Annotated in this window: 40 protein-coding genes and 5 tRNA genes; 26 read left to right on the plus strand and 19 right to left on the minus strand. The window is 63.6% G+C overall.

Translation table 11 applies throughout. From position 1 onward, the window contains the following. A partial coding sequence (locus OXT71_02565; GenBank protein MDE2925265.1) for a hypothetical protein occupies positions 1–260 on the plus strand: 260 nt, incomplete at its 5' end. A gap of 227 nt (positions 261–487) precedes the next feature. On the opposite strand, the gene OXT71_02570 is transcribed toward OXT71_02565, so the two are convergent. The 13 genes from OXT71_02570 to OXT71_02630 form a co-directional block, all read right to left on the minus strand. Next, entirely contained in the window at positions 488–1,810 is a 1,323-nt protein-coding gene (locus OXT71_02570; GenBank protein ID MDE2925266.1) for a glycosyltransferase family 2 protein, read from the minus strand. Next, complete coding sequence (locus tag OXT71_02575; GenBank protein MDE2925267.1) at positions 1,791–2,750, minus strand: glycosyltransferase family 2 protein; 960 nt, start codon at positions 2,748–2,750, stop codon at positions 1,791–1,793. Before OXT71_02575 ends, OXT71_02570 begins: the two co-directional genes overlap by 20 nt. Continuing rightward, positions 2,750–4,801, minus strand: coding sequence for a methyltransferase domain-containing protein (locus tag OXT71_02580; protein ID MDE2925268.1), 2,052 nt, complete (start codon positions 4,799–4,801; stop codon positions 2,750–2,752). The genes OXT71_02575 and OXT71_02580 overlap by 1 nt, the downstream gene beginning before the upstream one ends. A gap of 140 nt (positions 4,802–4,941) precedes the next feature. After that, a complete protein-coding gene (locus tag OXT71_02585) occupies positions 4,942–5,193 on the minus strand; it encodes a hypothetical protein (protein ID MDE2925269.1) in 252 nt (83 codons plus the stop codon). Between the two features lie 363 nt (positions 5,194–5,556). Then, a complete protein-coding gene (locus OXT71_02590) occupies positions 5,557–5,799 on the minus strand; it encodes a hypothetical protein (protein ID MDE2925270.1) in 243 nt (80 codons plus the stop codon). Positions 5,800–5,999: 200 nt separating this feature from the next. Continuing rightward, the gene (locus OXT71_02595) at positions 6,000–6,230 is read right to left on the minus strand and encodes a hypothetical protein (GenBank protein ID MDE2925271.1); all 231 of its coding nucleotides are present in this window, start codon (positions 6,228–6,230) and stop codon (positions 6,000–6,002) included. A gap of 183 nt (positions 6,231–6,413) precedes the next feature. Then, on the minus strand, positions 6,414–7,622 hold the full coding sequence (locus OXT71_02600; GenBank protein ID MDE2925272.1) for an ABC transporter ATP-binding protein: 1,209 nt from the start codon (positions 7,620–7,622) through the stop codon (positions 6,414–6,416). After that, entirely contained in the window at positions 7,619–8,404 is a 786-nt protein-coding gene (locus OXT71_02605) for an ABC transporter permease (GenBank protein MDE2925273.1), read from the minus strand. Before OXT71_02605 ends, OXT71_02600 begins: the two co-directional genes overlap by 4 nt. A gap of 89 nt (positions 8,405–8,493) precedes the next feature. Next, positions 8,494–8,907: a type II toxin-antitoxin system VapC family toxin gene (locus OXT71_02610; protein ID MDE2925274.1), complete on the minus strand. Its 414-nt coding sequence runs from the start codon at positions 8,905–8,907 to the stop codon at positions 8,494–8,496. Positions 8,908–8,918: 11 nt separating this feature from the next. Next, positions 8,919–9,104, minus strand: coding sequence for a hypothetical protein (locus tag OXT71_02615; GenBank protein ID MDE2925275.1), 186 nt, complete (start codon positions 9,102–9,104; stop codon positions 8,919–8,921). Positions 9,105–9,327: 223 nt separating this feature from the next. Beyond that, the gene (locus OXT71_02620; GenBank protein MDE2925276.1) at positions 9,328–9,678 is read right to left on the minus strand and encodes a helix-turn-helix domain-containing protein; all 351 of its coding nucleotides are present in this window, start codon (positions 9,676–9,678) and stop codon (positions 9,328–9,330) included. 447 nt (positions 9,679–10,125) lie between these two features. Then, the gene (locus OXT71_02625; protein MDE2925277.1) at positions 10,126–11,124 is read right to left on the minus strand and encodes a hypothetical protein; all 999 of its coding nucleotides are present in this window, start codon (positions 11,122–11,124) and stop codon (positions 10,126–10,128) included. 44 nt (positions 11,125–11,168) lie between these two features. Continuing rightward, positions 11,169–11,537, minus strand: coding sequence for a helix-turn-helix transcriptional regulator (locus tag OXT71_02630; GenBank protein MDE2925278.1), 369 nt, complete (start codon positions 11,535–11,537; stop codon positions 11,169–11,171). A gap of 166 nt (positions 11,538–11,703) precedes the next feature. On the opposite strand from OXT71_02630, the gene OXT71_02635 reads away from it, so the two are divergent. The 22 genes from OXT71_02635 (at position 11,704) to rpoC (ending at position 33,465) form a co-directional block, all read left to right on the plus strand. Further along, positions 11,704–12,678, plus strand: coding sequence for a glycosyltransferase family 2 protein (locus tag OXT71_02635; protein MDE2925279.1), 975 nt, complete (start codon positions 11,704–11,706; stop codon positions 12,676–12,678). Beyond that, positions 12,675–13,817, plus strand: a complete 1,143-nt coding sequence (locus OXT71_02640; protein ID MDE2925280.1) for a glycosyltransferase — start codon at positions 12,675–12,677, stop codon at positions 13,815–13,817. Before OXT71_02635 ends, OXT71_02640 begins: the two co-directional genes overlap by 4 nt. Before the next feature lie 2 nt (positions 13,818–13,819). Next, positions 13,820–16,081 (plus strand): tetratricopeptide repeat protein, encoded by a 2,262-nt coding sequence (locus tag OXT71_02645; GenBank protein ID MDE2925281.1) that lies wholly within the window; start codon positions 13,820–13,822, stop codon positions 16,079–16,081. Next, positions 16,035–16,709 (plus strand): glycosyltransferase family 2 protein, encoded by a 675-nt coding sequence (locus OXT71_02650; protein ID MDE2925282.1) that lies wholly within the window; start codon positions 16,035–16,037, stop codon positions 16,707–16,709. Before OXT71_02645 ends, OXT71_02650 begins: the two co-directional genes overlap by 47 nt. A gap of 2 nt (positions 16,710–16,711) precedes the next feature. Then, on the plus strand, positions 16,712–17,680 hold the full coding sequence (locus tag OXT71_02655) for a class I SAM-dependent methyltransferase (protein MDE2925283.1): 969 nt from the start codon (positions 16,712–16,714) through the stop codon (positions 17,678–17,680). 175 nt (positions 17,681–17,855) lie between these two features. After that, entirely contained in the window at positions 17,856–18,134 is a 279-nt protein-coding gene (locus OXT71_02660; protein ID MDE2925284.1) for a hypothetical protein, read from the plus strand. A gap of 73 nt (positions 18,135–18,207) precedes the next feature. Then, complete coding sequence (locus OXT71_02665; protein MDE2925285.1) at positions 18,208–19,221, plus strand: glycosyltransferase family 2 protein; 1,014 nt, start codon at positions 18,208–18,210, stop codon at positions 19,219–19,221. A 50-nt stretch (positions 19,222–19,271) separates the two neighbouring features. Next, positions 19,272–19,343, plus strand: a tRNA-Thr gene (locus tag OXT71_02670). A 209-nt stretch (positions 19,344–19,552) separates the two neighbouring features. Further along, positions 19,553–19,637 (plus strand) — tRNA-Tyr (locus tag OXT71_02675). 139 nt (positions 19,638–19,776) lie between these two features. After that, a tRNA-Gly gene (locus tag OXT71_02680) sits at positions 19,777–19,852 on the plus strand. A gap of 40 nt (positions 19,853–19,892) precedes the next feature. After that, a tRNA-Thr gene (locus OXT71_02685) sits at positions 19,893–19,964 on the plus strand. Positions 19,965–20,002: 38 nt separating this feature from the next. Next, a complete protein-coding gene (tuf, locus tag OXT71_02690; protein ID MDE2925286.1) occupies positions 20,003–21,190 on the plus strand; it encodes an elongation factor Tu in 1,188 nt (395 codons plus the stop codon). A 4-nt stretch (positions 21,191–21,194) separates the two neighbouring features. Next, the gene (gene rpmG / locus OXT71_02695; GenBank protein ID MDE2925287.1) at positions 21,195–21,344 is read left to right on the plus strand and encodes a 50S ribosomal protein L33; all 150 of its coding nucleotides are present in this window, start codon (positions 21,195–21,197) and stop codon (positions 21,342–21,344) included. Positions 21,345–21,356: 12 nt separating this feature from the next. After that, a tRNA-Trp gene (locus OXT71_02700) sits at positions 21,357–21,434 on the plus strand. A 37-nt stretch (positions 21,435–21,471) separates the two neighbouring features. Then, on the plus strand, positions 21,472–21,687 hold the full coding sequence (gene secE, locus OXT71_02705) for a preprotein translocase subunit SecE (GenBank protein MDE2925288.1): 216 nt from the start codon (positions 21,472–21,474) through the stop codon (positions 21,685–21,687). A 97-nt stretch (positions 21,688–21,784) separates the two neighbouring features. Then, positions 21,785–22,339 carry a transcription termination/antitermination protein NusG gene (gene nusG / locus OXT71_02710; protein MDE2925289.1) on the plus strand — a complete coding sequence of 185 codons (555 nt, stop codon included), beginning with the start codon at positions 21,785–21,787 and terminating at the stop codon, positions 22,337–22,339. A gap of 58 nt (positions 22,340–22,397) precedes the next feature. Beyond that, the gene (gene rplK, locus OXT71_02715; protein MDE2925290.1) at positions 22,398–22,835 is read left to right on the plus strand and encodes a 50S ribosomal protein L11; all 438 of its coding nucleotides are present in this window, start codon (positions 22,398–22,400) and stop codon (positions 22,833–22,835) included. A 15-nt stretch (positions 22,836–22,850) separates the two neighbouring features. Beyond that, positions 22,851–23,540 (plus strand): 50S ribosomal protein L1, encoded by a 690-nt coding sequence (gene rplA / locus OXT71_02720; protein MDE2925291.1) that lies wholly within the window; start codon positions 22,851–22,853, stop codon positions 23,538–23,540. Between the two features lie 97 nt (positions 23,541–23,637). After that, on the plus strand, positions 23,638–24,159 hold the full coding sequence (rplJ, locus tag OXT71_02725) for a 50S ribosomal protein L10 (protein MDE2925292.1): 522 nt from the start codon (positions 23,638–23,640) through the stop codon (positions 24,157–24,159). Between the two features lie 41 nt (positions 24,160–24,200). Then, entirely contained in the window at positions 24,201–24,578 is a 378-nt protein-coding gene (gene rplL / locus OXT71_02730; GenBank protein MDE2925293.1) for a 50S ribosomal protein L7/L12, read from the plus strand. 264 nt (positions 24,579–24,842) lie between these two features. Beyond that, complete coding sequence (rpoB, locus tag OXT71_02735) at positions 24,843–29,204, plus strand: DNA-directed RNA polymerase subunit beta (GenBank protein ID MDE2925294.1); 4,362 nt, start codon at positions 24,843–24,845, stop codon at positions 29,202–29,204. Positions 29,205–29,286: 82 nt separating this feature from the next. Continuing rightward, a complete protein-coding gene (gene rpoC / locus OXT71_02740; GenBank protein MDE2925295.1) occupies positions 29,287–33,465 on the plus strand; it encodes a DNA-directed RNA polymerase subunit beta' in 4,179 nt (1,392 codons plus the stop codon). A 207-nt stretch (positions 33,466–33,672) separates the two neighbouring features. On the opposite strand, the gene OXT71_02745 is transcribed toward rpoC, so the two are convergent. Together OXT71_02745 and OXT71_02750 are read right to left on the minus strand one after the other, a co-directional pair. Beyond that, complete coding sequence (locus tag OXT71_02745; GenBank protein ID MDE2925296.1) at positions 33,673–34,236, minus strand: prepilin-type N-terminal cleavage/methylation domain-containing protein; 564 nt, start codon at positions 34,234–34,236, stop codon at positions 33,673–33,675. Between the two features lie 97 nt (positions 34,237–34,333). Further along, on the minus strand, positions 34,334–35,434 hold the full coding sequence (locus OXT71_02750; protein MDE2925297.1) for a type II secretion system F family protein: 1,101 nt from the start codon (positions 35,432–35,434) through the stop codon (positions 34,334–34,336). A gap of 145 nt (positions 35,435–35,579) precedes the next feature. Between OXT71_02750 and OXT71_02755 the strand changes: the two genes are divergently transcribed. Together OXT71_02755 and OXT71_02760 are read left to right on the plus strand one after the other, a co-directional pair. Further along, on the plus strand, positions 35,580–36,824 hold the full coding sequence (locus OXT71_02755) for an ATP-binding protein (protein MDE2925298.1): 1,245 nt from the start codon (positions 35,580–35,582) through the stop codon (positions 36,822–36,824). Then, positions 36,821–39,427: a hypothetical protein gene (locus tag OXT71_02760; GenBank protein MDE2925299.1), complete on the plus strand. Its 2,607-nt coding sequence runs from the start codon at positions 36,821–36,823 to the stop codon at positions 39,425–39,427. The genes OXT71_02755 and OXT71_02760 overlap by 4 nt, the downstream gene beginning before the upstream one ends. A gap of 221 nt (positions 39,428–39,648) precedes the next feature. Here OXT71_02760 and OXT71_02765 read toward each other — a convergent pair whose 3' ends face one another. Genes OXT71_02765 through ubiA form a run of 3 tightly spaced genes read right to left on the minus strand, consistent with a single transcriptional unit; the run spans position 39,649 to position 42,876 of the window. Then, on the minus strand, positions 39,649–40,761 hold the full coding sequence (locus OXT71_02765; protein MDE2925300.1) for a type IV pilus twitching motility protein PilT: 1,113 nt from the start codon (positions 40,759–40,761) through the stop codon (positions 39,649–39,651). 10 nt (positions 40,762–40,771) lie between these two features. Beyond that, complete coding sequence (locus OXT71_02770) at positions 40,772–42,037, minus strand: GspE/PulE family protein (protein ID MDE2925301.1); 1,266 nt, start codon at positions 42,035–42,037, stop codon at positions 40,772–40,774. Continuing rightward, positions 42,022–42,876, minus strand: coding sequence for a putative 4-hydroxybenzoate polyprenyltransferase (ubiA, locus tag OXT71_02775; protein MDE2925302.1), 855 nt, complete (start codon positions 42,874–42,876; stop codon positions 42,022–42,024). The genes OXT71_02770 and ubiA overlap by 16 nt, the downstream gene beginning before the upstream one ends. Before the next feature lie 1,126 nt (positions 42,877–44,002). Here ubiA and OXT71_02780 point away from each other — a divergent pair. After that, positions 44,003–45,313: a cadherin-like beta sandwich domain-containing protein gene (locus OXT71_02780; GenBank protein MDE2925303.1), complete on the plus strand. Its 1,311-nt coding sequence runs from the start codon at positions 44,003–44,005 to the stop codon at positions 45,311–45,313. Positions 45,314–45,466: 153 nt separating this feature from the next. Here OXT71_02780 and OXT71_02785 read toward each other — a convergent pair. Further along, on the minus strand, positions 45,467–47,313 hold a 1,847-nt coding region (locus OXT71_02785; protein ID MDE2925304.1), incomplete at its 5' end, for a hypothetical protein.

A 47,313-nucleotide genomic window follows, 5' to 3' on the forward strand; every position in this document is an offset into this window, starting at 1 on the left:
ATCTGATCAGCGTCCTGGTAGCCGTCGTCGCAGTAGGAGTCGGCCTGGCCGGACTCGTGTTGGCCAGTTGGCGGGGCGTCCGGCATGATATGTGGGACATGCGGCAGGAGATGCGGGACATGCGCCAGGAGATGAGGGACGTGCGCAACCACATGGGACGGATCGACTCCCATATCGCCGAACTCCGGGAACGGATCGGCCGTGTGGAAGGACTACTGCAGGGACTGCGGAAAGTCTTCATCCCCCGCACCGTGGACTAGGACCAGCGCTGCTAGGAAGGGCGCTAGGAAGGGCGCTAGGAAGGGCGATTGGAAGGGCGATTTCCTAATCGCCCGTTCTTCTTCCCCCCACATCGCGGCAGGAATCGGCGGTTAGGAAACCGCCGCCCCAGGGGGAGGAAGGGCGATTTCCCAATCGCCCGTTCTTCTTCCCCTCACATCGCGGCAGGAATCGGCGGTTAGGAAACCGCCGCCCCATCCGCTTTTTTTCACACCGCCCGGTTGACGTAGTCGAAGGCCCGGAGGCAGGCGACCCTCAACCCCTCCCGGCGGACGGTGCGGAAGAATCTCGCCGCCAGGCCCGGCGGATCCGGCGGATGCAGCGCGGCGTGAGACCCCACCCAGCGGAGGTCGCTGAACTCCTTCTCGAGAGTCCGGATCTTCTCCCGCAGGACCTCCGGCAGGGAATCCAGGGACGCCGCGCTGGGCCCCAGGTCCAGCAGAGAACCCAGGTCGAGCGACTGCAGAAACTCCAGTTCCTCCTTGACGTAGCCCGGATCGTCCACGATCCGCCGCAGCGGGTCGCCGAACAACTCCACGATCTCCCGGTCGGTCCGCCGGCGCAGCGCCTGAACCCGGCGCCGCTTCTCAAGCAACCGCGGCAGCAATTGCAGCACGTCGTCCATGGCCACCAGGTGGTTCAACGAGTCCAGCAACCGCGACCGTGCGATGGCGCCGCCCTCCTCCAGCTTGTGCCGCGTCTCGGACCAGAAGTAGAAACTCTCCTTGCGAACCCCCGAAAAATGCACCGCCCGCTTCACCGAGAGGACCAGGGCCAACGGAAGGATCTTCCGGAAGTTCTCCTCCTCGTAGTTCTTGAAGATGGTCAGCAGCGCGTTCCGGTGGATCAGGTAGCGGGTCTTCTCCGGGGCCTGGGTTTCCAACGTGGCATGTCCCCGGTGGCGCACCACCGAATCGGGGGCCAGGACCACGCGGTGGCCGGCCAGCCAGAGCCGCCAACCCAGGTCCACGTCCTCGAACAGGGCGAAGTAATCCGGGTCGAATCCCCCCAGCTCCAGAAAGACCTTCCGGTCCACCAGCATGGCCCCGCCGCAGGGGAACAGAACCTCCTCCCGGCGGACCGCCTTCTCCACCGCCAGGCCCAGATCCTCCTGCAACCCGTACCCCAGGTAGTGCAGGGAGGAGCCGTTGTAGTCGATGCGGCTCCCCTCCCAGTCCAGGATCCGGGAGGCCACGCAGGGAGTTCGTTCGTCCAGCTTCTCCAGAGCGGCGGCCAGCCAATCCGGTTCCGGGCGCATGTCGTTGTTGATGAAGGCGACGCAGGACCCCTGGGCCGTCTCGGCCCCCAGGTTGCAGGGCTGGGCGAAGCCGCGGTTGACTCCGTTCTCCAGCAACCGGACCTGGGGATAGCGCCTCCGCAGGAACTCCTGGGAGCCGTCGGTGCTCCCGTTGTCCACCACGATGACCTCGCCCGGTTCCAGCGCCAGCAGGGAAGGGAGCAGGGTCGACAGGTGGGATTTCCCGTTCCAGTTGACGGTGACGACCGTGACGTCACCGGGGGATGGGGACATGGCGCGATTGTACGATAAGGCGTTTCAATTGTGCGTCCGTCACCCGCCGCTGGGTCCGGATGCGGCGCCTCAGGCGCAGCGTCTCCGGAAGCCACCGCAGGTTCCAGGCCAGGTTTCCCAGTTGCGCCCACTTCCGGCGCGCCGGCTGGCGCAGGGTGAGCAGCCCCCACAACGCCCGGGCCAGGTTGGAGCCCTCGTAGTTCTTGAGCAGCGAGCGCATGTTGTGGCGCTCTCCCAGGATCTCCCGCCAGAGGAGTCCGCGGTCCTCGCGGGTGGACGCGCTCAGGTGATGGTAGGCGACCGCCCGGGGCGCGGTGACCACCCGGAATCCCAGCAGCCAGAGCCTCCAGCAGAGGTCCACGTCCTCGTGGTACATGAAGAAGCGCGGGTCGAATCCGCCGGCCTCCCGGAAACGGGACCGGTGGAAGAGGGCGGCGCCGGCGCAGGCGAAAAGGACCTCCCGGCTCTCGTCGTACTGGCCCCGGTCCTCCTCTCCCATCCCCCGGTCCCAGGTGTAGCCCAGCCGGTTCATGCAGCCTCCGACCCCGTTGAGCCGGTGGGGCCGGTCGTACAACCTCAGCTTGGAGGAGACGGCCGCGACGGAGGGGTCCGCCTCGCCGGCGGCCACCAGCTCTTCCAGCCAGTCCGGCTCCAGGCGGAGGTCGGTGTTGAGCAGGGCCACCCAAGTGCTGCGGGCCTCCGCGGCGGCCAGGTTGGCGGCCCGGGAAAAGCCCAGGTTCCGCTGCTGCGGGAGGACCCGGACCCAGGGGAACTCCCGCTCGACGTAAGCGGCGCTCCCGTCCCGGGAGGCGTTGTCCACCAGCAGCGTCTCCAGGGGCCGGCGGGTCTGAAGTTCCAGGGAACCCAGCAGTTCCTCCAGGTACTGGCGTCCGTTGTAGTTGACGATGGCCACGGAGGCGGGCGCCTTGCGCGGTCCCATCACCGTCGTCTCAGCTTTTCCCGGAGGCGGAGGCCCGCCAGTTTCCACAAGGGGACTTCGGTGCGCAGGTGCCGGATCTCCCGGCGCAGCAGCCGGATCAGCTTCTGCCGTTCGTTGATGAGGAATCGGGTGTTCAGCCAAGCCTCGTCCCGTTCCTGAAGCAGTTCCCTGATCCGTTGGTGGAGGGCCGGGAACTGCGCGTCCCGGGCCAACGCCGAGAGGCCGCAGGCGGACGCCGATTCCGGTCCGGGCTCCGGGAACAGTGAAGCCAGGGAGTCCCGTTGGGCGTCCGAGAGAGGGGTCTTGGAGATCAGAAAAAGACTCCGGTAGGCCGGTTCGGCCAGATCCGCAACATAGCAGCTCCGGTTGTAGAGCCGGTTCAGGGAGGTCATGGAGGTGGTGTCGTTCAACTGGAAGTAGTGCTGCGTCAGCACCTGCATGGCGCGCCAGCGAGGCAGGTAGCCGCTGGGGAAGCGGTGGACCTCATAGCCGGTCCGGTCTGAGAAGTGACTCTCCACCAGGTCGTGGGCAGGGAGTCCCAGGGTCCGATGCTCCTCCAGGAAGCGGCGGGCGTTCAGCAGTCCCTCCGCCAGCTCCTCCTCGGTCCGTTCCACGTCGGGCGTGGAGAAGGGGGCGCCGATCAGGATGAAGGAACGGGCGACACGGTCCAGTTCCGAGAGGAAATCGGGACGCCGCTCCGGTTCCAGGTGCTCCAGGACGTCCAGGGACAACACCAGGTCGAAGGAGCCGTCGCCAAAAGGCTGCTCCCAGGCCGGAGCCGGCGCGTGGTTCGGATGGTCGCAATGCCTCAGGTCGGTGGTTCGGACCCGGACGGGCCTGCCCGTTTCCAGGCCGGAGAAGAAGTCCGCGGTGGTGGCCACGTGTCCGTCCCGCTCGCCCAACAGGCCGCCCACGTCCAGGATGGGACCCTGGGTCAGCCGGGAACCCACCTGCGAGGCGAGGCGGTACCGCTGGTAGAGGTCGAAGGGCAGGCCCAGGACCAGGCCCTCCCGGGAACAGGGCTCGGCGCCGATCTCCACGTCGTGGATGCGGAGCCGCGGTCCCAGGGGGAACGGTTCGAAGATCAGGTGGTGTCCCCCGGCGGCCACGCGGACCGGCGGGAGCTCCACCTGCACGGTTCTCCGCTCCGAGTCGAGGTGGATCTCGGCCAACGTGGAGCTGCCGGCGCGGACCCGCAGCGTCGTGAAGTCGGGCGAGGAAGAGACGGAGAAGCGGGTCGTGATACGGACCGGTCCGGCCAGCCGGTTCAAGAGATAGAGGGCCGAGGAGTTGCCCTGCATTTCCCGCGATCCCGCCTCCAACGCCGACCATCCCCAGCGCGGCAGCGCCTCCAGGGGACCGTCGACCGAGACGAATTCCGGTTCGGGGCCGTAGTAGTCGTGCCGCCAGGCCGCCGCCCGCTCAGCCGCTGGAGACCCCTTGAACGCCGCCAGGAACTGGAAGTTGTAGGGAGTCACGGAGAAGCGGTAGGTCACGGCCAGGTCCAGCTCCTCCAGCGCCGAGATCCAGAAGGAGGGGGGCCGCTCGAAGCAGTGGGTCGGCTCCGGCCGCCGGAAATGGAGAGGATCCGGGGTGGCTCCCGCGATCAGTCCGTTCGGACCCAGCACCCGCACCGCCTCCCGGAGGCAGGCGCGCGGGTCCGGAAGGTGCTCCAGCAGGTCGAACAGGGTGACGACGTGCGCGCATCCGTCGGGGAAAGGGAGTTTCTGGGCGTCTCCCTGCACCAGGAAGGGACGCGCCGGAGGGTGTTGGGAGAGCGCGTAGCCGCTCAGGTCCAGCCCCACCGCCCGCCGTCCGGACCCCCGGACCGCCTCCGTCAGGTATCCGTAGGCACAACCCAGCTCCACCAGCAGGCCCTGGGGCTGGATGGCCTCCAGCAACTCGATCCACGGACTCCACTCCGGATGCGCCCGGGCGTAACCCTCCGGCGGGTACCCGCTGGTCTTGCCGTGGAAGTAGTCGTGATCGTAGAGGTCGCGGTGTTCGCGAAGGCCGGAAGAATCGTCCCAACTCCCCCTCCCGGCTCGCATGGCTGGCCAGCACGATACCACGCCAACCAAGCCGATTCCACGGAGGAGAGGCGACCGGAGCGGCGACATTCCTGTCGCCGATTGGAGCGACGCCGTTCCCCCATCGACACTTCAAGCCGGGGAAACAGGAACCCCCCGTCCTAACTCGTGCTGATCCTCTGGACGAAAGCGTCGCGCAAGCCCGTCAGCAGTCCTTCGACATGCGCCATGCGTTCCCGAAGTTCGCCGATATGGGAGTCGATCCGCACCATATGTCCGCGCAGACCCTGCATCTCCTGCCGCAGGCCCCGCATCTCATTGCGGAGCCCTATGAAGGCGGTGAGGGTCAGCCCGGCCAAGCCGACACCAACCGCCACCACGGCTACCAGGACGCTCACCAGATCGATATTCATTGCCCGAAAACCTCACAGGTGGGGACTTTCCTGTCCCCTTCCCAATCTCCATGGGAAGTTCGGCGGCTGGCCCCCCCTTCTCTGAAAAACCATACGGGGGCCCCGGGCGCGGGGAGATTTGTGTCCCCACTCTTCATCGTCGACCCCAAACCGGCGGCTGGAAAGCTGTGGCGCGCGTACAGCCCGTTTTTCTGGCTGGATCTTGCTGGTCCGCGGCCGGTGGGGGAATTCTGAGAAAGAGGCGGGGCGATTACCCATCGCCCACGTTTCGCGTTTGTTCACAGACACTCCGGAAGTCGGCGGTTAGGAAACCGCCGCTCCATCTCCCGGCATTTCGCCGGGCATGGGCCGGTGGGGAAGCTCCTAATTCGTGATGATCCTCTGGACGATAGCGTCTCGTAAACCCTTCAGCAGTCCTTCCACGTGCGCCATGCGTTCCCGGAGTTCGCCGATATGGGAGTCGATCCGTCCCATGTGGCCGCGTAAGTCCCCCATCTCCTGCCGCATCTCCTGCCGCAGCCCTCGGACCGTGGTCAGAAACAAGCCGGCCAAGGTGATTCCCACTGCCACAATGGTGACCAGTACGCTGATCAGTTCAGTATTCATGATTCATCTCCCTTCGCATCCTAGGTGGGCCTCCTCCCGGTCGTGGCGGACACGAACTGCGCACATCCTTCTAAGAAAAAGGGGGCAATTTCCAATCGCCCGGTCTTCGTCGCGAGATTTGTCACAACGGAGTGCGGCGGTAAGAAAACCGCCGCTCCCGCTCCCGGCAATTCGCCGGGCATGGGCCGGTGGGGGAGCTCCTAATTCGTGATGATCCTCTGGGCGATAGCGTCTCGTAATCCCTTCAGAAGTCCTTCCACGTGCGCCATGCGTTCCCGGAGTTCGCCGATATGGGAGTCGATCCGTCCCATGTGGCCGCGTATGTCCCGCATCTCCTGCCGCAGTCCTCGGACCGTAGTCAGAAACAAGCCGGCCAAGCCGATTCCCACTGCCAGGATGGTGACCAGTACGCTGATCAGTTCAAAATCCATGATTCAGCTCCCTTCGCATCCCAAGTGGGCCGCCTCCCGGTCGTGGTGGACAAGAACTGCGCACATCCTGCGATGAACCGCCGACGGTTCCCCACTCTCAAAAGATATAACGACGGCGAAGAAAAATCCGCGATCCGGTCTCTCGAATTCCCGCAGGAGGGGACATCCCGACCCCAATATTTCTCAATAACCGGCACTTGGACGATCGCCGCCCCCGCTCCACCGATGCTCCAGCCGGACCGCGCCCGACTCCCTGCCCCGCGAGCGAACGCTGAACGGAATCGACCTCCAACTTCCCGCCACAGGCTCCTCCAGATGGGAACACGCCGCAACCAGAACCCGGTACCCGCCCGCCAGAAGGGGAACCTCCCGCAGCGTGAGCCGCCCCCGGTAACGGCCGCCGCCCAGAGGCTTCAGCTCTCCAATGCCGCGGGTCCGGGTTTCGTGGATGGTGAGGCCGTCGTCTCGCCGGATCGCCACCCGAAGGCCGGGCCGGCCCCGGAAGCCGGACGCGAACTCGGCGACGACTTCCAGCCGCATTGTATCGCCGGTCCGGAAGCTCTCGCATCGGGAGCCCGAAACGTCCTCCAGCCGGAGGCTTTCGATTCTGCAGTCCGGCGGGGCGCCCGTACCGGTGATTCCGGCTTCCTCGCCGCGATCGGCCGACGCCTGCCCCAGGTACCGGCCGTAGTCCTCCACCACCGTAACGGCGTCCCCCTGCGATCGGGGCCGGCCCTCCCGGAGCCAGATCGCTTCCTCGCACAGGGTCTTGATCTGGTAGAGGTTGTGGGAGCAGATCACGATGGCCGCGCCCCGCTTCTTCATGGACAGGATGCGGTCGGTGCACTTTTTCTGGAAGGGCTGGTCTCCCACCGCCAGCGCCTCGTCGATGACCAGCACGGCGGGGTCGAATCCGGTGGAGACGGCGAAGCCCAGCCGGACGTACATGCCGGCGGAATAGGTCCTCACCGGCTGGTCGATGAATTCCTCCAGCTCGCTGAACGCCACGATCCGGTCTTCCTCCTCCCGGACCAGGTCCGGGTCCAAACCCATGAGAGCTCCGCTGAACCGGATGTTCTCGCGGCCGCTGAACTCGGGATGAAAGCCGGCGCCCAGGTCCAGGAGGGCGCCGACCCGGCCGTCCACGTCGACCCGCCCCGAGCTGGGGTGGGCGGCGCCCGAAACCAGCTTCAGCAGAGTCGTTTTTCCGGAACCGTTCTGACCGACCACTCCCAGGGCCCGGCCCGCCTCGACCTGGAAGCCGACCCCCTCCAGCGCCCGAATCCGGAAGCCCGGGTCCCTTCCGGTGACGATCTGCCGGAGAAGACCCCGGGGGCTCCAGTGCACCCCGTAGAACTTGGATAGGCGGACGGCCCGGACGGCGGGTCTCACAACAGGTCCACCAGTTGGTGCCGCGTCCGGTCCAGGATGGTGCGCCCCAGCCGATAGAACGCGACGGAGATGACGACCCAGTAGAGCAACCCCCAGAGGGAGGGCTCCGGAGCGCCCAGGAAGGCGAACCGGTAGGCCTCCACCATGTGGGTCAGCGGGTTCAGCGAGAGGAGGGACCGGTACGGTTCCGGAGCCCGGCTCAAGGGGTAGACGATGGGCGTGACCCAGAAAAAGAGCATGAACAGGACGCCCAGGAGCTGGGCCACGTCGCGAAAGAAGACGTTCAGGCAGGCGGCCATGGCGGCCAGCCCGTAAGTCATCAGGATCTGGACCACGAAGAGGGGGAAGATCAGGACCAGGAACCGGAAGTCGGTCAGTTGGGTGACCGCGAGCACCACGAGGAAGACGGCCGTCCCCAGCAACTGGTGCACGACGGCCGAGAACAGAACGCTGAAGGGCAGCGTCTCCAGCGGAAAGCGCTGCTTCTTGATGATGTTGGCGTTCTCGATGAAGGTCCGGGCCGAGCGGACGACGCCCTCCTGGATGGCCATCCAGGGCAGCAGCGCCGCGAAGAGATTGAGGGCGAAGACTCCGGTGGAGGCCTCGGGCCCGAACCGGACCTCCAGCACCAGCGAGAAGACCAGCGTGTAGAGAGCCAGTTGCAGGGCCGGATTCAGAATCGACCAGAACAGGCCCGCGACGGAGCCCACGTACCGGCTCCTGATGTCCCGGGACACCAGTTCACGAATCAGGTGCTTGTGGCGCAGGAGCGAACTCAACATGGTCCCGCGCCATTATAGGTCACCCGGACGGAGAACCATGGAGCGGGGACTTTCCTGTCCCCGCTTTCTGCAATCGACTCGCCACCACGTCAGCCGAGCGGATTCACCCAACGCAGACCGGGAAACCGCGCCATGTCGGCATCGTGTGAGTGGAGTTCCGCTTGGTGTTCAATAGCCAAGGCGGCGAGATGCGCGTCCGTCGTCAAATTGCCGGTGCCGCCAGAGCTCTCCAGGAGTTCGAACAGAATGTCCGCATGGCGTGTTCCCGGGTGGATGAGCACTGTCTGCGGTCGTTCGAGCCAAGACCGGACGCGGGTGCAGGCTCCCCTCATGTCGAGGGGGTTTTCGAGAATCCTCGGGTGAGTGGCGATTCGGATGAAACCAAGGATCGATGCCCATGGGAGTCCGACGCTGACGTTCCCGTTCATCAGGGCTTCCCACCATTCTCGCGCTTCCCGGTGTCTGGGAAAGTCCGAATTATGGGCGTGCAGCAGCAAGTTCACGTCGGGAATGATCACTGCCGACTCTTTCGACCAAGTTCCTCCGCTTCCAATTCGTCGACCAGTTGATTGAGCCGATTGATGTCAATGCCCGGCTTGAATCCGAAGGAGTGGGGTTTCACCTCGTATCGAGCCATCGGAGAACTCTTGCCCCGCAATCCCAGACCGATCCGCAGGGCATCGTTCACGACGGCTTTCATACTTTTGTCGGAACGCCGAATCTCTCGCCGAAGGAGCTGTGCGACATCCGGTTCTATAGTCAAAGTGGTTCGCATTGAAGGCATCATGATGACTTCCTTATGCGATGTCAAGATGCTCAACACCGATCAAGACGCTCCTCGAACGCCGTCAATGGACGGGACAGGCAGGATTCACCCGCGAATTGGATTGCCCTGGGGAGGACCGGACTGGATGTCCGGCCCCTCACGAAACTCCGGCCCGGACCTCCCGGGTGATCCGCGTCACCACGTGGTCCGGCGCCTCGTCGAGACTCCTCAAGAGATCGGCGAAGATCCTGGGCCGGCGGATCACGATCTCCTGGAGATCCCGGGAAACCCTTCCCGCCAGGGCCAACAACACGTCGGCGTCCTCTTCCAGGTCCGCCGCGAGCCGGCGAATGGTCCGCTCAGGCGGGGGCGCAGTCTGTTCGAATTCGACTTTGCTCAAGTACGCCGGTTGGACACCGGCTCGGGAAGCCACCATCCTCAACGAGAATGCACGGTTTTCACGCTGCCGCTTTTCCCGGACCGTGCGAATGTGTTCTCCAAAAGTCATCGTCTCCTCCTGGTCGTTTCCGATCGTCCAACGATCAAATGTGCACCAGGGACTAGAAACTACACGATCCGGGTGACAGGAGGGGCGACCTTCCTGACGCCCCGTATTCATTGTTGCCGTACGATCCGGCGGATGCGGCTGGGGTCAAGCAGGACCAGCGGAATCAGGTGGGGATCGGAGAGAATTCCAAGTCTCCTCTTTCGGCGGGCGTAGATTTCCGAAGCATGAAACTCAACTCCGCTCGGATCTTCGGGGACAATTCCCTCTGCCAGTCTGTCCAGCTTGCGGGTGACCCAATGTGATTGTGCCTCGAATACCGAAACACCACCGAGGACCAAATACTGTTCGTTGACGTTACTCGCGGAGCCCGAATCGTCCAGATAGAGAAGATGCACGGGGGAAAGAAAAATGCAGCCGGGTGAACCGAAGTTCAACGAACCGCCGCTCCTACCAGGCGGCGCTTCCGTCCCGGACCAGGTGGCGTTTGCGCAGGCGTTCGATTTGTTTCGAGTCCGGTTCAACGTTTTCGCCGTGGTCCAAGGGCGGCTTCCCCACCTTCACCCGGCGGGCCCCGACGCTATCGAGGCGGTCGAGCCGCGGCGCCCCCTCCAACGCCTGGAGGTCGGCGTCGAAGTACTCGAACCAGGGGAGCCCGGCTTCGGTGTAGTCGGCGGCGGTGGGCGGCTCATGCGGCGGCGCGTATCCGGTCACCGTCCGGTATTGCCCGCTGTTGAGGAGGTGGACGAAACAACGTGAACGGACGTCCCGCTCCCAGGCCGAGAATCCGTAGTCGTCGGAGTAGACCTCCTGGCGCATCATCCCGCCGGGCGCGAGGCCCATTTCGCTATCCGGCAGCGCCGAACAACAGATGGCATCGATTTCGTAGGGGTCGCGGACCCTTTCGGCCATCAGTCTCTCGTACCGCGACGCCTTCATCGGATAGACGACGAACTGCAGGCCGCCATGCTCCGCGGCTCCCGTCAACTGCTCCTCGGCCGTATAGCCCTGCCCCAGGGGCATGGCGACAAACTGCCGGATCAGTCCCTTGCGCACGCAGAAGCCGTCGAGCCAGGGCTGATCCGGGATCACGACATAGTCCTGGGGCCGCCGGTGCAGCTCGTTGCTGAACGATTGTCCCGTGACGGCGTCGACTTTCCCGGCCGATACCTTGACGGCCATGGGGTACGAGCCACCGAAAGAAATCCAGAGCGCCTCCGCCTGGTACATGGGCATGAAAACGCCGCCATGATCGCTCCACCGCTGCGGCAGGCGATGGGCATAGTCGTCCACGTGGTGCAACGGAAACTCTCCCAGTCCCGGGGGCAGGGGATACTCACCGTCGTCGTCCGGAATCCGCAGGGTCCTCTCAAACGATATCGAACACCTCGCCTCCCGATGGACCTCCGGAAAGCTGAAAGTCAACGTATCGCGCCGTAGTTCAATCATTTTCTCCTCCTCTCCCGTTCCCCCAGGTTCCTGCAACCTGTCCTTCACCAGTCACCGTCGCGAATCTCTCTCACAACCCTCAGCACCGCGTGGTCCGGCGCCTCGCGGAGTTGACGCAGCAGATCGGCGAAGAGCCTTGGACGGAGCATCACGATCTCCTGAAGGTCCTTGGACACCTTCCCCCCCATCGCCAGCAGCACGTCGGCATCCTGGTCCAGCTCCATGGCGAGCCGGCGGATGGTCCGCTCCGACGGAGGCGGTGTCTGTCCCCGCTCGATCTTGCTCAGGTAGGCCGGCTCGATTCCGACGCGCCCGGCCACCTGCCGCAAGGAGAAGGTCCGGTCCTTGCGCCGCCGCCGTTCCCGGACCTCTCGAATGTATTCTCCAAACGCCATTTCGACCCCGGGACCCATCGTTTCGTCCCTCGTTCGAGTGTGTACTATATACTACACACTACATATGACGGAGCGGCGGTTTCCTAACCGCCGATTCCTGACGCGGCGCGAGGGAAAGAAGAACCGGCGATTGGAAATCGCCGTTCCTTTGCTGTGTGCTAAAATCAGGCCCGAAATTCCGCCCATGAGATTGATCTCCATGGTGATTCCCCTTTTCAACGAGGAGGAATCGCTCCCCGAGCTCTACCAAGGCATCGTCGAGGAATTGAGTCCCCGGTCCGGCGACCTGGAGATCATCTTCGTCGACGACGGCAGCACCGACGGCTCCTTCTCGACGCTGAAGCGCCTTCAGCAACGCGACTCCCGGATCCGGATCATTCGGTTTCGCCGCAATTTCGGGAAGTCGGCGGCTTTGGCGGCCGGATTTCAGCACGCCCGGGGAGAGGTCGTGGTCACCATGGACGCGGACCTTCAGGATCGTCCCCACGAGGTGGGCAAGCTGTTGGACCGTCTCGAAGAGGGGTTCGACCTGGTCTCCGGCTGGAAGGTCAAGCGCCGGGACCCCTGGCGCAAGCGCGCCGCGTCGCGGATCTTCAACTTCGTCACCGCCTTCCTGACGGGAGTTCCGCTCCACGACCTCAACTGCGGACTCAAGGCCTATCGCCGGGAGGTGATCCGCGAGGTGAAGGTCTACGGCGAGATGCACCGGTTCATTCCGGTCCTGGCCAGCTACCGCGGCTTTCGCATCGGCGAGGTCCCGGTAGACCATGCGCCCCGCGCCTACGGGCGCAGCAAGTACGGGGCGAGCCGATTCCTGGGCGGTTTCTTCGATCTCCTGACGGTGATCATGCTGACCCGCTACAACAGCAAGCCGCTGCACGTCTTCGGGATTCTGGGCCTGGTGCTGCTGCTGGCCGGCTTTTGTGTCGAGGCCTACCTCACGGTGGGTTGGCTGCAGGGTCAATGGATCGAGGACCGGCCCCTGTTCATGCTGGGAATCCTGCTCCTCATCGTGGGCGTCCAGTTCATCTTCTTCGGGCTCCTGGCCGAGATGATCGCCTATTCGTCCCGCAGGGAAGGGGACTACTCGGTGCGCGAAGTCCGGGTGGCGGAACCGGAGGAGGCCAGCTCCAAGTCCCTGGTCTCTCTGCCCGGATGAGGATCGCCCTCCTGGGTCCGGCCCATCCCCTGCGCGGCGGAATCGCCCAGTACACCGCATCCCTTTACGGGGAGCTGGAGCGGCGCCACCAGGTGCGCATCTTTTCCTTCCGCAAGCTCTATCCCCGGTTGCTGTTTCCCGGAAGCTCCGAGTTGGACCGGAGCCCCAGCGCCTGGCGGGTGCCCTCCGTCAGGATCCTCCGGCCCCTCCGGCCCCGGAGTTGGGCCGCGGCGGCCCGGAGAGTCGCCGCCTGGGAGCCGGAACTGCTGGTCTTCCAATGGTGGCACCCTTTCTTCGGTCCGGCCTACGCGGACCTGATCCGGCGCTTCCGGAAGCGGTCGGCGGCGGTGATCCTGTTTCTGTGCCACAACGTCTTTCCCCACGAGCGGATGGGGAGCCGCGTGCTGGAGAAGATGCTGGTGAGGATGGCCTTTCGCCGCGTGGACGGCTTCCTGGTCCAGTCGCAGGGCCTGGCCCGGCAGGTGCGGGAACTCCGTCCCGCGGCCCCGGTCCGCAGGGTCCATCATCCCGCCTATTCCTTCTACCGGCGCTGGGACTCCGAAACGTCCCGGCCGGGCGGGAAACCCAGCATCCTCTTTTTCGGAAACATCCGGGCCTACAAGGGGCTCGACGTCCTCATCGAGGCTTTCGCCCGGGTTCGCAAGGAGTTGGAGGCGGAGCTGGTGGTGGCGGGAGAGTTCTATTCCGATCCCCGTCCCCTGAAGGAACGGGTCCGGGCTCTCGGCCTCGACGGCGATGTTCGCTGGACCGGCGCCTATGTGCCCAACCGCGAGGTCCCCTCCCTCTTCCGCCGCGCCCACGTGGTGGCGCTTCCCTACCGGAGCGCGACCCAGAGCGGGATCGTCCCGCTGGCCTACCAGTTCGGAGTCCCGGTCATCGCCAGCGACGTGGGCGGACTCTCGGAGGTGGTGCTGGACGGCAGGACCGGGCTCCTCTTTCCACCCGGAGATTCCGAACGGCTGGCGAGTCTCCTGGTAGATTATTTCCGCCGGAATCTGCGGCCGCGGTTCCAGCCTCACATCCTGGAATTCAACCGGAAGCTGGGTTGGGACCGGGTGGCCGGACCGATTCTGGAGCTGGCCCGGTCGCTGGGAGCGAAGGAAGGCGGGGAAGTCTGATCATGTCGGGGAGAAGAAGACACCGGAGGTCGCCTCCTGGTCCTGCCGCCCGTCTCTGGCGGCCGGACCTGCTCTACCCGTGCTTCCTCCTGGCCCTCGTCCTGGGCCTCTACTGGAACACGCTGGGCCACGATTTCGTCCACGACGACCTCACCCTGATTCAGCAGAACCGGACGGTGACGGAGCAGCGTTGGGGCGAGATCCTGAGTCCCCGGGTCTACCGGCCGGTCCGCACCCTCACCTACGCCCTGAACTATTGGGCGGGCGGGCTGGACCCCACCGGGTACCACCTCTTCAACCTGCTCCTGCACGCTCTGAATTCGCTGCTGGTCTACTGGCTCTTCCGGGCCGTCACCGGCCGCCGGACGCTGGCGTTGGCCGGAGCGCTCCTCTTTGCCGCCCACCCGGTTCAGACCGCCGCCACGGCCTACGTTTCGGGACGGAAAGACCTGTTGGCCGCCTTCTTCATCCTCGGGGGGTGCCTGTCATTCCTCTCCTACCGGGACTCGGGTCGGCGCCGGTATCTCGTTGTCTGTCTCGCCTGCCTGGTGGTGGGCGTCCTGGCCAAGGAACTGGTCATCGTCCTTCCGGCGCTGCTCCTGCTGTTGGACCTGTGCCGGACGGGCCGGTCCCGGGACCCGGGGGGCGAGCCGGCCACGGTCCGCATCGTCCGCGCTCTCCTGCGTTCCCGGATCGCCTACGCTCTGGGTTTTCTCCTGGCCGCGGTTTCGTTCTACTACGCCCTTTATCTGAGTCCGGCCAGCCGCATGGAGGGTCTGTGGGGTGGGAGCCTGGCGGCCCACGCCGGCACCTCCTTCAAGCTGTTCTCCCACTACCTGGCGCTGGCGGTATTCCCTCACCCCTTGATCGCGGACTACAGCGGAGAGGTGTTTCCCCTCTCTCCCGGGTTCGCCGACGCGGCGACGCTGCTGGCGGTGCTCCTGCTGGCGGCCTTCATCGCCTCCGCCGTCTGGCTCTACCCTTCCCGGCCCCTGGTCTCGCTGGGAATGGGCTGGTTCCTGACGGCGTTGGCGCCGGTGCTCCAGATCGTCCCCTTTCACGAGTTGGCGGCCGACCACTTTCTCTATGTCCCGCTGATCGGGGTTTGCCTCGTGGGTGGGTTGACCGTGGACTACGTCTCCCGGGAAAGGGGTTACAGGGAGCTGGCCCTGGGAGTTCTGGCGCTGGTCCTGGTCGTCTTCTCGGTGCGCACCGTGGGGCGCAACCGGGACTGGGCCGACGTCGAGACCCTGTGGCGGGCGACCCTGGAACAGGCGCCCGGGTCGTACCGCGCCCACAGCAATCTGGCGGTCACCTACATGGGGAAGCAGGAGCCGGAGGCGGCCCTGAAACACACTCTGAGAGCCTTGGAGCTCAATCCCGGACGGGCCCTGGAGTGGAGCAATCTGAGCGCCCTGTACGTCCAACTGGCGGAACGGGCGCGAGCGCAAAGGAAATACGACCTGGCGTCGAGTCTGCTGGACAAGTGCCGCGAGGCGGCGGAAGAAGCCCTGGAGAGAGACGACTCGAACTTCATGAGCCTGGCCAACATGGGGAACTGCTTCGAGAAGGAGGCCGAGGTCGCCGTCGACACGGGAGAGACGGAGGAGGTCGTGCTGCTGCGGCAGACTGCGTTGAGCTACTTCCAGAGGTCTCTCAAGTTCCGGAACCGCGAACCCTCCGCCCGCATGGTCTGGCTGTCGATCGGAGGCATCTTCCTGGACCAGGCCCGCGTAGCCCACAGTCAGCGGGTCGAAGCCTTCAACAAGGGCGAGTTCCGACGATTGCAGGAGTTCGAGAAGCAGGCCAACGAGCTCTACGAACAGGCGATCGTCCATTTCAAGAAATTCGTGGAGGCCTATCCCGGCAGCCGCCAGGGACAGCTCAACCTGGGACTCTGCTACGTTCACCTGAAGAAATTCCAGGAGGCCGTTCCACACCTGGAGCGGGCCGTCCGCCTCCGGGCCGAGCCGGAGAGCGTGAACCTGCTGGCCCACTGCTACGACCGGACGGGCGACGGCGACCGGGCCGTCCGCCTCTACCGGCAGTCGATTCGCCTTCGGGCCGCGGCCGAGACCCATTACAATCTGGGCGTGCTCCTCCGGCGCCGGGGTGAGCTGGCGGAGGCGGAGAAGAATCTGAAGCGCGCCCTGGAGTTGTCGCCGTCCAAGGACCTGGCCCGCAAGATCGGTATCGTGCGGGGCCTCATTCAAGACCATGTACGCCGATCACAAGATCACGGTCGTCATCCCCTGCCTCAATGAGGAGGAGGGGATCCGCATGGTCCTGGAGCGGATCCCCCGGTTCGTGGACGAGGTCATCGTGGTGGACAACGGCTCCACCGACGCCACGGCCGAGATCGCCGCGGGTCTGGGGGCCCGCGTGATCCGGGAGGACGTGCGCGGGTATGGCCGCGCCTACAAGACGGGCCTGCTCCACGCCCAGGGGGACATCATCGTGACGCTGGACGGGGACCACTCCTACCCCGTCGACTCCCTCTCCTACCTGATCGAGGCGCTCATGGGCGCCGACGTGGGCTTCGTCTCCGCTTCCCGGTTCCCGGTGCAGAACCCCAAGGCCATGTCCTGGACCAGCTTCGTCGGAAACAAGTGCCTGAGCGTGGTCCTCTCGGTTTTGTTCCTGCGCCGGGTCCGGGACTCCCAGTCGGGGATGTGGATCTTCTACCGGGAGGCGTTGGAGAACATGAACCTGGTCAGCGACGGGATGGCCTTCTCCGAGGAGATCAAGATCGAAGCCATGCGCCATCCCCGGATCGGCTTCAAGGAGATCCCCATCAACTACTCGAACCGCGCCGGAGAGGTGAAGCTCCGGCCCTGGAGAGACGGTTGGAGCAACCTGGTCTTCCTCTTCAAGAAACGGTTCGGAGGGTGAACGTGGATCCGGACGCCACCCTCTCCTGCCCCGTCTGCCGGTTTCCCCGCTGCCGGTTCTGGCGCCGCCTGGAGGACCGGTTCTTCCGGGTCACGCGCGCCACGTTTCCCCTCTACCGCTGTCCGGAATGCGGACTCCGTTTCCAACGGGCGTCCGCCGTTGCCGACCGGATCCCCGGCTTCTACCCGCCCGGCTACTGGTGGGACCCGGAGGGGGACCCCCGGGGCGTGGAGGGTCTCTACCGGGAGTGGGTCCTGCGGCGCGACCAATTGCGCTTCGTCCTCTCGGCGGCCCCGCCGGAGAAGGGCCGCCGCCTCCTGGACATCGGCTGCGGCAGCGGCACCTTTCTGAAGCTGGCCCGGGAGGCCGGTTTCCGGGTCAAGGGACTGGAGGCCTCCCCCGAGGCGGGGGAGGCGGCGGAGAAGATCCTGCCGGGCCGGGTGGTGGTGGGAGACGAACGGGACCTGATCCGCGGCGGCGCCACGTTCCACGTGCTCACCCTCTTTCACGTCCTGGAACACCTGCCCCGGCCGCTGGACTACCTTCGGCGGATCCGCCGGCTCCTGGCCGATGACGGCGGTCTGGTGGTCCAGGTTCCCAACAGCCACAGCATCCAGGCGGCGCTCCTGGGCTCCCGCTGGTACGGCCTGGACTGTCCCCGCCACATTCACAACTTCACGTCGCGGGCGCTCATCGAGCTGCTTGGGCGCGCCGGCTTCCGGGTTCGCCGCGTGCGCCACTTCTCCCTGCGCGACAACGCCGCCGCCCTGGTCTCCAGCCTCTTCCCGGGCCTCGATCCCATGTCCCGGAAGGTCCGCCTGCTGCGAGAGGAGAAGCGGGCGCGCTCCCGGGGGCTCCTTGCCACGGAGGCCGTCTATTTCGGGCTCCTGCTCCTGGCCCAGCCCCTTGCCGCCACGGAAGCGGCCCTGGGACGGGGCGCCACCGTGACGGTCTTCGCCACCGCCGAATAATCCTCCGAACCACCCACGAGCGAGGGCGGGGGCGGGGGCGGGGGCGGCGGTTTCCTAACCGCCGAACTCCCCCGTAACCGCCGAACTCCCCCTGGCACGCGGATTGCCTCACAGAGAACCGGACCGGAATTGTCCAATCCGGCTCCGGGAGAGTAGACTTGCAGTGAGTATTACAATGACGTTTGAAGTCACGGTCATTATCGTTTCGCTCGGTGGCCTTTATCTGACCACCACCGGCCTCATCCTCACCCAATTCCGGGCCGGTCATCGGGATCTCAGCGGACAACTGGCGGACATCCGGTCGGATCTTCGTGACGCTGCTGTTGAAATCACCGAAATCCGTGACCGCATCGCCCAGGTCGAAGTCACGCTGACCCAACGCATCGCCCGCGTCGAAGGCAATGTGGACGTGCTCCGGGAGTACATCATGGGAAAAGGACGCGAGGCTGTCTGAGCCCCCTGGCATTCCGGGTCCATGACCATTGGCCGATTCTCCGAAACGCAGTAGGAAACTTGTTTCCGTCGTCGTGGTGAATTACGGCCGAGCCGAACTGCTCCGCGCCTGCCTGCAATCTCTCCTGGACCAGACTTGGCCCCGCCTGGAAATCCTGGTGGTCGACAACGGATCCCGGGACCACAGCACGGAAGTCGCCTCCTCTTTCGCGGACCGCGGAATCCGGCTTCTGGCCCTCACCGAAAACCGGGGTTTCGCCGCCGCCGTCAATCTGGGGGTCCGCCGGGCCCGGGGCGAACTGGTGGCCCTGCTGAACAACGACGCCTTGGCGTCGCCCGAATGGGTCGAGCAACTGGTGTCCGGCCTCGACGCCTCGCCGGACGTGGGCATGTGCGCCTCCAAGATCCTCTTTTACGGGTCCGGCGTCATCGACAAGGCGGGCCATCTCATCTTTCCGGACGGGCAGAACCGGGGCCGGGGCACCGGCGAGCCGGACCGGGGCCAGTACGACCGGAGCCGGGAGGTCCTGGCGGCGGACGGCTGCGCCGCCCTCTACCGCAAGGAAGTCCTGAAGCAGGCGGGCGGCTTCGACGAGAATTTCTTCGCCTACGCGGAGGACGCCGACCTGGGGCTCCGGGCCCGCTGGCTGGGCTGGCGCTGCCGCTACGTGCACGGGGCGGTGGTGCATCATCACCACTCCTCGACGCTGGGTCCCTACTCGCCCCGGAAGATCTACTGGGTGGAGCGGAACCGGATCTGGCTGGCGCTCAAGAACTTCCCCCTTCCCCTCCTGCTCCTGAACCCCTTTTTCACCATCTATCGTCTGGCCTGGAACCTCTGTGCGGCGCTGCTCCGCCGGGGGCCCGCCGGCAACTTCCGCCGCGAAGGCTCGCTGTGGCTCCTGCTCCGGGTCCAGCTCCGGGCCTGGCGGGACGCCCTCGCCGGCGCCGGCACGATGCTCCGGGAACGCCGCCGCATCCGGTCCATCCGCAAGATCGGAGACCTGGAATTTTGCCGCCACCTGTTCCGCTTCCGCATCTCCGCCTACCGCCTCGCCTTCGGGGACAAGGAGCGGCGACATCCTTGAAGTGTGATAGTGTTCCCTCCTGCCGTGCCTCTCCGGCCGCAGCGTTCCGAGCTGGCGTAGCTCAAGGGTAGAGCAACTGATTTGTAATCAGTAGGTTGGGGGTTCGATTCCCTTCGCCAGCTCTCCCTCTCCGCCAAGCCGGACCCGCGTGTCCCGGCCGGCGGCTTGAGACCGTCCCAATTTGTGTTTGATACGGTCCACCGAAGTGCGTATAATGTGGCACTTCCCGTATCCTCCCTGGCAATCAGGCTGTTTTCCAGGAAGGTGGGGTGCACTGGAAGGAGCAAAACGGCGGAGCGGACGGGGATCGGAGATTCCCCGATTGCAATGAGGAGGGGTGGTCGAGTGGACAAAGGCAACGGGCTGTAAACCCGTCGCCCTTCGGGGCTACGCAGGTTCGAATCCTGCCCCCTCCAGACTTGGCGGAGCGGCGGTTTTCTTACCGCCGGATCCATTGCCGCAAGGGAAGAAACCTGGCCGGTTCCGGAGTCAAGCCGACAATCGGAATGGTCTAGCTTGAGAGATCGGACTGAGAGTTTTCGCATACGGTCGAGAGCGGGAGTAACTCAGTTGGTAGAGTAATAGCCTTCCAAGCTATCGGTCGCGGGTTCGAGTCCCGTCTCCCGCTCCAACAGTGGCCTCGTGGACAACAGCTGGCGAGACGGGTATGTGCCCACGTAGCTCAGTGGTAGAGCACTTCCTTGGTAAGGAGGGGGTCACCAGTTCAATCCTGGTCGTGGGCTTTCCAACTGACAGCCAAAGGTAATTCAGGAGTTCCATCATGGCGAAGGAGAAGTTTCAGCGCACGAAGCCGCATGTGAACATTGGAACCATCGGGCACGTGGACCACGGCAAGACGACGTTGACGGCGGCCATCACGCAGGTGTTGAGCGCCGAGAATCCCAGCGTGGAGATCCGGGATTTCGATTCCATCGACAACGCGCCGGAAGAGCGGGAGCGGGGGATCACCATCGCGGTGGCCCACGTGGAGTACGAGACGGCCGAGCGCCACTACGCGCACGTGGACTGTCCGGGACACGCCGACTACATCAAGAACATGATCACGGGAGCGGCCCAGATGGACGGGGCGATCCTGGTGGTCTCGGCGGCGGACGGGCCGATGCCGCAGACCCGCGAGCACATCCTGCTGGCGCGGCAGGTGGGAGTGCCCTCCATCGTGGTCTTCCTGAACAAGGTGGACATGGTGGATGACGAGGAGCTGCTGGAGCTGGTGGAGCTGGAGGTGCGGGAACTGCTGAGCCAGTACGAGTTTCCCGGGGACGACATTCCGGTGGTGTACGGGAGTGCCTTGAAGGCGATGGAGGGAGACGCGGGGGCGCAGGACCAGATCCGGGAGTTGATGGACGCGGTGGACGGGTACGTGCCGATGCCGGAGCGGGACGTGGACAAGCCGTTTCTGATGCCGATCGAGGATATTTTCTCCATCAGCGGCCGGGGCACGGTGGTGACGGGCCGGGTGGAGCGCGGGAAGATCAAGGTGGGGACGGAGATGGAGATCGTGGGGATCCGGCCCACGATGAAGCGGGTGGTGACGGGCGTGGAGATGTTCCGCAAGCTGCTGGACGAAGGTCAGGCGGGAGACAACGTGGGGTTGTTGCTGCGGGGGACGCCGAAGAACGAAGTGGAGCGTGGACAGGTGGTGGCGGCCAAGGGGTCGATCACGCCGCACACGAAATGCCAGGCGGAGGCGTACATATTGACCCGGGAGGAAGGCGGGCGGCACACGCCATTTTTCACGGGGTACCGGCCGCAGTTTTACTTTCGGACGACGGACGTGACGGGGAACGTGACGTTGCCGGACGGGACGGAGATGGTGATGCCGGGGGACAACGTGACGATCGAGTTCAACCTGATCACGCCCATCGCCATCGAGCGGGGCCTGCGCTTCGCCATCCGCGAAGGCGGCCACACGGTGGGCGCCGGCACCATTACCCGGATCCTGGAGTAGGGCGATGCGCGACATCATCACGCTCCGATGCATCGAGTGCAATCGGAAAAATTATAGTACGACCAAGAACAAGAAGACTCAGCGAGGTCGGCTTGAGCTGAGAAAGTACTGCAGTTGGTGTCGTCGCCACGTGGCTCACCGCGAGGCGCGATAAATGGTTTTCAACAGGCCAGTAGCTCAAAGTTGGTAGAGCGCCGGTCTCCAAAACCGGATGTTGGGGGTTCGAGTCCCTCCTGGCCTGCCAATTTTGGGACCCTGAGCGGCTTGGGTCCGGAACCGTCATGTTGGAAAAACTTGCGAGCGCTCCCACGAGGCTGAAGAGCTTCTATTTCGACGTGAAGAGGGAATTGCGGAAGGTCACCTGGCCCGGCCGCAACGAGGTCTATGGAACCACTGCGGTGGTGCTGATCAGCGTTTTCTTCTTCGGGTTCTATCTCTTCTTCGTGGACATGATTCTGAGCAACCTCGTGGACCGGGTGTTCGAGTTTTTCCGGTAACGAACGTGTTTTCCCCGGAGCCGGGTCCGGGACGCTGCGGAGCGGAATGACCGGCTCCGCGACAAGAAGGAAGGAGGGTTCGCCGTTGGAGGATTCCATGGGTGGCTCGGGCGAATCCGCACTCCCCAAGAAGTGGTACATCATCCACACCTATTCCGGTTTCGAGCGGAAGGTGGCCGAGGGTTTCATGAACCGGGTGCAGGCCTACGGTCTGCACGGAAAGATCGGCCAGATCCTGATTCCCACCGAGGATGTCGTGGAGATGCGCGGCGGCAAGAAGGTCGTCACTTCCAAGCTCTTTTTTCCCGGATACATCCTGGTGGAGATGGAACTGACGGACGAGACCTGGCACCTGGTTCGCAACACCCCCAAGGTGAGCGGCTTCGTCAGTCAGGGCAACAAGCCCACGCCCCTGACCGAGGAAGAGGTCAACCAGGTGGTTCAGCGGGTGTCGACGGCCGCCGAGAAGCCCAAGCCCAAGTTCATGTTCGACAAGAACGACATGGTCAAGATCATCGACGGCCCGTTCTCCAACTTCACCGGAGAAGTCGAGGACGTGAACGTGGAACGCAGCACCCTGAAGGTCATGGTGACCATCTTCGGAAGGCCGACACCAGTGGAGTTGGAGTTCATACAAGTAGAAAAGCTCTAAGGAGCTGGGGCGGCGGTTTCCTAACCGCCGAACTCTTCGTAAGCGCACAGGAGAACCTATGGCCAGACGCAGAGGCAAACGCGTGATCGGAATGGTCAAGCTCCAGATCCCGGCCGGCAAGGCGACCCCGGCGCCCCCGGTGGGGCCGGCCCTGGGCCAGCAGGGCGTCAACATCATGGATTTCTGCAAGGCCTTCAACGCCAAGACCAGCTCCGACGAGGGGTTGATCATTCCGGTGGTCATCACCGTCTACCACGACCGGAGCTACAGCTTCATCACCAAGACGCCGCTGGCCGCGGTCCTGTTGAAACGCGCCGCCGGAATCGCCAAGGGGTCGCCGGAGCCCAATAAGAGCAAGGTCGCCCGGGTGACCATGGGGCAGGTGGAGGAGATCGCACGGATCAAGATGGCCGACCTGAACGCCGGCGACATGGAGGCGGCCTCGCGGATCATCATGGGGACGGCCCGGAGCATGGGAGTCGAGGTCGGTCCGTAGTCAGGAGCATTCCGGATGGCTGGAAAGAAATACCTGGAAGCGAAGAAGAAGGTCGAACCCCGGGAATACTCGCTGGAGGACGCGGTCCAGCTCCTGCAGCAGATCAAGTTCACCCGTTTCGACGAGACCTTGGAGATCGCACTCCGTCTCGGCGTCGATCCCCGGCACGCGGACCAGATGGTCCGAGGCACCGTGGTGCTGCCTCACGGCCTGGGCAAGGCGGCGACGGTCTGCGTCATCGCCTCGGGAGAAAGGGTGAAGGAAGCCGAGGCGGCGGGTGCCGACATCGTGGGCGGCGACGAGATCGTGGAGCGGATCCAGAAGGGCTGGCTCGATTTCGATGCCGTCGTGGCCACCCCCGACATGATGAAGCTGGTGGGGAGGCTGGGAAGGATCCTGGGTCCCCGCGGGATGATGCCCAATCCCAAGGCGGGAACCGTCACCTTCGACGTGGGCCATGCCGTGCAGGAGATCAAGGCCGGAAAGGTGGAGTTCAGGGTGGACCGGAACGGCGTCATCCATGCTCCCCTGGGGCAGATTTCGTTCTCCGCCGACCACTTGGTCTCCAATGCCCTCAGCTTGATCACGGCGGTGGTCAGGGCCCGGCCGGCGGCGGCCAAGGGGCAGTATCTCAGGACCATCTACCTTTCGTCCACCATGAGCCCCGGGGTGAAGGTGGACGCCAATCGTGTGGAGGCAGCGTAAGGGCGCGTCCCGGGCCCCGGGCGCCGGACGGAAATGATCCGGCGGCGGCTCGGACCGGACCCCGCGAAGCCCCGCCTGAAGAAAGAGGCAGGTCGCAGTGACAAGGGACGAAAAAAGACAGATCATCCAGGCACTCAGGCAGACCTTCCGGCAGAACCAGACCGTTCTGCTGTTGACGTTCTCGGAGATCAACGTTCCGGATCTGACCGCGTTGCGGCGGCAGATCAGGGAGGCGGGCAATGGTTACCGGGTGGTCAAGAACACTCTGGCCATTCGCGCCGCCGAGGAAACTCCCGTCGGCCAGTTGAACGACGACTTCGAAGGGCCGACCGCGGTGGCTTTCTCGGATTCCGATCCCACCGTTCTGGCCAAGATCATCAAGGAATTCGCCGACGCCCATCCGGGCATGAAATTCAAGTCGGGAGTGGTTGCGGGGCGGGCCGTGGCGGCCGAGCAGGTGTCGGAACTGGCCGACATGCCCTCGCGGGAAGAGCTCCTGGCCAAGGTTGCCTTTATGTTCAATGCTCCGCTGACTCGTCTCGCCGCCACGCTGCAGTCCCCCCTCGCCAAGATGGGATCGCTGCTCAAGCAAGTGGCCGAGCAGAAAGAGGAAGCGTAATCGGAAAGGACCACCGGGTCCCTCATCGGAGGTAAAGAGAAATGTCCATTACCAATGAACAGATCCTGGAGTGGATCGGCAACGCGTCGATCCTCGAGATCAATCAGCTCGTCAAGGACATGGAGGAGAAATTCGGGATCAGCGCCGCCGTGGCGGCTCCCGCCGCCGTCGGTGGCGCAGGGGCCGCGGCCGAGGCCGTCGAGGAGCAGACCGAATTCGACGTGGTCCTCACCTCCTACGGAGCCAAGAAGATCAATGTCATCAAGGTGGTCCGCCAGGTCACCACTTTGGGACTGAAGGAAGCCAAGGACCTGGTGGAGAGTGCTCCCAAGGCGGTTCGCGAAGCGGTGGACAAGGAAGAAGCCGAGAAGATCAAGAAGCTCTTCGAGGACGCCGGCGCGACCGTCGAGCTCAAGTAGAAGCGGATCCCGTCGCTGGAGCGGCGGGGGCGGCGGTTGGAACGGCGGTTTCCTAACCGCCGACTCCCCCTCCCCGCTCCCCGACTCCCCGCCCCCAAAGCGCCCCCCGCGCGGGGCCGCTTGCGGGTGCCCGGGTTTCACGTCCCTCTCGCCGGCGGGGCGAGCAGGTTCCTAATGTCAGATTTACTTCATGGCGCCGACCGGGTTTCGGGAGAAGTTACCCCATGACCGGACCTGGCCGGACCAAGTTGGGAGTTATTGCGCATGTCTGAACTCGTCGAGAGTGTCAATGGAGAGCGCGTCGATTTTGCCAAGATCAGGACCGTCTTTCCGATTCCCAACCTGCTCGAGGTCCAGAAGCAGTCCTATCAGCGATTTCTCCAGATGGACCTGCTTCCTTCCGAGCGGGAGGACATCGGCTTGCAGGCGGTCTTCAACTCGGTATTTCCCATCGCCGACTTCAGAGGCATCTCATCGCTGGAGTTCGTGGACTACTCCATCGGGAACTGGGAGTGCAAGTGCGGGGAAATCAAGGGGATCGAGAAGCTGCGGAGTTCCTGCTCCAGTTGCGGCGCGACCCTGGTGGTGAACCCGTACAGCGTCGAGGACATCACCTGCCGCAGTTGCGGCTCGCGGAATCCCAACAAGGTGGAGCGTTGCGAGGCCTGCGGCGATCCGGTTCACCTCAACATCAAGTACAACCTGAACGAGTGCAAGGAGCGGGGGATGACCTATTCGGTTCCGCTCCGCGTCACCATCCGGCTGGTGGTCTGGGACAAGAACCCCGATACCGACGACAGGACGATTCGGGACATCAAGGAGCAGGAGGTCTTTTTCGGGGACATCCCCCTGATGACCGAGAACGGGCTCTTTATCATCAACGGGACCGAGCGGGTCATCGTCAGCCAGTTGCACCGCTCTCCCGGAGTCTTCTTCGAATCCAACCGGGTTAAGAAACATTGCCTGGCCAAGATCATCCCCTACCGGGGATCCTGGGTAGAGTTCGAGTTCGACGAGAAGAAAAACCTGCTTCACATCCGGATCGACCGCAAACGGAAGTTTCCCGCCACCGTCTTCCTGCGCGCGCTGGGACTGGAGACCGACGAGGAGATCCTGCGCATTTTCTACACCGTCTCCACGATTCGGGTCGGAGCGGACGGCAGATTGTTCCGGAAGCTGGATGAATCGTTGATCGGGACCCGGTCCCGCCACGGCGTCCCGGACCCGTCCGATGAGGATCGCCCTCTGGTCCGGGCCGGACGGAAGTACAGCCAGACCAGCTATTCGCGAATGCTGAAGGCCGGCGTGGACGAGGTGGAGATCGGAATCGAAGACTTGCAGGGAGCCATGTCGGCCGCGGAGGTCGTCGATTTCAAGACCGGCGAGATCCTGCTGGAGGCCAACAACTTCGTCGCCGAGAGCACCGTGAACCGGGCCATCGAGGCGGGCATCGAGGAACTGGCGGTCTTCTATCCGGAGTCGGACGACGTGGGGACGATTCTGACCGATACCGTCAAGAAAGACGCGGTCAAGTCCAAGGAGGAAGCGCTCATCGAAATCTACCGGAAGCAGCGGCCCGGCGATCCTCCCACGCTGGATACGGCGACGGCCCTCTTCAAGGGGATGTTCCAGGATCCCAGGCGGTACGACTTCTCGCGCGTGGGCCGTCTGAAGCTGAACATCAAGCTGGGTCAGGACATTTCCCTCGAGGAGCGGACCCTTTCCACCAGCGATTTCTGCCAGATCGTCGACTACCTGATGAGGCTGGGGAACAACCTGGGGGCCGCCGACGACATCGACCACCTGGGGAACCGGCGGGTCAGAGCCGTCGGAGAGCTCCTGGAGAACCAGTTCCGCATCGGCCTGGTGCGAATGGAGCGGGCCATCAAGGAGAAGATGTCCGTGCATCAGGAGATGACCACGGCCATGCCCCATGATCTGATCAACGCGAAGCCGGTGACGGCCTCCATCCGGGAGTTCTTCGGCAGCAGCCAACTCTCCCAGTTCATGGATCAGACCAATCCGCTTTCGGAGATCACCCACAAGCGGCGGCTCTCCGCCCTCGGGCCCGGCGGCCTCAGCCGCGAACGGGCGGGGTTCGAGGTGCGCGACGTCCACCCCTCCCACTACGGGCGCATCTGTCCGGTGGAGACGCCGGAAGGGCCCAATATCGGGCTGATCTCCTCTCTGAGCTGCTACGCCCGGATCGACCAGTTCGGCTTCATCGAGTCCCCCTACCGGAAGGTGGTGGACGGCCGGATCCTGGACTACGTCCGGATCACCGACGCGGGAGACTCCGAATTCAAGATCGCCGAAGCGTATCCCTACGACGACGTGCTGCAGACCAACAAGGTGTTGAGCGGCCGCGAGAAACGGCTCGTCCGGTACGATCCGCACGCCTTCTACCTCACCGCCTGGCAGGGCGACAAGCATGTCACGGCCCAGGCCAACGTGGAGGTGGATGATCGGGGGCGGCTGATCCGCGACCGGGTGAGCGCCCGCCACGAGGGGAACTTCGTTTTCGTTCCCAAGGAAGAGGTCCAGTACGTGGACGTCAGCCCCAAGCAGTTGGTCAGCGTGGCGGCCAGCCTGGTCCCCTTTCTGGAGCACGATGATGCCAACCGGGCCCTGATGGGCTCCAACATGCAGCGGCAGGCGGTCCCCTTGATTCGGGCCGAGGCGCCGCTGGTGGGCACCGGCATGGAGCGCATCGCCGCCCGCGATTCGGGGGCCGTCATCCTCTGCAAGCGCGACGGAATCGTGGACAGCGTCGATGCCCAGCGGATCATCGTGCGGGTCACCAGCCAGGACGGAGACGAGAGCCGGGGAGCCGGGGTCGACATCTACAAGCTGATCAAGTTCGCCCGGTCCAACCAGAACACGTGCATCAACCAGAAGCCGCTGGTTCGTATCGGGCAGCAGGTGCGGAAGGGTCAGGTTCTGGTGGACGGTCCCTGCACCGACCAGGGGGAACTGGCGCTGGGACGAAACGTCCTGGTGGCGTTCATGCCCTGGCGGGGCTACAACTTCGAAGACGCCATTCTGGTCAGCGAGAAGCTGGTCAAGGAGGACATCTACACCTCCGTTCACATCGAAGAGCTGGACATCGAGTCCCGCGACACCAAATTGGGTCCCGAGGACATCACCCGGGACATTCCCAACGTGAGCGAGTCGGTCCTGGCCGACCTGGACGAGAGCGGGATCGTCCGGATCGGGGCCAAGATCAGGCCCGGCGACATCATGGTGGGGAAGGTGACTCCCAAGGGTGAGACCCAGCTCACCCCCGAAGAGAAGCTCTTGAGAGCCATCTTCGGCGAGAAGGCGGGCGAGGTGAAGGACGCGTCCCTCTATGCCCCGCCGGGCATCGAAGGAACGGTGGTCGGAGTGAAGATCTTCGCCCGCAAGGGAGTGCCCAAGGACCTCAGGAGCCAGCAGATCGAGGATGAAGAGGTGGCCCGCTTGGCCAAGGACCGGCAAGACGAGATCCGGATCATCCGCGAAGAGGCCGCCAAGACCATGTTGGATCTGGTCTCCGGCGCCACGCTGGCGGAAGACCTCATCGACCTTGAGGGCGAGGTGTTGGGCCGTGAGGGCGACCAGGTCTCGCGCCGCCGGTTGAAGCGCCTCCCGTACCGCGAGCTGGTCGAGGTGGTTCCCGACGATGCGAAGCTGCGGCAGGAGCTCGCCGGCCTGTTCCGGAAGACGGAGAGGAAGATCAAGATCCTGCATTCCCTTCACGACGAGCGGCTGGGCCGGATCGAGAAGGGGGACGAGCTGGCGCCCGGCGTCATCAAGATGGTGAAGGTGTACGTGGCCATGAAGCGGAAGCTCTCCGTGGGCGACAAGATGGCCGGAAGGCACGGCAACAAGGGTGTCATCGCCCGCATCACCCCCGAAGAGGACATGCCCTATCTGCCCGACGGCACGCCGGTCGAGATTTTGCTGAACCCCTTGGGGGTTCCCTCCCGGATGAACGTGGGGCAGATCCTGGAGTCGCATCTGGGTTGGGCGGCCAAATCGCTGGGGGTGCACTACGCCACTCCCGTATTCGACGGGGCCGAGGAGCCGGAGATTCGGTCCGAGCTGCGCAGAGCGAGTCTCCCGGAGGACGGCAAGACGCTCCTCTACGACGGAGTGACCGGCAAGTCTTTCGACCAGAAGGTGATGGTCGGCTACATCTACATGAACAAGTTGAGCCACCTGGTGGACGAAAAGATCCACGCCCGCTCCATCGGGCCCTACAGCCTGATCACCCAGCAGCCCCTGGGGGGCAAGGCCCAGTTCGGAGGACAGCGGTTCGGAGAAATGGAGGTCTGGGCCCTGGAAGGCTACGGAGCGGCCCACATTCTCCAGGAGCTGCTGACCGCCAAGTCGGACGATGTCCATGGGCGGGCCAAGATCTACGAGGCCATCGTCAAGGGTGAGTCCAACTACACCCCGGGAATTCCCGAATCGTTCAACGTTCTGATTCGGGAACTCCAGTCCCTGGGTCTGGACGTGGAGCTGGTGGAGCGGCCTCGCAGGAGGTTCCGCCGCCGGTCCGAGATCCGGGAGTCCGTGGAATCCATGGTGACCGAAACGCCGGAGGCGGAAGAGGCTCCCGCGCCGGAGACCATGGACGCCTGAGGGTCCCAATGCGCGTTCGCTGACACTGTTTGGGAGGAAAGCTTTGAACATTTTCCACGAGCAGATCGACAAGACCGAACTTATGAAGAGCTTCGAGGCCATCCGCATCGGGTTGGCGTCGCCGGAGAAGATCCGTTCCTGGTCCAGTGGAGAGGTCACCAAGCCGGAGACCATCAACTACCGGACCTTCAAGCCGGAGCGGGACGGCCTGTTCTGCGCCCGGATCTTCGGTCCGGTCACGGATTGGGAATGCCTCTGCGGCAAATACAAGCGGATGAAGCACCGGGGCGTGATCTGCGACAAGTGCGGGGTGGAAGTGACCCTGTCCAAGGTGCGCCGGGAGCGCCTGGGGCACATCGAGTTGGCCAGCCCCTGCTCTCACGTCTGGTTCTTCAAGGGCCTCCCCAGCCGGATCGGGCATCTGCTGGATCTCACCCTGCGCGATCTGGAGAGGATCCTCTACTTCGAGGCCTATGTCGTGACCGACCCGGGCGAGGCCCCGTTGAAGGAGAAGGAACTGCTGACGGAGGACCGGTACCGGTCGCTGCAGACTAGCCATCCGGGCAAGTTCGACGCCGGCATGGGAGCCGAGGCCATCAAGAATCTGCTGCGGCGCGTCGACGTGGAGACGCTGGCCATCGACCTCCGGTTCCGGATGAGGAACGAGACCTCTCAGCTCAGGCGCCTCAAGTACGCCAAGCGCCTGAAGGTCGTCGATTCCCTGCGGAAGTCGGGGAACAAGCCGGAATGGATGATCCTGGACGTGATCCCGGTGCTGCCGCCCGAGTTGCGGCCGCTGGTCCCCTTGGACGGGGGCCGCTTTGCCACTTCCGATCTGAACGACCTCTATCGCCGGGTGATCAATCGCAACAACCGGCTCAAGAAGCTCATGGAGCTGCGGGCTCCGGAGGTGATCATCCGCAACGAGAAGCGGATGCTCCAGGAGGCGGTCGACGCCCTCTTCGACAACGGACGCCGGGGACGCGTCCTCCGGGGCGTCAAGAACCGGCCGCTCAAGTCTCTTTCCGATGCGCTGAAGGGGAAGCAGGGCCGGTTTCGACAGAACCTGCTGGGCAAGCGGGTGGACTATTCGGGCCGCTCCGTCATCGTAGTGGGCCCGGAGTTGAAGCTGCACCAGTGCGGCCTGCCCAAGATCATGGCGCTGGAGCTGTTCAAGCCCTTCATCTACAGCCGGCTGGAGAAAGAGGGGCACGTCACCACCATCAAGGGCGCCAAGGAGATGGTGGAGAGCCAGAACGCCCTGGTCTGGGACATTCTCGAGGACGTGATCAAGCAGCATCCGGTGCTGCTGAACCGGGCGCCCACCCTCCACCGCCTGGGCATCCAGGCCTTCGAGCCGGTGCTGGTGGAAGGGAAGGCCATCCGAATTCATCCGCTGGTCTGCACCGCCTTCAACGCCGACTTCGACGGCGACCAGATGGCGGTTCACATTCCGCTTTCCCAGGAGTCGCAGATCGAGGCCTCGGTCCTGATGCTGTCGTCCAACAACCTGCTTTCGCCGGCCAACGGGCAACCTCTGGCGATCCCGTCTCAGGACATCGTGCTGGGCTGCTACTACCTGACCGGTTCCCAGCCCAATCCCGAAGCGAAGGAACGACTTTTCGCCAATGCGGAAGAGGTGCTGCACGCGTTGGAGGCGGAGGACATCGGGCTCCTGACCCCCATCCGCCTCCGGTACACGGGCGACTTCATGGACCTCACCCTCCAGTACGACGACCAGAACCTGACCCATGCCGATGTCCAGGAAGTCATCGACCAGAACATCTCCACCACCGTGGGCCGGGTCATATTCAATGACCATTTGCCCGGCGAGATGCCCTTCATCAACGGCATCCTCAAGCAGCGGGGACTCCAACAGCTCGTCAACTACTGCTACCTGAACTTCGGCCACAAGAAGACGGTCTCGATGGTGGACCATTTGAAGGACCTGGGATTCCGGTATGCGACCCAGGCCGGCTTCACCATCGGCATCGACGACCTGGTGGTCCCGGAGCGGAAGGAAGAGATGGTCGAGGCGGCCCGCCAGGACGTGATCGAGGTGGAGCAACAGTACCTGGACGGCGTCATCACCAACGGCGAGCGCTACAACAAGGTCGTCGCCATCTGGTCGGACGTGACCGAGAAGGTGGCGGACGAGATGTTCGAGTCCATGTCCGCCGTCGGCAAGGGCGGGGAGATGAATTCCGTCTACATCATGGCCGACTCGGGAGCTCGGGGCAGCAAGCAGCAGATTCGCCAGTTGGCCGGCATGCGGGGACTCATGGCCAAACCCTCGGGAGAGATCATCGAGACCCCCATCACCTCCAATTTCCGGGAAGGCCTGACCGTGCTCCAGTACTTCATCTCCACCCACGGGGCGCGAAAGGGTCTGGCCGACACGGCGTTGAAGACAGCCGACTCGGGTTACCTGACCCGGCGCCTGGTGGACGTGGCGCAGGACGTGATCATTACCGAGGAAGACTGCAACACCGTGGACGGCATCCTCGTCACGGCCCTGGTGGAGGGTGGCGAGATCATCGAGCCGCTGCGCGACCGGATCGTGGGCCGGGTCGCCCTGGACAAGGTGGTGGACCCCTTCACCGGTGAAACCCTGGTCAACGTCAACGAGCCCGTCGACGAGAACATGGCGGCCCTGATCCAGGCTGCCGGTATCGAACAGGTCATGATTCGATCCGGCCTGACCTGCAAGTCCAAGCGCGGACTCTGCCGCATGTGCTACGGCCGCAACCTGGCCACCGGTAAGATGGTGGACCTGGGCGAGGCCGTGGGCGTCCTGGCCGCCCAGTCCATCGGGGAGCCGGGAACGCAGCTCACCATGAGGACCTTCCACATCGGTGGGGCGGCGACCCGGATCGAGGAGCAGTCCACCCTGGAGGCCAGGAACGACGGCAGTGTCCACTTCCTGAAGATCCAGACCGTGACCGACAAAGAGGGTTTCCTGGTGGCCATGAACCGGACCGGGAGCCTCATCGTCCAGGACAACAGAGGCCGGGAGAAGGAACGCTACCCGGTCGTCTACGGAGCCCGGCTCATGATCAAGGACGGCCAGAAGATCGAGGCCGGCCAGAAGCTGGTGGAGTGGGACCCGTTCACCTTCTCCATCCTTTCCGAATTCGGGGGAACGGTGGCCTTCCGCGAGATCATCGAAGGGGTCACCATGAAGGAGGAACTGGACGAGGTCACCGGCCTGGCCCGGAAAGTCATCACCGAGGCCGTCGACGAAAAGCGCCAGCCCCAGATCCAGATCAAGGACGAGGCGGGCAAGGTCGTCAAATCGTATCTGGTCCCCTCCAAGGCCCACCTCATGGTGGACCAGGGCGATGAGATCTTTCCGGGAGGAATCCTGGCCAAGATCCCCAGGGAGACCACCAAGACCAAGGACATCACCGGCGGCCTGCCCCGGGTCGTGGAACTCTTCGAGGCCCGGAAGCCGAAGGAGACGGCGGTCATCACCGAGATCGACGGCGTCGTTCACTACGCTGGTTTCACCCGCGGCCAGAGAAAGATCGTGGTCGAGAACGAGTCGGCCAAGACCCGGGCCGAGTACCTGCTCCCCCGGGGCGTCCATATCAACGTCCAGGAGGGCGAGTTCGTCAAGGCGGGCGAGGCCCTGATGGATGGTCCCCGCAATTCTCACGACATCTTGAAGGTGCTGGGCGAAAAGGAGATGCAGAGCTACCTGGTGAACGAGGTCCAGGAGGTCTACCGCCTCCAGGGCGTCAACATCAACGACAAGCACATCGAGGTCATCGTTCGCCAGATGATGCGGTGGATCAAGGTCGTGAACGTGGGAGACACCGAGTTTCTCCTGGAGGAGCAGGTGGACCGGTTCCGTTTCCAGGAGGAGAATAAGCGGTCCATCAAGGAGGAAGGCACTCCGGCGACGGGCCGGCCTCTGCTGCTGGGAATCACGAAGGCGTCTCTGAGCACCGATTCCTTCATCTCCGCCGCGTCGTTCCAGGAAACCACCCGGGTGCTGACCGAGGCCTCCATCCGGGGCAAGATCGACTACTTGAGGGGACTCAAGGAGAACGTGATCATGGGGCGGCTGATCCCGGCCGGAACCGGCATGGACTACTACCGCACCATCGAGGTGGAGCGGCCCGTTCAGGAGGTGGAAGAATCTCCGGTGGAGGAGTTGGAGCTCGTTCCCGCCCCCGAGAAAGTCGTGCGCAACCCGGAGTGGGAAGCCGCGGCCGCCCTCTTGTCGGGAGCCGGCACGTCATCCAGGCGGAGCTAGGAGGGGCGACATTCCTGTCGCCCGGTCTTCATTGTTATTGTGCGAGTCGGCAGGGGAGAAGTGTAGAGGGGGGACTGCCGTGCCGCCTGACCTCCCCTATTGGCGACAGGAAAGTCGCCGTTTCTACTGGCGACAGGAATGTCGCCACTCCCCCGGCGACAGGAAAGTCGCCGGTCCTTCGGCGGTAGGAAAACCGCCGCTCCTTCTCTACTCTTCGGTGGGTCCTTCGCCCGACTCGGCCTCGGTGCCTAATACGGGACTGGCCTGCGTCGGCGTTGATCCGTCGGCGCTGTAGCGGATCACTCCAGTCTGATCGGCGAAAAATCCCCGCTGTCCGGTGGTGCCCGCCGTGACGGGAACGGCAGTGACCGTAAACCCGCTGGAGCCGTCCGGCGTCAGGGTCAGGTTGTAGCCGTCCTTGGTGCCGGATCCCAGCGCCGCATCGATGAGCCCCTGCGCCACGAGTTCTTCCGTGCTCCCGAAGGATCCGTTCCCCACGGTGGACGCATAGGTGATCTCGCTGGTGACGATGACCCGGAGGGAGGCGATGGCCGAGGTCTCGTTGGCGAAGAGGCGGGAACGCATGAAATTGGGAACCGCCAAAATGGAGATGATCCCGATGACGGCCACCACGATCATCAATTCGATCAGAGAGAATCCGGCAGCTCCGTCCTTGGGGGAGTGAGAGGGCATCGAGCCGAAGCTGCCGGACTCCTTTCGGATCCGGTCTCCGCAGTCGGAAACCGGAAAGACGCTGGTTCGTCGGAACATCTTTATTTCATCCTCGCTGGCTGTTTCATCCTTGCATAGTATGAAACGTCGCCGCCCGCGTATCCATGAGAGAAAATGAGGAAAGAGGAAAGCTCCCCTACATCTGGGACAATCTTCCCATCAAACTGAAAATGGGCATGTACATGGACAGCACCATGCCGCCGACGACGATGCCCAGGACCAACATCATCATGGGTTCCAGCAGGGCCAGAAACCGGTTGATGCTGGTGTCCGCTTCCTCCTCGTAGTAGACCGCCAGCTTCAGGAGCATGTCGTCCAGTGTGCCCGTCAGCTCGCCGATCCGAATGATCTCCGACGCCATTTGGGGAAAGAGGCCGCTGTGCCGGAATGGTTCCGCCAGGGCGCTCCCCGACTCGACCTCACTCCGGAGCGCCAGCACCGTCTGCTGAAATCGCCCGTTTCCCAGAGCCCGGGCCGTCAGGTCCATGGCTTCCAGGATGGGGACTCCGCTGGAGAGGAGCGTGGATAGGGTCCGTGCGAAATTGGCCGTCAGGAGTTGGGTGGTCACCGGACCCAACAGCGGCGCCGCCAGAATGATGCGATCCATCCACATCCGCCCCTTGGCCGTCCGAAAGTAGAGTCCACCCGCTATGGCCCCCATCCCCGCCCCCAGGCTCAGGAGCAGTCCCCACCGGCTCAGGAACCCGCTGGCTCCCATGACCATCCGCGTCGGCAAAGGGAGGGGGACGTCCAGGTTGGCGAAGAGGGACGCGAAAACCGGAATCACCCAGACCAGGATGACGCCCAGAACCAGGAACGAAGTCACGATGACGACCGCCGGATAGAGCGAGGCCGAGAGCACCGCCTTGCGCCACTGAAGCCGTTTTTCCAGGAAGAGGGTGAGGCGCTCGAACACGGTGTCCAGGAATCCCCCCGTTTCGCCCGCCCGGACCATGTTGACGAAAAGGGGATCGAAGACACGGGAATGGCGCTCCAGCGCCGCAGCAAGGGTGGAACCCGATTCCACGTCGTAACGGACCTGGCGCAGGGTGGAGCCCAGGGCGCGGTTCTCCTCCTGCTGGGCCAGATTCTGCAAGGCCGTCACCAGCGAGACGCCCGCCCCCAGCATCACCGACAGTTGCCGCGTGAAAAGAGCCAACTGCCGGGTCGAGATCCTTCCGATTCGAGCCTGAGCAATGCGGCGGGGACGAAACTCCCGCCCGTCTGTAGTAGCCACTGATACTGGTAACGATTGCGGACCGGAAAACAACGAACAGGAGGGGTGGGAGGGGACTTCCCGGTCCATCTGACCTGTTGCAACAATATTGTTGACAACAAAACTGTTGATTGTTCTAATGGGTACACGAAATGAGGACTAAGGAATGAGGTTGTCGACGGGCCGCTGGGTGAGCGGGGACGATTTCTTTGATCGCGAATCCGAGTTGCGGGTACTGAAAGCCCGAGTCCGCGACGGTAACCATGTGTTGCTGACGGGACAACGGCGCATGGGAAAGACCAGCATTGCCAGAGAACTGGGTCGGCGGCTCGAAGCCGAAGGGTGGATCTTCCTTTTCACCGATGTCGAGGGAGCAACCTGTCCGGAGGACGCGATCGCCGATATTGCACGGGCGGTGCATCCGGTTCGCGCAATTTCGTCACGTTTCGCCACGACGATGAAACGCTGGTTGACCGAGAGGCTGGAAGAGATCAGCGCCCTGGATTTTGGCCTAAAGATCCGTGCCGGACTGAACGTCGGAAGTTGGCGGCGCCATGGAGGAGAATTGCTTCAAGCATGCGCCTCCCACGACAAGCCGGTGCTTCTTGTCATTGACGAACTGCCAATCTTTCTCAAACGCATGCTTCGGCATGAAGACGGGCCGCGACAGGTCGATGAGTTCCTCAGTTGGCTGCGCGCCGAGCTTCAAAGAGTCGAGGCCGGATCCCTGGTCGTCATCGTGTCCGGCAGTATCGGTCTCGGTCCACTCGTAACGAGGCTTGGTATCCCTGATCGCATCAACCATCTCGATCCCATTCGTCTAGGCCCGTGGGACCGTGAAACCAGTGCCGCATGTTTCCGGCGCCTTGCAGAAAGTTCTGGATTGCGATTCGACGAGGGTGTGCCAGGTGCCGTATACGAGGCGCTCGGCATCGGGATTCCCCACCACGTCCAGTCCTTCTTCGCGCGCCTCAGGGATTTCGCCACAATCCGTGGACGGGAGTTTTTAACCGGAGAAGACGTCAGCGAGGTCTATCGCGCGGACCTTCTCGGCCCTTCGGGGCAGAACGACCTCGTGCACTACGAGACACGCCTCAAGGACGGGCTGGACGACCCGAGCTACTCCATCGCCATGGAGATTCTCGCCGAGGCGTCGACGCAGCGGAGGTTTTCGCAAGCTGCGCGGAGACAACTCACGCACATTTATTCCGTGGTGGTCGCTGATGCACGGGGGCGTATTGCAGATGTGCTCGAAGTCTTGACGCACGACGGCTATCTCGAAACCGGCGAGGATGGTTTTCGCTTTCCGTCCCACTTGCTGAGGGACTGGTGGGCCGCTCGTTTCCGCGATCATCACTCTCCCCTCGCAAGCCGCCGGCGAAAAGACAGATCATCGGGGGAAGCGCGGTGAATACAACTGAACGGACGATCCGAAAATTCAATCCGGGGACGTTTCAATCCGACGAGGAGGTCATTGAGCAATTCGTCGTCCGTAACCGCGAACTCGGTACGGTGCTTGAGACCCTTCGCGGAAACATCGAGTCACCGTCGTGCCAACACGTGCTTGTCATTGCCCCGCGCGGCCGTGGAAAAACCATGCTTCTGGCTCGTACCGCCGCCGAGATTCGGACGAATGAAGCGCTTTCCAATCGGCTGTTTCCGGTTCGATTCATGGAAGAAAGCCAGGAGATCTTCGATATGACTGATTTCTGGCTGGAGACGCTGTTCCACTTGGCGAGGGAGGTCTCCCCGAGTCATTCCGAACTCGCGCGGCAACTGCGCCGAACCCACGCGGTGCTGACCGGCCGCTGGCGTGAGGGGATGTTAAGGGAGTCTGCCCGGGCCGCGGTTCTGGAAGCGGCAGACCGGCTCGACCGGAAGCTCGTTCTCATGGTCGAGAACCTGCAGTCGCTGACTCAGGATGTGGACCGCGATTTTGGGTGGATGCTTCGAGAGGTTCTGCAGTCCGAGCCCCAAATCATGCTGTTGGGTTCCGCCACCAGTCGTTTTCGGGGTCTGGACGATGCAAGCCATCCATTCTTCGAGCTTTTCAGGATCGTTGGTCTCGAACCGCTGCAGACCGAGGAATGCCGTCGCTTGTGGCAGCTCGTCAGCGGCGACACTGTGAGCGGCCGGGAGATCCGGCCACTTGAGATTCTGACCGGAGGTAGTCCCCGTCTGCTGGTGATCGTAGCCGGATTCGGTCGACATCGCTCTCTCCGTCAGCTCATGGAAGAGCTGGTTACGCTGATCGACGACCATACCGAGTATTTCCGTGGCCACCTGATCGCCTTGGCGAAAACCGAACGCCGCGTCTATCTGGCGGTGCTCGATCTCTGGAGACCGTCGAGCGCCAGCGAGATCGCAGCGAGGGCTCGAATGGACATCCGTACCGTATCGGCCTTGCTCGGGCGATTGGTCAATCGGGGCGTAGTGACCCGGGAAGGCCGCGGCAGGAAGCTCCGGTACGCCGCGGCAGAGCGTCTCTACAGCATTTACTTCAAGTTGCGGCGCGAGCGCGGCGACATTGTCATCGTACGGGACCTGGTTCGTTTCATGGTGGCGTTCTACGGGACCGGCGAACTGTACGAAATGTCCGATCGTCTCGTTTCGGAGGTGGCCGAGTCGGTAGTTTTTCGCAAAGGATTCGCGCGGGCGCTCTCGAACCGGCCTCCCAGTGAGGATGGTGCCTCCGGAATGAAATGGGATGCCATTCAAATGGTATCGGACCAAGCTAAAGAGCGTTATTGGAGCATGGCCGAATGGAATCTCGAGAAAGAGATCAATACGGCATTCACGGAGGAGTCATTCGAGAGGGTCGTCGAAATCGCCGACGAGTTTGCCGCCTCGCTGGAGACGGGTGCGGATCGTTCTCCGGAACAGATCATCGATTACCTGTTGCATATGAAGGCCTACGCGCTTTACCACTTGGCGGATTATCGTGGCGTGATTGCCGTTTGCACGGAAATGGCCGACCGATTTGGCGGCAGCGGTAACGATACGCAATCGGCGCGACTCGCCGAAAGTTTGGTCCTCGGGGCAAGTGCACGCTTTGAAATCGGCGAATACCGGGCGGCAATCGCAACCTGTGATGATGTGATGCGGCGCTTTGGCAACATTGACCGGCCACCATTTCAAGAGGTCGTCGCTACGGCATTGATCGAGAAAGGATCCGCTCACGAAAAACTCGGCGATTTCGAGGCGGCGGTCGCAGCCTACGATGAAGCAGTCGAACGACTCGGGGACCTTGGTGGTCATGAAGTTCGAGTACTGTTCGCTGGGGTATCGCTAAGAAAAGGAAATGCATTCGCGCGGTGCGGCAATCTTGCGGATTCGATTGCTGTGTATGACCAGGTCATCGAGCGTTTCGCCCACGGTGATGAGGCTGAACTACGGAGATCGGCGGCCGCTGCTTTGATCAGCAAAGGAGGCAGCCTGGGGAGACTGGGTGATCGTGGGGGAGAAATTGACGCGTACGGCGAGGTGCTCGACCGTTTCGATGACGGACCGCCGGGCATCCGGACCCACGTCGCCGTGGCGCTGAGTCGCAGGGCTATGCGTTTGGCCGAGGCCGGTCGTGCAGAAGAAGCTCTCCAGGATTGCGAAGAACTCGAACGGGAATTTGGTGCTTTGGACGGAGACGGCATAAGTTGGTTCAAGTTGCATGCAATGTGCGTACGTGCTGTGGCGGGATTCGTCCAGAAAAGGCGTCGATTTGCCATGGAGGCTTTCAACTCCGCATATGCAGCATTCACCCCACGCAACGAAGACGCAATGCAAGCAATGCTGCGCGTTGTGGCAACCTTGATCGCGACCGGCGCGCCGGTGCATGAGCTTGTCGAGATAATGACGGCCGACGAGGCGAAATCCGAGGCCTTGGCGCCTCTCGTCGTTGCTCTCCGTCAGCAGGCCGGGGAGGTAGTTCGCGCGCCGGTGGAAGTGCTTGAGGTTGCTGCGGACATCCGCGACCAATTTCGTAAGCGGATGGGAACGAGTGTTTCCAAACCTTGTTGACCACTGCCGTCGAATCGCACCGTCGGAGGTTTGGGCTGTTCCCGCAATGGACAACCGGCGGACTCTGCGTGCCGTTATGCAGTACGCGCGGTGAACCACGCCCGTTGATCCATGCTCATCAAGGAGGCCTGCGTTTACTCGGGAATCGGCGGTTGGGAAACCGCCGCCCCGGCGCGAGGTGGGGCGATTTCCCAATCGCCCGTTCCTGCGTCGCCGCATTGCTACCCGGGAGTCCGGCGGTTGGGAAACCGCCGCCCCAGGCACCGCGTTAGATCGGCGGTGTCGGGGGAGACTTCCAGGCAGGCCTCGTAGGAGATCCGGCCCGCCCGGGCCAGCTCGGCCAGACTCTGATTCAGGGTGCGCATCCCGCTTCCGGACTGTCCCGTCTGCATGGCCGAGCGGATCTGGTGGAGCTTGTGCTCGCGGATCAGGTTCCGGATGGCCGGGTTGGGAATCAGGACCTCCGCGGCAGCGACTCGCCCTTGCCCGTCGCGGGACCGGATCAAGGTCTGGCAGACGATTCCCTCCAGGACCGAGGAGAGGAGGGACTGGATCCGGCCCTGCTGATCGGCCGGAAACATGTCCAGGATTCTCCCGATGGTGTCGGGCGCCGTTCGGGTGTGAAGGGTCGAGAGGGTCAGGTGCCCCGTTTCGGCCAGCCGGAGGGTGGTCTCGATGGTCTCGGTGTCCCTCATCTCCCCCACCAGGACCACGTCGGGGTCCTGCCGCAGGGCCATGCGGAGCGCGGACGCGAAGGAGGGGGAGTCCCCCGGAACCTCCCTCTGGCTGACGACGCTCATCTGGTTGTGGTGCACGAATTCAATGGGATCTTCGATGGTGATGATGTGTTTGGCCCGGGTTCGATTGATCCGGTCGATGAGGGCCGCCAGCGTGGTCGACTTGCCGCTGCCGGAGGAGCCGGCCACCAGAATCAGGCCGTGGGGCCGGCCGGCCAGACGCTCCACCACGGCGGGCAGGCCCAGTTCCTCCAGTGGTATGACCTGAAGCGGGATGAGCCGCACGACTGCCGCCGTCTTGCCCCGGCGGGTGAAGACGTTGGCGCGGAATCGGGACAGCCCTTCCACCTCGAAGCTGAAGTCGATCTCCCGGAGACGTTCGAACCGGGACTTTTGCCGGTCCGACATGATGCCGTAGGCCAGATTCCGTGTCTCTTCCAGGTTCGGTTGGAGGTGGTTCGCGGCCACCAGCCGGCCATGGACGCGCAGGCAGGGTACGGAATCGGGAATGAGATGCAGGTCGCTGGCGCCGGAGTCGTGGGCCAATCGCAAGAGGTTCAGGATCTGTCCTGTGGGACGCGTCCGGTCAATCCGCATGTTCCGCCGCTCAAGCGAGGTGCGTCGCCTTGAGCACCTCCTCCAGGGTGCTGACGCCGGCGCGGACCTTCTCCAGTCCGCTGTCGCGCAGGGTGATCATCCCCTCGCTGACCGCCTGTTTCCGGATCCTGGTGGCGTCGGCTCTCCGCAGGATCAGTTGCTGGATGGTTTCCGTTACCTCCATGGTCTCGAAGAGTCCGATCCGCCCTCGGTAGCCGGTGCCGTGACAGGCGGGACAACCCCGGGCGTCGAAGCGGGAGATCTCGAGGATCGGTTCCGGCCCGGTTGCGGCCGGTTCCGGGACAGGTGCCGGGGACCGGTCCGGCTCCTTGCATTCTCCGCACAGCTTCCTCACCAGCCGTTGGGCGCACACCAGGTTCACCGAATTGGCGATGAGAAACGGAGGAATCCCCATGTCCAGCAGCCGGCCCGGCGTCGACGCGGCGTCGTTCGTATGCAGGGTGCTCAACACCAGGTGTCCGGTGATGGCGGCCCGAATGGCGATCGCCGCGGTTTCCCGGTCGCGGATCTCCCCCACCATGAGGATGTCCGGGTCTTGGCGGAGCAGCGCCCTGAGCGCCGTGGCGAATCCCAGACCCACCGAGTCCTTGGTCTGGACCTGGTTGATTCCCGAGAGGTTGAACTCCACCGGGTCCTCCACGGTGTTGATGTTCAATCCGGGCTCGTTGAGCCGGGACAAGCAGGTGTAGAGGGTGCTGGTCTTCCCGCTGCCGGTGGGGCCGGTCGCCAAAACGATTCCATGGGATCTCCGCAGGGCCCGCCTCATCCGGTCGAGGGAGTCCTCCTCCATCCCCAGGTCCGACAGCTTGCGCGGGAGGCGCTCCCGGTCCAGGATCCTCAACACCAGCTTTTCTCCGAATATGGTGGGGAGCGAGGAGACGCGGAGATCGATCTCCTGGTCCTCTCCGGCCTGCGGCGCCTTCATCCGGATTCGGCCGTCCTGGGGAAGCCGCCGTTCGCCGATGTCGAGGTCGCCCAGAATCTTGACTCGGGAGATCAGGGCATCTCGAAGGGCCAGCGGAGGGGAGGCGACCGGATAGAGGACCCCGTCGATCCGGTAGCGGATGCGGAACTCCCCGTCGTAGGTCTCCAGATGGATGTCGCTGGCTCTCTTGCCGATGGCGTCGAAGACGATGAGGTCCACCATGCGGACCACAGGCTCCCGCCCGTCCGGCGGGAGAGAAGTTTCTCCCGGCCGGTTCCGAGTGGAGAGGTCCAGCGACAGGGTCGGAGATTCGCCTACCGGAACAGCCATAGATCCAGACCTACGAACAGAAGCAGCCCTAGACTGATAACGCCGTTGACCGTGAAAAACGCGGCGTTGATCCGGCTCAGGTCGGATGGACTGACGATTCGATGTTCGTAGATCAGGGCGGCCGTCACCAGTACGAGGCCGGCCCAGCTCAACAGGCCCAGATCGGAGGCGTAAAACGCGTAGCCCAGGACGGCCACCATCGCGGCGTGCAGCAGCGCCGAGACCTTCAGGGCCGCGGCCACACCCAGGCGGCCCGGGATCGAGTAAAGGCCCATTCGGCGGTCGAATTCCTCGTCCTGGCAGGAATAGATGATGTCGAAACCGGCCACCCAGAGCAGAACGCCCGCCGCCAGGTAGAACGGGTCCAAGGAGAGCTCTCCCCGCACGGCCACCCAGCCTCCGACCGGCGCGATGGCCAGGGAAAGGCCCAGGAACAGGTGGGACAGCGAGGTGAACCTCTTCGTATAGCTGTAGAGCAGGACGATGGCCAGGGCCGCCGGCGAAAGCAGCAGGGCCAGCGGATTCAAGCTCCAGGCCGAGAAGAAGAAGAGCCCCGCGGACGCCAGAATGAAGCCGATGACGAAACCGGGATTCAGCAGTCCCCGCGGAAGCTCGCGTCCCGCGGTCCGGGGATTGAGCCGGTCCTGGCGCCGGTCCACCAGTCGATTGAAGGCCATGGCCGCGCTTCTCGCGCCCACCATCGCTCCCACGATCCAGATGCAGGTTTCTCCGGCGGGGAGGCCCCGCCGGGCCAGAAGAGCTCCCAGAAAGGCGAAGGGCAGGGCGAAGACGGTGTGCTCGAACTTGATCATCCGCAATGTGAGCACGAGTCGCCGCATGGGAGTCGGGGATTATAACAGGCAGTCTTTCGCTCCTCACGGAGGGGGGATTTCGGATTGCTTTTTGGGAGGGGGAAGTGTGGAGGGGGATGTGTAAAGGGGGGACTGCGTCCCCCTACACGAAGGTGCTCTCGTAAGTATCTGATAATAATATGGTTATGGTCTACTCTCCCGATGTGATTCCCTCATTGCATCCCACGTTGTAAACGGGATTCCATTCGACCCTATTGGAGGTCCGTGGACTCCATGGGCGAGTTTCTCGCCTCGACTCCCAGGTTTCAAGAGCTTGCGCGCTCCGGGAATTGGGGGCGCACATTCGCAGCCGACCGGGTCCGTTTGGCCAGGACTTCCGGAAACGGGCCAACGTCTCACTCCCGGCGGGAAGCCCGGGGACACCGCGCGAGGGTCCCATTCTCATGGGACGCGCGACGAACAGGAGCGCCAGGTTCGCTGGCGGCAAGGTGAGCCGCCAGGGGTTCTGGCGCCACTGGAGGGTCTGGGGGGGATAGGTCCCCCCGGTCCGTCATCCGTTCCGGCTGGCCGGAGAAACCGCGCCCTGTGCGTAGTCCCCCGCCGGCTCCGGCGCCGCCACGGCGTCGAGGAGGCTCTCGACGGCCGGTCCACCACCACCCGGACCTGCCGCCTCGCCGGCGTTCCCTCCGGTGCTTGAGCGCGCCGCCCGTGTCGCCTGCTTTGCGGCCGACGAGTTCTTCCCGGCCAGGATCTCGAACCCCGAGACCCGTCGGGCCTACGCCTGGGCCGTCGGGATGAGAGTGGATCTTATTGGACCCTGGCCATGAGCTGGACGTCAGCCTATTAATCTCTCCACAACCGACTTGAGTTCCGTACAGGGAAAGTCGTGAAGATGGGGTTGTCGGCGTCCATCTCCAGGGCCAATCCGCTGAACCTTTGGGGGTTAAATGTTGAGGCTTCAACGCCCGACTGTATTCCGGGAGCGTCCTGACTCATTTGGGACTGAGCCGGTCAGGAAGTATCGGGAAATCCAGCCCCATCCTGCCATACAATGCGGGATTGGATATTGTGATCGATTCTATGCTGTAGCGTCGGGTATTGGTGGAGGCGTTGCAGGATGTTGTCGACTGTGGCCGGAATTTGGAGGTGAAGGGTGAAGGCTTTGCTCGTCTCGTCGTTTGTTGGGCTCACGTTTGCCGTAGCGCCTCTCGGGGCGCTGCAACTACAGTCCGTCACGATGCATGCTGGTTGGGTGAACCTCGACTCCATCGTAAGTGGGGAAAAGAGCCTTCCCCTAACCGAACCCACCGTCGAGTTCGAACCGGCGTTTGACAGAAAGACCCAGTCCTATACGGTTCGCATGCCATACGGGGTGGACGGTGTGACGCTGATAATCGGCGTGCCGCACATGGGGGAGTTCGGCGTCGTAGATTTCAACGGGACCGCCGGTCAGTTCAAGACATTGACATTCCAGCGGGGCCGATTCGATTTGTCCCGGAACAACATGGTGACGTTCCGCCTGCAACCGGGTGAGAACAAGCTCCGTCTGGGTTACCGCAAGTTCGCCGGCACGCCTGCCCACGTCTATGAGTTCCTGATAACGCGCCCGGAGTCACCCTCAGACGACACCACCCTTGCTGCTCTGGCAATTGGTTCCGGCGCGTTGAGCCCGGCTTTCGACCCCGATACGAGGAGGTATCGTACGAAGATCGTCGGCAATGCCCTGGCGGTGACGCCCACCCCGGGACCCAACACCGGGTCCGTCACGGTAAGCGGTACCGCCGCAGACAGCACGGCGTTGCAGGTGGATGGGAATGTGGTGTCCGGCCTCACGGCGGGGGAGAACACGATTGCCGTTGCCGTGCAGGCGGAAGATGGGACCAGCGAGAACTACACCTTGGTGGTGGAAGCCACGCTCTCAAACGACACGACTCTTGCCGCTCTGGAAATTGGTTCCGGCGAGCTGAGCCCGGCCTTCGACGCCGATACGAGGAGATATCGTACGAGGATCGTCGGCAATGTCTTGACGGTGACGCCCACCCCGAGACCCAACACCGGGTCCGTCACGGTAAACGGTACCGCCGCAGCCGGCACGGCGTTGCAGGTAGATGGCAATTCGGTGTCGAGACTCACGGCGGGGGAGAACACCATTGCGATCGCGGTGCGAGCACAAGACGGCACAAGTGAGAGATACATCTTGATTGTCGAAGTCAGCGGCGACATTCGAGCGGTCGCCAAAGGGGACAAAATACGTCGGCAAGGCAAATGCGATTCAGACATCGGATGTGACGGGACTTTGAACGGAATTGAGGGTCGATTCGCCTGCGGCGGCGTCGACTGGCGTTCGGAGTCTTCCAATATGCGGATCAACGTCAGCGGATTGTGCCTCCTTAGCACGAGCGGTGGTGTCGTCACAAACGTTGCAGGCTGGCACTTTGCGGCCTTTCCCCCAGACCGTCGCTGATTCACCCTCCCGGGCAGACCACGGCTGATCCACGGACCTCGAGAGCAACGGCGAAACCCCGTCAGTTCCCCCTACTTCCCGGAGGACGCCCGTAATTCAGTTAACGAACGTCAATCTGCAGAGGTTGTCCTATGGTTGGGCGATATGCTTCTGCTATTGCGTCCAATCTTCCGGGTCCGGGATCCCGCGGCTGGTCATCCTCTCCAACCCCGGGTCCAACGACAGCGCCGACACGGTGGAGTCCAGGTTTGGGAGGGCGGCCTCCGCGCCGCGCAGGATGGCGCGGATCTGCCCGGTCCGCGGATTGCGCAGGATGGTGACGGGGCTGTCGGTGTGCTGATCCAGTGTGACCACGCCGCCGGGTCCGGCCAGCGTGACGCTGACCAACTGGTCGGCCCATTCGGGCTGAACGGGCAGGACGAAAGCGAAGGAGGATCTCCCGTCGCCGTCGGCCGCCGCCGGCATCTGGAAATGCAACGAGAACAGCTCTTCCCCGTCAGCGGTTCGTCCGACGATCTCGTACTCGCCGGTGGAGCGGGGCAGTGAGGCCAGAGCCTGAACTATGAACGCCGGTTCCAGGAACGGTGCCCCCACGGCATCAACCCCGCCCCACAGCAGGAGGGATTTGCCCGCGGCAGCGATCAGGGACGACTGTCCGACGCCGGCGGCAGTGTGCAAGCGGAACCGGAGCGCGTTGGTGAAATGGTAGTCGCTGATCCAATAGGGACCACAATAGGTCATTAGATCGGGTCTCGTCGGCTGCACCAGTTGGCCGCCCTCACGGAAGTCGTATACCCAGGCGCCGATGGACCCGTCGGTCTGGGGATACGATGGGTCCGGCTCGCCGGCGCCCCCGCACGGCGCGTGGTAAAGACTCAGGTTATGGCCGAGTTCGTGTGCGATGGTGGTGGCGTTGGGAACCGAGAAACTCACCCAGTCGCCAATGAACCCGACTCCCGCCGCGCCGGTGACGGGCGGTGGCATCAAGCCCGTGTAGTAGCCCGTTCCGCCCTCCATGGCCCGGATGGCCTGCGCGTTGGAGCGCAGGTCGAACGCGTTGTTGCTGGTGCTCAACACCGGTTCATGGGCGGTCACCTCCAGTTCGCCGATCGGCAGCAGAGTCCGCGTGTGCCAGAGCATTTCGTGGCCCTCGGCGTCCTCGGCCATGGCCTCGACCAAGTCCACGATGGACGAATCGGGATCCTGGCTCCAAAGGAACGGAATCAGCGTCAAGTCGAATAGAGGCATCGTCCGCACGTCCACCGCGAGCCGGCCCTCCTCCGGAATCCGCTTCTTCACGCCCAGCCCAGGAGCCAACATCCCCTCCGGGTCAACCTCGATCACCATCTCCAGGCCCGGCTGGATGACTGCCGCGGGAATCTCGGCGTTGGCGGATTTCGACAGATTCCCCTCGTTGAACTTGGTCGGGATCGGAGCGGTCTTCCCCGGAATGTTCTCCACATGCGTCTCCAGGCCATCCTGGTAGAAGCGGGCGCGGATCGCCGGAATGATCTCGCTGATCGCCTGCCCGGCCGTCGGGAATACGCGCAGCAGCGCCTTCTCGCCCGCAACCAGGGGCACCGGGAACTCCCGCGACTGCACCGCCTGGGCCAGGTACGTCATCGGTGGCTCGCCCTCGAAGCAGGGGGAGAGCCGCCGTTTGTGGACTCCGTTCAGCCAAGTCTGAAACCTGGAGTCCGAGGGGGCGCACAGATCCGTGCCCCCGGCCAGGAGACCTTCGATCCGGCGCAGTTCCGTAAGGCGCAACGGAAGGGCCCCTTCCAGACCGGGATTGTTGGTGAGTACAAGCTGCTTCAGGCTCGACAGGCCACCGAACTCAGGGGGAACCGGTCCGGTTAGCTCATTGTTGCTGAGAATCAGTTCTTCCAGGGTGGACAGGTCGCCGAGCGCTCCGGGGACTTGGCCGCTCAGGGCGTTCCCATCGAGCACAAGACCGGTGACGTTGGACAGGTTGCCGAGTTTGGGCGGGATCGGGCCGG

Source organism: Acidobacteriota bacterium (genome assembly GCA_028874215.1).
Classification (GTDB): domain Bacteria; phylum Acidobacteriota; class UBA6911; order RPQK01; family JAJDTT01; genus JAJDTT01.

Coding starts and splice junctions, on each gene's coding strand:
- OXT71_02570 (MDE2925266.1), bottom strand. CDS start 1,810: ATGTCCCCATCCCCCGGTGACGTCACGGTCGTCACCGTCAACTGGAAC.
- OXT71_02575 (MDE2925267.1), bottom strand. CDS start 2,750: ATGGGACCGCGCAAGGCGCCCGCCTCCGTGGCCATCGTCAACTACAAC.
- OXT71_02580 (MDE2925268.1), bottom strand. CDS start 4,801: ATGCGAGCCGGGAGGGGGAGTTGGGACGATTCTTCCGGCCTTCGCGAA.
- OXT71_02585 (MDE2925269.1), bottom strand. CDS start 5,193: ATGAATATCGATCTGGTGAGCGTCCTGGTAGCCGTGGTGGCGGTTGGT.
- OXT71_02590 (MDE2925270.1), bottom strand. CDS start 5,799: ATGAATACTGAACTGATCAGCGTACTGGTCACCATTGTGGCAGTGGGA.
- OXT71_02595 (MDE2925271.1), bottom strand. CDS start 6,230: ATGGATTTTGAACTGATCAGCGTACTGGTCACCATCCTGGCAGTGGGA.
- OXT71_02605 (MDE2925273.1), bottom strand. CDS start 8,404: ATGTTGAGTTCGCTCCTGCGCCACAAGCACCTGATTCGTGAACTGGTG.
- OXT71_02615 (MDE2925275.1), bottom strand. CDS start 9,104: ATGAAAGCCGTCGTGAACGATGCCCTGCGGATCGGTCTGGGATTGCGG.
- OXT71_02620 (MDE2925276.1), bottom strand. CDS start 9,678: ATGACTTTTGGAGAACACATTCGCACGGTCCGGGAAAAGCGGCAGCGT.
- OXT71_02625 (MDE2925277.1), bottom strand. CDS start 11,124: ATGATTGAACTACGGCGCGATACGTTGACTTTCAGCTTTCCGGAGGTC.
- OXT71_02630 (MDE2925278.1), bottom strand. CDS start 11,537: ATGGGTCCCGGGGTCGAAATGGCGTTTGGAGAATACATTCGAGAGGTC.
- OXT71_02635 (MDE2925279.1), top strand. CDS start 11,704: ATGAGATTGATCTCCATGGTGATTCCCCTTTTCAACGAGGAGGAATCG.
- OXT71_02640 (MDE2925280.1), top strand. CDS start 12,675: ATGAGGATCGCCCTCCTGGGTCCGGCCCATCCCCTGCGCGGCGGAATC.
- OXT71_02645 (MDE2925281.1), top strand. CDS start 13,820: ATGTCGGGGAGAAGAAGACACCGGAGGTCGCCTCCTGGTCCTGCCGCC.
- OXT71_02650 (MDE2925282.1), top strand. CDS start 16,035: ATGTACGCCGATCACAAGATCACGGTCGTCATCCCCTGCCTCAATGAG.
- OXT71_02660 (MDE2925284.1), top strand. CDS start 17,856: ATGACGTTTGAAGTCACGGTCATTATCGTTTCGCTCGGTGGCCTTTAT.
- tuf (MDE2925286.1), top strand. CDS start 20,003: ATGGCGAAGGAGAAGTTTCAGCGCACGAAGCCGCATGTGAACATTGGA.
- rpmG (MDE2925287.1), top strand. CDS start 21,195: ATGCGCGACATCATCACGCTCCGATGCATCGAGTGCAATCGGAAAAAT.
- secE (MDE2925288.1), top strand. CDS start 21,472: ATGTTGGAAAAACTTGCGAGCGCTCCCACGAGGCTGAAGAGCTTCTAT.
- nusG (MDE2925289.1), top strand. CDS start 21,785: ATGGGTGGCTCGGGCGAATCCGCACTCCCCAAGAAGTGGTACATCATC.
- rplK (MDE2925290.1), top strand. CDS start 22,398: ATGGCCAGACGCAGAGGCAAACGCGTGATCGGAATGGTCAAGCTCCAG.
- rplA (MDE2925291.1), top strand. CDS start 22,851: ATGGCTGGAAAGAAATACCTGGAAGCGAAGAAGAAGGTCGAACCCCGG.
- rplL (MDE2925293.1), top strand. CDS start 24,201: ATGTCCATTACCAATGAACAGATCCTGGAGTGGATCGGCAACGCGTCG.
- rpoB (MDE2925294.1), top strand. CDS start 24,843: ATGTCTGAACTCGTCGAGAGTGTCAATGGAGAGCGCGTCGATTTTGCC.
- rpoC (MDE2925295.1), top strand. CDS start 29,287: ATGAAGAGCTTCGAGGCCATCCGCATCGGGTTGGCGTCGCCGGAGAAG.
- OXT71_02745 (MDE2925296.1), bottom strand. CDS start 34,236: ATGTTCCGACGAACCAGCGTCTTTCCGGTTTCCGACTGCGGAGACCGG.
- OXT71_02755 (MDE2925298.1), top strand. CDS start 35,580: ATGAGGTTGTCGACGGGCCGCTGGGTGAGCGGGGACGATTTCTTTGAT.
- OXT71_02765 (MDE2925300.1), bottom strand. CDS start 40,761: ATGCGGATTGACCGGACGCGTCCCACAGGACAGATCCTGAACCTCTTG.
- OXT71_02770 (MDE2925301.1), bottom strand. CDS start 42,037: ATGGCTGTTCCGGTAGGCGAATCTCCGACCCTGTCGCTGGACCTCTCC.
- ubiA (MDE2925302.1), bottom strand. CDS start 42,876: ATGCGGCGACTCGTGCTCACATTGCGGATGATCAAGTTCGAGCACACC.